The organism is Solibacillus sp. NPDC093137, assembly GCF_050280445.1.
In the GTDB taxonomy this organism is placed as follows: Bacteria; Bacillota; Bacilli; order Bacillales_A; family Planococcaceae; genus Solibacillus; species Solibacillus isronensis_B.
The window spans coordinates 57,672-115,342 of sequence record NZ_JBNNVH010000005.1; the positions used below are offsets into that span (position 1 = coordinate 57,672).

A 57,671-nucleotide genomic window follows, 5' to 3' on the forward strand; every position below is an offset into this window, starting at 1 on the left:
GTCGTAGATTTCCCGCAGCCTGAAGGACCAACAAGTACAAGGAATTCACCAGGTTCAACCTTTAAATGAAAATTTTCAACAGCTACATAGCCATCGGGATAACGTTTTACAAGATGATCAAAATCTAACATAAAAAACAATCCCCCTTTTTTCATATTATAAAAGATTAAGAGGGGAATGCCTTTGTGCAATGTGCTTAAAATTTTCAGGGATATTTTGTCAGTTTATTCAATTGAGCTGCTAAATAAGCTATTAGCAGATCGTCACTGCGCTTTAAGTCCAATGATGTTTCTTCAAAATAACGTTGTGTTCGATACAACAACGTGTTGCGGTGTATATGTAATTCTTTTGCGGCTGAGGACATGTTTCCATTATGGGAAAATAGCGTTGTAATGGTAGTAATCATTTCATCATTTAAATTATTGAACAGCGTATGCTGCAAATATTGTTGTAACGGCAGATTTAAATGTAACGGCAGTATAGTTAGGAAGCATTCAGAAAATGTATAGATCGTTTGATGTTGCCGTTCTAAAATAGTCTGAAACATTTTTTGTTCTGATGAGAAAGATTGGTGAAGCATCTCGGAAACTGGCAGCATTTGACCTATGAAAAGTTGTCCATGCAAATAAAAATCATTTTCCAGTATAGCAATAAAGCCTTCCAGTTCCTCCCGTGAATAATTTTTAAACAAAATAATCCAGAAAGTAGTAGGAGAAACTTCAAGAAGATAAGCATCATGCATAAAGAAAAGTTCGATAGCGTATTTTAATTGCGCGGCATCATTATTAATATGATATTGTAAAATTCGAATAGAAGAGTAAGTAGCTGGCTTTGGTACAACTCCTTGTGTCAATAATAGTAACCACGGATCCGTTTGCTCACTACATTCATGATAAAAATGCTTTAACAATAGAGCATCTCGTTCGGTTATTTCACTTTTGGCGATTTCATACCAGCATGCATTAGGCGAATCATAAAAAATTGTAGTTGCAGAATTATGGGCTGTCGGGTATGTACTATGTTGCTTAAGGGAAGGGAATAGTTGTGCAAGTTGCATAAAATAACCTCCATCAAAAGTTTTTCTGGATATTGAAAAAACGGTATATCTTATAAAAGATCATACCGTTTTTATTGTTACTATTGCTCTTCTTTTAAAATACGCTGAGTTTCATTGAACTCTTCTTCGATTTCCGCATTTGGTTTATACGTTAACATACTTACTACGACTGCAACGACTAAACACGCGATAAAGCCAGGTACAATCTCATAAAGCATGCTTGTTAAACTTTCCGTACGACCCCAAACAAATGCAACTGCGGCACCGGCAACCATGCCGGCAAGTGCTCCGTAGTTAGTAAGCTTGCGCCAGAACAGGGAAAGTAAAATGATTGGACCGAATGCTGCACCGAAACCTGCCCATGCGAATGCTACCAGTCCTAAAATTGTGCTTTCAGGATTCCATGCAACAATTGCGGCAATGATAGATACGAATAGTACAGCGACACGACCTAAAAATACGTAATGTTTATCTGTCGCAGTTTTGTTGAATAAAGCTTTATAAATGTCTTCAATCAGTGCTGAAGAAGTTACGATTAATTGTGATGAAATGGTACTCATAACTGCTGCCAAAATTGCTGCAAGTACAATTCCTGCGATGAACGGATGGAATAAAATTTGTCCTAGTACGATAAATACCGTTTCCGGATCTTTTAATTCCGTACCTTGCTGTTGGAAGTATGCTACACCGACCAAAGCTGTTGCAAGCGCACCTAGTAAACTGAAAATCATCCACCCAATACCGATACGGCGTGCACTTTTCGTTTCTTTTACAGATGAAATCGCCATAAAGCGCACAATTATATGTGGCTGACCAAAGTAGCCAAGCCCCCATGCAAGAGAAGAAATAATAGCCGCAGCTGTCACAGTAGATGGAAGAAGGCTGAACATTTCCGGATCTACCGCTTTAATGGAATCGACCGTTTCCCCAATACCGCCTGTTAGGAAAATTCCGAAAACAGGGACAGCAATTAATGTAATAAGCATAATAAGTCCTTGAATAACATCCGTATAACTAACAGCCAGGAATCCGCCAAATAAAGTGTAAGCGACAACTACTGCAGATACGAATAAAAGGCCTGTATGATAATCCATTCCGAATGAGCTTTCGAAAAACTTACCGCCGGATACCATTCCGGAAGATACATAGAATGTAAAGAATACTAAAATGATAATTCCGGATGCGATACGTAATAGTTTAGTGTTATCACGCAAACGGTTATCCAAATAACTTGGAATTGTAATGGAATCCTTTGTTACTTGTGTATAAACACGTAAACGAGGTGCTACAAGTAACCAGTTTAAGTAAGCACCGATTGTTAAACCGATTGCAATCCAAGCTTCCACAAGTCCTGATAAATAGATTGCACCTGGAAGTCCCATTAACAGCCAGCCCGACATATCCGCTGCACCGGCACTTAATGCTGTTACAGCTGCACCGAGACCGCGCCCGCCTAACATATAGTCTGTCAGGTTGCTAGTTTTTCGAAAGGCATACCAACCGATACCGAGCATCACAATCATGTAAATAATAATGGCCAACAACTGATAGCTATAATCCGACATAAAGACAACTCCTTTATTAATAATTTTTGACTAGTTTAACATGCTTCGATAGATGGTCGTCAACGCAATAAAATATGGCGCATCTGTACTTATCTATACTTTTTAGACATACGTCCGGCTAAAAATGCACCTGCTGCAACAGCTAAAATTGTATTTGTTTTTTTCGTAAATACTTGTTTTGTGACAAGAGTCAGGTTTTGCGGGCGTTCAGCTAAACGACGCATAAAGTAGCCATACCAATCATTACCAAATGGTACATACGTACAGAAGTTGTATCCTTCTTTTGCAAGGCTCAACTGCATTTCTTTACGGAAACCATAAAGCATTTGGAACTCAAATTTATCATTCGGAATATTATGCTTTTCGACAAATTGTTTTACATGATTAATTACATTGTGGTCATGTGTTGCAATTGAAGTGAATTTGCCATGTAGTAAATGGTATTCAATTTGCTCGATAAACTTGCGGTCAATATCGGCTTTATTTTGATAAGCGACAGATTCGTCTTCTTTGTAAGCACCTTTTACAAGGCGTAAACGGTAATCTTTAAAACGTTCGACATTTTCATCTGACTCGAAAAAGTACGCTTGAATTACTGTACCAACATTATCGTATTCAGCATGAATCTTCTCCAATAACTCAAATGAAGGGTGTAAACGAGCATAGTTCTCCATATCAAAATTAACAAAAATCTGATATTCATTTGCCAATGCAACGATCTCTCTTAGATTTTCATAGCTAAACTCGAAATCAATATCCAACCCCAACTGAGATGGTTTTAAAGAAATATGTGCATCAAGGTTTTCACTGTGAATGCGTTCGATTACTGCCAAAATTTGCTCTTTTGCAGCAAGTGCAGCTGACTTCTCAAACACAAATTCCCCTAGATTATCGACAGTACAAGAAATACCCTGTGCATTTAAATGCTTGATGCTTTCTATAACTTCATCAATATTTGTACCTGCAACGACACTTTGCGCCCCTAGCTTAAATCCGTATTTTTGGGCTGCAGAATTTAATGTTTGATTCTCTGAAAGTGCGATAAAAAAATCTTTTAATGACATTTTAATCAATCCCCCTGCGATTAAAAAAGTATTTTATTGTTATTGACGTGAGTATAAAACAAAAAATTCAAAAAAGGAAACAAATTTTGAAAAGTTTAGTGTTTGCTAGAAGGAAAAGCGAGAAATAGCAACGGTTTTTGCTGTAAAAAAATTTTGCTGAAATACTTTATTAAAACGTTTACATGCTCTAAAAAACATCATTTATATGACATGCATTATAATATTGCACTTTGTAAAATGAAAAACAGACCCACATAGAGCGGATCTGTTAAATGGTAATTAATAGAATATATTTCCAGTTTCACTTGCGTTTTAAGCGATATTGTAAACCTTGGCGGTGGATGCCTAGTGCTTTAGCTGTTTGTGAAATATTTCCATCATTCAGCTGTAAGGCGTGTGAAATATAATAATCCTCAACTTTACGCATATATTCATCAAGAGGCTGCAATGTTTGTCCGGAGAAGTCAAATAATTTTTGCTGCTCGGAGGTAGTTGGCTCGGCTTGCTGGAGCTTCCACTTGAAATATGCTGGGATATGTATAAGTTCCACATATTCTTCTGTTGTAAGTAATGCACTAATATCATCCAGTAACACTTCTAGTTCTTTTAAGTTTCCTGGCCATTCATAGTTCAGAAATATTTCCTCGATTTCAGGTGATAGACCTTTAACCGGGCTGCCGTATGCAATGCGTCGGCGAGCGAAATAATCGTCCACGAAAGGCTTAATGTCTTCACGGCGCTCACGTAATGCCGGTACTTGAATTGTCAAGTTAGAAAATAAGTAATACAGATTTTTGGAGAGATGACCTTTCTGGATTAGGTCAATCGGATCTTCACCAATACTTGCAATAAATACATGGTTACGTTCGGAATGTTTCTCTAGAAGCTCCACGATACGGTTTTGTGCTTCATCTGATAAAAACTCAATCCGCTCGGCAAAAAACGTATAGTTTTTTTCCTCGGCAATATATTTTTCGATTTGAGCGAGCAATGTTTCTTCATTGCGGCGGCAAATAAGTGTAATAAAGCGTTCGTTTTTTTCTGCCAACTCATGATGAATACCTTCTGCAATCATATCTTTCCCTGTCCCTGATTCACCGACAAGCATGACCGGAATTCGGCCTAGCGCGGCAATTTTAGCTTGCTGGATTACTTGCTTCATCGATTTTGAGACAGCGGTAATAATATCAAAAGTTAATGGAGCTCCGTAACGACTTAAAGGACGGTCCATTAAAAACTCCTGCTGTGTAATATCGCGGGAAAATTGAATAGCGATTTTCGTACCGTCATTAAGGGTATATGGATAATAGTCATTCATCATTGTGACTTCTTCACCACGGGCATTCCAGAACGTTTGCTTAATATGTTTAAAACTTTGACCCGAAGCTAAAACTTTTTGCAGCATATTTTGCTCCAAGTTAAAGTCAAGTGACTGTGATAAAAAGCGCTGTGTTATTTGTTCAAGTGATTCACCAGTAAGTTCGCGCATTTTTTTGTTGTAAACGATGACTCGTCCATTTTCGTCAATAGCGCAAAGACCGGTTTCTATTTTTTCAATCATAAATTCAAAAACACTAGAGTCATCTAGTTGATTCATACGGTGTAACCCCCTCCATTTTATTTTAGCATGGGAATGTCAAAATGAGATAATTTGCGTAATTTAGAAAAAATAATTGATTTAAGCATTATTATATTGCATAATTCAAATTAAGTAACATAATATGATGCAAAAATATATTGCACTTAATATCGGAGGTAATGATAAATGATTAACTATAAACATGAACCATTTACAGATTTCTCGGTAGAAGAAAACAAGCAAGCTTATTTGGAAGCGCTTAAAAAAGTAGAATCACAGCTTGGTGCCGACTATCCTCTAATTATCGGTGGCGAACGTATTACGACAGAAGAAAAAATTGTATCATATAACCCGGCAAAGAAAACAGAAGTGATTGGGTCTGTTTCAAAAGCTTCAAAAGACTTGGCTGAAAAAGCGATGCAAGAAGCAGATAAAGCCTTCAAATCATGGAAAAAAGTTAAACCTGAAATCCGTGCAGACGTATTATTTAAAGCAGCGACAATTATCCGCCGCCGCAAGCATGAGTTTTCTGCATGGTTAACGAAAGAAGCAGGTAAGCCATGGAATGAAGCGGATGCAGATACTGCAGAAGCAATCGACTTTTTAGAATATTACGGCCGTCAAATGCTGGAAATGAAAGATGGACGTAAAGTAGAAAGTCGTCCAAATGAATACAACCGTTATGATTATATTCCACTAGGGATTGGGATTGTTATTTCTCCTTGGAACTTCCCGTTCGCAATTATGGCAGGTACAACTGTAGCAGCTGTTGTTACTGGTAACACAGTATTATTAAAACCAGCATCAACAACACCGGTTGTCGCTTATAAATTTATTGAAGTGCTTGAAGAAGCAGGTTTACCAAAGGGCGTAGTAAACTTCGTTCCTGGTAGTGGAGCGGAAGTAGGGGACTACTTAGTAGACCACCCGAAAACACGCTTCATCAGCTTTACAGGTTCTCGTGATGTCGGTTTACGTATTAACGAACGCGCATCAAAATTAAGCCCAGGTCAAATTTGGATTAAACGTGTCATCGCTGAAATGGGTGGTAAAGATACAATCGTTGTTGATAAGGATGCAGATTTAGAGTTAGCTGCACAGTCCATTGTAAAATCAGCGTTCGGTTTCTCAGGACAAAAGTGTTCAGCATGTTCACGTGTAGTAATTGTAAAAGATGTATATGATCAAGTTGTAAACCGTGTGGAAGAGTTAACGAAATCATTAACAATCGGTGACCCTTCAGACAATAACAACTTTATGGCAACAGTAATCGATTCAGCAGCATTCAAAAAAATCAGTGAGTATATTGAAATTGGTAAAACAGAAGGCCGTCTAGTTGCTGGTGGTACTGCAGATGATTCTGTTGGTTACTTCGTACACCCGACAGTATTTGCCGACGTAGATCCAGAAGCGCGTATTATGAAAGAAGAAATCTTCGGTCCAGTTGTAGCGATTACAAAAGCAGATTCATTTGAAGAAGCGATTGATATTGCAAACAACACGGAATACGGCTTAACAGGTGCTGTTATTACAAATGACCGTATGAACTTAGAGTATGCTCGCGAAGAGTTCCATGTTGGAAACCTTTATTTCAACCGCGGCTGTACAGGTGCAATCGTTGGTTACCAACCATTTGGCGGCTTCAATATGTCAGGTACTGACTCTAAAGCAGGCGGACCAGATTATTTAACATTGCATATGCAAGCGAAAACAACATCAGAAGCATTTTAATTATTAAGTAATAGTCATTGGAAATTTCCTTATATAATATAGAAAGAACTCCTTCACATTGCCTCGTGAAGGAGTTCTTATTTTGTTCTTTTATTTAGCCCAGTCTTTTACTTGTACATCTGTGCCAAAGACGAAATGGCCAGGGCGGGCTTCGATTACTTTAGCAGCCGGATCATGTTCAACATGTTTGTACGGGATACGTGTACGGTTGCGTTCATAAGCCGGATCTGGCTGAGGAACTGCAGATAATAGAGACTTCGTATAAGGATGGATTGGGTTATTGTAAATCTCATCCGCACTTCCAAGTTCTAATATTTTTCCGCGATACATAACCGCAATTCGGTCTGATATATACTTTACCATCGATAAATCATGGGCGATGAATAAATAAGTTAGCCCACGTTCTTTTTGTAGTTGCTTCAGTAAGTTTACTACCTGTGCTTGGATAGAAACATCAAGCGCAGAAATCGGCTCATCTGCAATAATGAAGCTTGGGTCTAAACTAAGCGCACGGGCAATACCGATACGTTGACGCTGACCACCAGAAAACTCATGGGCATAACGGTTAGCATGCTCACGTGTCAGTCCAACTGCTTCCAGCAACTCACCAATACGAGCTTGGCGTTCTTTTTTATTTTTATACAGGCCATGGATATCAAAGCCTTCTGCAATTAATTCGCCGGCCGTCATACGAGGATTTAAACTCGCATAAGGGTCCTGGAAAATCATTTGCATTTCACGGTTGAATTGCATCAATTCTTTTCGAGACTTCATTTCTGATATGTTTTTGCCTTTAAAGGTAATTTGACCTTCTGTAATATCGTAAAGGCGGATAATAGAGCGACCAGTTGTAGATTTACCGCAGCCTGACTCCCCGACTAAACCTAATGTTTCGCCTTCATACACATCAAAGGAGATGCCATCGATCGCTTTAATCGGCTGTTTAGCAGTGCCAAAATATTGTTTTAAGCCTTGTACTTCTAATATTTTATTTGCCATAATTACATGCCCTCCTGTTGATAGCCTTTAATACGGCGTGCTACCGCATCAGGAACAGGCATTTTTGGTGCATCAGGATGCAGTAGCCAAGTTTTTGCGTAGTGTGTATCCGATACTTTAAACATTGGCGGTTCCATTTCAAAATCGATTTTCATTGCAAACTCATTACGAGGGGCAAATGCATCGCCTTTAGGTGGATCGATCAAGTTTGGCGGTGAACCCGGAATCGCCATTAACAACTCATCAGTAGAGTTGTTTAAGTCCGGCATAGAGCCAAGCAGTCCCCAAGTATACGGGTGCTGCGGATTGTAGAAAATATCTTCCACACTACCATACTCAACGATTTGACCTGCATACATTACCGCAACACGGTCCGCAACATTTGCTACAACACCTAAATCATGTGTAATGAAAATAATTGACGTATTTGATTTCTTTTGAAGTTCTTTCATCAGCTCTAAAATTTGGGCCTGAATTGTTACATCAAGCGCTGTTGTTGGCTCGTCGGCAATTAAAAGCTTCGGATCGGCTGCAAGTGCGATGGCGATGACAACACGTTGACGCATTCCGCCTGATAGTTCATGAGGGTAAGACTTATAACGTTTTTCAGGGAAAGGGATACCTACTTGATCAAGTAACTCAACCGCACGTTTTTTTGCTTCATCCTTATTTTTAACTTTATTATGCTTTAAAAGCACTTCGGTAATTTGCGTCCCGATACGCATTGTTGGGTTTAATGCAGTCATGGGATCTTGGAAAATCATTGAAATATCATTTCCGCGAACTTGCATCATTTCTTTTTCCGATAAAGGGATAATATTGCGACCATTGAAGTTGATTTCACCACCGGCATAAATACCAGGTGGTTGTGGAATTAACTTCATCAATGCGTTACTCGTTACTGATTTTCCTGAACCGGATTCACCAACGATTGCTAATGTTTCGCCTTCGTATAATTCAAAGCTTACTCCGCGTACGGCTTGTACGACACCAGCGTACGTTTTGAAATTAATACGTAAGTCGTTTACTTCTAATACTTTTTTCTTCATTGCGTACACTCTCCTTATTTACGTAATTTCGGATCAAGTGCGTCACGTAAGCCGTCTCCAACTGCGTTAAATGCGAAAATTGTAATCGAGATTAAAGCTGCAGGGAACAATAATCGCCATGGTGCAGATTGAAGTGCTTTGAAACCTTCAGAGGCCATTGTACCCCAGCTGGCTAAAGGAGCCTGAACTCCTAAACCTAAGTAGCTTAAGAAACTCTCTGTGAAAATTGCACTTGGAATAGTCATTGTCATTGTTACTAAAATAGCACCCATTGCATTTGGGATTAAGTGACGTTTAATGATGTGCCATTGATTTGCGCCTAATGTACGAGCAGCAAGTACGTACTCCTGATTTTTAATTTTCAGTACTTCACTTCGTACAATTCGCGCCATGTTTACCCAACCTGTAATGGAAAGGGCGATAATCATAGGAATTAAACCAGGTTCCATGATTACCAATAATATAATTACTACTAATAAATAAGGGATTGCAGTCAATACATCTGCGATACGCATCATAATATTATCGACACGACCACCTGCCAAACCTGCAATACTTCCCCACAAAACACCGATAATTAAGTCAATTACAGCGGCAGTAATACCGATGAATAATGAAATTCGGGCACCTTCCCATGCACGGACGAAAATATCACGCGCAAGGTCATCCGTACCGAACCAATGTGTTGCAGAAGGAGCCGTATTGTATAATCCAACATTCTGTTCATATGTATAAGAAGAGAACATCGGCGCAAAAATTGCAAATCCTGCAATTATAATAAGAAGGATTAACCCGATTACAGCTAACTTGTTATGAGAGAAGCGATAAAATACTTCTTTCCAATAAGATACTTGCTTTTTAGAAAGGGCATCTGTATTTTCTGAACGACCGACAACATCGAACATGTCAGCTGATACTTTTGGTATTTGCTGTTCGTTTTGAGCCATTATTTTTTCGCTCCTTTCAATTTAATACGTGGATCGATGACACTGTATAAAATGTCTACGATTAATACAGCCAGTAATAAAATTAATGAATAGAACACAGTCGTACCCATAATTACCGTATAGTCACGGTTTGTAATACTTGTTACGAAATGGCGACCAAGTCCTGGCACCGCAAAAATCTGTTCAATAACGAACGAACCTGTAATAACACCGGCAAATAGTGGGCCTAAATACGTTACAACCGGCAATAATGCATTACGTAAAGAGTGCTTGAACACGATTGTCCATTTTCCTAGACCTTTTGCACGAGCAAGCTTTACATACTCACTATTGTTTTGCTCCAACATACTAGAACGAGTAAGTTTGGCGATAAATCCGGCATGGGTAACAGCGATTGCCAACGAAGGTAAAATCGTATAGGCGAATCCTTTCCAGCCACTTACCGGGAACCAGCCAGCTTCAAATGCCAAGTAATACTGTAATAGTCCGGCTAAAATGAATGAGGGAACTGAAATCCCTAAAATTGCAAAGATTGTCGCGGCATAATCTCCGAAGCGATTATGATACAGTGCAGAAACAACACCGAGTAAAACACCAAGACCAATAGCTAAAACCATCGCCTGAAGACCTAAAGCAAGGGATACAGGGAAGCTTTCTGCGATAATGTCATTTGTGGAACGGCCTTTGTATTTCATTGACTCCCCAAAATCAAAGGTCATCGTGTCTACTAAATAGTCTTTATATTGGATATACCAAGGATTATCCAACCCGTATTTCGCGTTTAACTGTTCTTCGATAGCAGGTGGCAATTCACGTTCGCTTGTAAACGGGCTACCGGGAGCAAGCTGCATTAAGAAGAACGTTGCTGTAATAATTAAGTACATTGCAAGTACGATATAGAGTAATCGTTTAATAATAAAGTTAAGCAATGTCCGTACCTCCTTTTTATACTATTTTGAAAATTCGATAAAACTGTGAAAGGGAGTGCCCGAAATATAATTTCGAGGCACTCCCTATTTACGATGATTTTTTGAGATTATATCGACCATCGTAGGGGTAAATACTAACTAGTTAAAATTACTTCACTTTAACGTATTTAAGGTTAATGTTACCTAAAGCATCTGGAGCCATATTTTCTACTTCATCAGATACAACGTTTAAGTTAGTGTTGTAGTAAATTGGTGCTACTGGCATTTCTTCCATAATTACTGCTTCAGCAGCCAATAATTTTTCCGTACGTTTTGCCGGATCTGTTTCAGTAATTGACTCATTTAATAATGCAGTGTACTCTTCGTTCGACCAGCCAGTTTGGTTATTGCCGTTTTCAGCAGAGTTATACATTTCTAGGAATGTATACGCATCGTTGTAGTCAGCGCCCCAACCAAGTCGACCAATTTGGTAATCGCCATTACCGATTTTATCTAAGTATACTTGCCACTCAGAGTTATCAAGTTTAACAGTAATACCTAAATTCGATGACCATCCTTGTTGAATGAATTGTGCGATTGCAGAGTGAGCTTCAGAAGTGTTGTATGAAACTTTTACTTCTAAATCTTTAGCGCTAGCTAAGCCTAATTCTTTCAGACCAGCCTCTAAATATTTCTTCGCTTCTTCGAAATCAGCATCTTTGAAGTATCCTTCATCATCGCCGAAGCCTTCTACAGAGTTTGGCACGATACCTAATGCAGGTTCTTGTTCACCTTTTACTACATTACTGATTAAGCCTTCACGGTCGATTGCCAATGCTAATGCTTTACGAATGTTTTCGTTTTGCATTACTGGATCTTCTGTATTGAACTTGTACCAGTAAATAGATGACATATCAGAAACGTTTAATTTATCTTCTGATTTTAAGCGGTCGATTGCATCAAGAGAGATTGTCCCGTAAGGAGCTCCTAGGAAATCAACTTCGCCAGCGTCAAACATTGTCATTTGAGTTGTTTCAGACTCAACCATTGCAATGTTTACTGTATCGATATCTACATTTTTAGTATCCCAGTAAGTATCGCTTTTCTCTAAAACGATATCGCCTGAATGGTTCCAAGTAGTTAAGTTGAATGCACCGTTCGATACATATGTATCTGCTTCTGTGTACCATTTTGGATCCGCTTCAGCTGTTGCTTTATGAATTGGATAGAACGTTTTGAATGCTGTTAATTCCAAGAAATATGGAGTTGGAGCGTTTAACGTTACTTCTAATGTTTTTTCATCGATTACGTTAATTGCAACATCTTCAGCAGTACCCTTACCGTTGTTGTATGCCTCTGCTCCTTTAATAGGATAAAGGATTGTAGAATATTCAGACGCATTTTCCGGGTTTAATGCCCATTTCCAAGCGTATGCAAAATCTTCAGCAGTTACTTTTTCACCATTTGACCATTTTGCGTCACGTAAAGTGAAAGTGTAAGTTAAAAGATCATCAGATAGTTTATAATCTTCAGCAGCAGCAAGAACTGGCTCGCCATCAACCATTGTTGTTAACCCTTCGAATGTGCTTTCTAAAATTGCACCAGAAGTTGTATCTGAAGCCAATTGTGGATGTAATGAAGGCGGCTCCGAAGTGATTAGTAAATCTAATTCTTTTTCACCATCTCCAGATGATGTAGATTTTGTTTCTTCTCCACCACCACAAGCTGCAAGTAATGCAGATAATGAAAGTGCTGTAGCAGTCAATGCGACCTTTTTATTGCGTTTCATAAATAACCCCTCCTAGAAAATCATGTAAATTAAATTTTCTGATAATTTTTTGATGCGTTATTTTAATATATCAGAATATTTATAAGAAATATATACTATATTAAAAATTTTTTATAGATACTAATAAGTAAGACGATTAAGAATATTTTTAATTATTTTACAATAATGTAACGTTATTTGAGCAAAAGAATTAGTTGCTTTAATATTCTCGAAAATAACAAAAATCTGCTATCTTATGCAATTTGTTTTGAAAATTTTGAATTGTATTATTGTGTAACAATTTTGACACATAAAGCTTTCTTTTTTTCTTTAAAACGTGCAAAATAGAAGAGAGAAATGAAAGGTGGTATATATATGAAAACAGAACAACAATATTTTGAAGAGAGCAAATCAATGAAGGAATATATGGATGCAATGTCTCAACTGAAAGAACAAAGCTTTGCGATTTATGAGAGCTTTGAACTTCCGGAAGATACAGCTTTTATTGAAAAGCTGAAAAATGCTAATGTCCATATTTTAGCGATTACGGAAGACTGGTGCGGTGATGCGATGATTAACAATCCAATCATCCGTAAAGTAGCAGAAGCGGCAGGTGTGGAAATTCGTACGGCCTTACGTGATGCGGATACAGATTTGATCGACCGTTATTTAACAAATGGCGGACGAGCTATTCCAATGTATTTAATTTTAAATGAAGCCGGGGAAGTAATTACTACATGGGGACCACGTGCACCACAATTACAGCAGCTTGTAACTGATTTACGTTCGACTTTACCGGATAAAGAAGATCCGTCATTTGAAGAAGCACAAAAAGCGGTATACGAAAATATGCGCGGACAATATGTAAATGATTCAAAGCTGTGGATCTACGTATATGAAGATTTTAAAAATAAAGTAAGTGCAGCTATTTAATTTTACTTAACCTGTTATTTTTACGAGTTCTTACTATATAATATAGTAGGAACTTTTTTCTATTTAATGCGTATTATTGAAGAGAATATCCTGGGTACTATTGTTGCTTTTCTAAAACAGACAGCAGTATACTTTGGACAGGATGAAAAATATAATTAATCAGGATGAGATCAATATGAAAAGAGCGAGAATTATATATAACCCAACTTCGGGTCGTGAAGTATTTAAGAGACATCTTCCGGAAGTATTGGAGAAACTCGAAATAGCCGGATATGAAACTTCATGCCATGCAACGACTGGTGAAGGTGATGCAACAAAAGCTGCAATTGAAGCTGTAAGACGAGAATTTGATGTTGTAATTGCAGTAGGTGGAGACGGTACGTTAAATGAAGTAGTGGCAGGTGTTAGTCAATGCGAAAAACGGCCAAAGCTTGGTTTAATTCCAATGGGGACGACAAATGACTTTGCAAGGGCTGTTCGTATTCCCCGAAATGTTGAAGAAGCACTAAACATCATTCTTGCAGGGGATACAATACCTGTCGATGTCGGTATTTTGAATGACGACCGCTACTTCATTAACATTGCTGCAGGCGGGCGAATTACCGAGCTGACATACGAAGTACCGAGCAGAATGAAAACGGTACTTGGACAAATGGCGTATTATTTGAAGGCAATTGAAATGATTCCTTCTATTAAAGCAACTCATATGAAAATCCAGATGGATGATGAAGAGTTTGATGGAAAAGCGATGATGTTTTTATGTGGCTTAACAAATTCAGTAGGCGGTTTCGAAAAAATAGCACCCGATGCATCGATTAATGACGGACTGTTTACAGTTATGATCTTAAAGGAATGCAATATTGCTGATTTCATACGTATTGCTTCACTCGCATTACGTGGTGAGCATTTATCCGACGAGCGTCTCATTTACCGAAAAGCTAGCCGTGTTGTCGTATCATCTGATCAGGAAGTGCATTTAAATCTGGACGGGGAATATGGCGGGGATGCACCAGCTGTTTTCCAAAATTTAAAACGGCATATTGAAGTATTCGTGCCAATCGATAAAATTCGTGAAATTGAAACAGATGAAGAAGTAATTTAACTAAAACTTGCAAGGGTAGTGGAATGCCCTTGTGAGTTTTTTAGTTTGGGCTGAGATGTTCAAATAAACCCAAAGAATGCTCTTATATCCTTTTAACATCTTCTAATAAAGTACACCATTGTTCTAAAATCCGTACCTTCTCATAAGAAAGAGCACTCTAACCCCCTGTAGAAAGCATCTTATCTAATATCTCCTTCAACTTTTCTAATAAACGAAAAGTTGTTCTAATAAACAATGAGAAACTTCTAAAAAACTCCACTTCAACAAGTGAAAACCGTTAAAGTGAAGGTAATTTAAATCAATTCATTCTACAATGTAAACTTCTCCATACTTTGTTGGAGCTGTTTGGCCTGATTAGCTAGTCGCTTAGACAGCTCTTCCATTTCAACGACAATTTCAGTTTGAAGTTGAGTTGCATTGGCTACTTGCTCTACGTCCGTCATCGTTTTTTCTGTACCTTGCGAAATTTCGATGACGGAAGCGGCAACTTCTTCAGAGCTTGCTGAAATTTGCTGTGATGTAGCAGAGATATGTTCTACACGCTCCGTTATATTGTAAATACTATCGGTAATCGTATGAAACGACTGACCGGCACGATCGATAATAACAACACCATCATTTGCACGTTTGAGACTGCTTTCCACCGCTTCGCCCACATTTTGGGAGTTGTGCTGAATCGTTTCAGTTAAATGTACAATTTCATTTGCCGACTTTTTGGATTGCTCCGCGAGTTTACGGACTTCATCTGCAACAACAGCAAAGCCTTTCCCATGTTCACCAGCCCTGGCAGCTTCAATGGCAGCATTTAAGGCAAGTAGATTTGTCTGATCCGCGATATCAGTAATAGCTTTTGTTATTGTACTGATTTGTCCCGACTGTTCGATTAAGACACTGGATAGGTTGGAAATCGATTGAGTCGATGCATGTACTGTTTCCATTTGCTGCATCGCTTCATCAATAATCTTTACCCCATCATTTGCAAACTGTGTCAATGTCACCGCACTACTATGCAGGTCCTGTGTTGCCCGTGCGATCGAGTTAATTCCCTGTGCAGTTTCATCTACAGCAAGCGCACTTTCATTTGCTCCAATTGTCATCGTTGCGGCTGTCTGTGCAGTATGCTCGATCAATTCTTTAATATGGGCTGTTTCCGAAGAAATCGTCCCGCTGTTTTTCATAAGTGCATCCGCCGAAGAGCTAAGCTGATTTGCATTTTGCTGAATGCTTATTAATAAGTCCTCAAAATTACGCTGCAATGAAATGAACGCATTCGACAGCATACCGAATTCATCTTTTGTGTGAACCGGTTTATGTAAAACTTTAATATTACCATCTGCAATTTGTTCCAGATCATTTGTAATGGATTGGAGACGCTGTGTAACGCCATATTTCGTATACACCATATAAAAGCCGATGACAATAAGCGTAATAATAATGAAAATAATCGACAAAATCGTAGAAAGTGAGATCATGTCTTTCGTATTGTTTACCACTTTATCAAGCTCTTTGTTTTCGATTTGTTCCACTTTCTCCGCAAGTTCGCTCGTGAATACGCTCGTATATGTATAATCACCGTTCACCATTGAAAGAGCGGATGAAATATCACGTGCCTGTACAGATGAAATGACCTTATCAATTTGCCCAGCGATTATTTCCGACTGATCCTTTAAGTTAGTAATAACCGGTGTCGCTTCTGCTAAAATATTCTCACCTTGTACCTCTTCAATTAATTGAACGAGGCTTTTTGTATGGCTGTTTAGAAAATCCAAGTTATTTTGAGAAGGGTCTACTGCATAGGCACGTGCATAAATCCCTTGGGATAATATGTGCTGCTGAATATCATTAATACGAGTAACCTGTGCCATCTGTACATCAACGGCTTTGGAAACTTCATCACCAATACGGAAAAACTGAACGGTTGCAAATCCGATTGAAAGCAGAAGTATCATCCCGATTAAAATAAAGCCTATATTAAGTTTTTTGCGAACTGACATGTTTTTTCTTCTCCTTGAAATTAATAGAATTATTAGAGCTATAAGGTAAATTATATAGGTAATACTTACTGAATACTAGAACAAAAGTAATAATTGGGATTAGTCAGAATGTTAGTGGAAAGTATAATAAGTGCAAAATATATGGAGCGTGGTACAATAAAGTGATTGAAATGAGAGGAAGAAATGAACATGTCTGCACCAATTAAAAAAAATGATCGTCAAACAGTTTATATAGAAGATTTAACACATGATGGCAATGGCGTCGCGAAAATCGATGGCTATCCATTATTTATACAAGGGGCACTTCCTGGAGAAACTGCCGAAATTCATGTTATGAAAACATTAAAAAATTATGGCTTTGCAAAAGTTATAAATATACTGGAAAAGTCACCTGATCGTGTAGAAGCGCCATGTGTCTATTTCTCGCAATGTGGGGGATGCCAATTACAGCATCTTTCGTATGAGGGACAATTAAAATGGAAACAAAATATGGTCGCAAATGTGATGAAGCGTCTTGGTAAAATCGATGCGCCTGTCCTTCCGGTAAAAGGGATGGAAGAGCCTTGGCATTACCGCAACAAATCCCAAATACCTTTCGCGCAAAACGAAGCAGGACAGATGGTGGCAGGCTTCTATAAAACGAAGTCACACTCAATCGTTGATATGGAACGTTGCTTAATTCAAACTGGGGAAGCCGATGTTGTTATGGCAGATTTGAAACGTGAATTAGAAATTTTAGGTGTGCGTCCATATGATGAAAAATCCCATCAAGGTATGCTGCGTCACGTGGTCGTTCGTAAAGGACGTGCAACAGGAGAAGTGATGGTCGTACTTGTTACAAAGTCTAAAAAGTTCCCGCAGACGAGCGCGGCAATCGAAAAAATCCGGGCACTTATTCCAAATGTCACTTCAATTGTGCAAAATGTAAATGGCGAAAAAACAAATGTAATTTTCGGCAACGATACATTCACACTTTGGGGCAAGGATACAATTGAAGATACAATCGGCAATGTCCGCTTTGAAATTTCGGCACGTTCGTTTTATCAAGTCAACCCGGTTCAAACAGAAGTGCTTTATAAGCAGGCACTCGATTATGCGCAACTGACAGGTAATGAACGCGTAATCGACGCATACTGCGGTATCGGATCCATCTCACTGTTTTTAGCCCAAAAGGCTGGTCATGTAATGGGTGTTGAAATTGTCGAGCAGGCAATCGAGGACGCAAAACGCAATGCCGCATTAAACGGTTTTACAAACACATATTTCGAAGCTGGCCCGGCAGAGGAAGTCATTCCCCGCTGGTACAAAGAAGGTAAGGAAGCAGATGTATTAGTAGTCGATCCGCCGCGTAAAGGCTGTGATGAAGCGTTACTGAGTACAATCATCGAGCAAAAACCGAAGCGTGTAGTTTACGTATCGTGCAATCCCGCAACCCTTGCGCGCGACCTCCGTATTTTAGAAGACGGCGGATATAAAACGCAGGAAGTACAGCCGGTCGATATGTTCCCGCACACGACACATTGTGAAGCGGTTGCTTGGTTGGAGTTAGTATAGAAATACAATAAAAAAGCTGTGCCAAAAATCCACATTGTATGGGGATTTTAGCACAGCTTTTTTGAGGTTAAAAAAAATTTTTTGAGTTAATTTGTATTAAAGTGATTTTAATAACTTAATTACATCTTTGGCAACTGCGCCACCTGATGCAGGATTTTGTCCTGTAACAATACGATTATCAGTTACAGTGAATACTGACCAATCAGCATCTTTTACGTAATTAGCCCCTTTACGAACAAGTTCATCTTCAGTTAAAAATGGAACGACTTTATCTAGTCCAACAGCAATTTCTTCTGTGTTAGTAAAACCAGTCACTTTAGTATTTTTAATTAAATATTCACCATCACCATTTTTAATATTTAATAATCCAACAACTCCATGACAAACAGCAGAAACAACACCACCGTTAGCGTGAATAGTGCTTGCAATGTTTTGCAGGTTTTCGTCTTCTGCGAAATCCCACATAACTCCATGGCCACCTGCATAATAGATAGCAGCATAATCATTTGGGTTAATAGAGTCAGCGGACAAAGTAGTGCTTAGTTTATTTAAGAAATCAGTATTTGTGTAATACTTCCAATCTAATTCGGTCATTTGTTCCGGTTGCAAACTATGCGGGTCGAGTGGCGTATAACCACCTTTAGGGCTCACATAATCAATTTCATATCCTGCTTTTTCCATTTCAGCTGCAAAGTGAACAGCTTCTCCTAACCATAATCCTGTTGCACGATCTAAATTGGGATACTTAGAGGTATTCGTTACTACTAATAATATCTTTTTCATTATACAATCTCCTTTAAGTTTGATACTATCAAGCTTATAGGTTAAACCATACTTTAAGTCAAGGAGGACACCTCGTGTATACAATTCAACAAGCGAGCCTCTTAATTGAAATACCTGCAAGTTCAATTCGATACTATGAAAAAATAGATTTAATTCCACCAATAAAAAGAAATGAACAAAAGCATCGAATATTTGATGAACAAGATATTGAACTTTTAAAATTAATTAAATGTTTTCGAAGTCTAGGCATGTCAATTGAGGATATAAGAGAAAATATATCAACGCTGAATTTAGAGCAGGAAGAGATTAATACACAAGCTATATTAATTCAGCACAAGGAAAAACTAGAAGAGCAAATTGGCATTTTAAATTCTTTTATTAGTGAAATTGATCAGAAAATAATTCCTGCATTATCAGATACAGGTTTAAAATAACGTTAAAAGATTAAGCTGAGTGATTCTAATACATCATTCGGCTTTTTTGTTGTTTTAAAATGAAAATATAACTTGTCAATATCATTAATTTACAGGAAGCATAATAACAAATGGGGATGAAAGAAAGCTGCCTTGAGCGTGACCTTCTTTAAAATATTTGAATGCTCCTGTTATTTCACTAAACTTGAGAAAATCAATAATATACGTTTGTGCTACAAAGAAGTTTCAAAAATATGTATTGTTATGGAATTTAAATTTATAAATATGTAAAAATATTGAATAATTTGAATTATATGTTACATAAATAATTCTGTGAGTTATTATTAAATTTATATTAATCAAGGAGGGGATATTGTGAAAAAAACCTTTTTATCAGTTATGTTAACGATGTCATTATTAGTCTCGTTACCATTTTCAGCTTTAGCAAACAATTCTACAAATGAGTTAGCAGTAAGTCAAGAGTCACGAGTAACCATTGATGCTTTTCTTGAAGAAGCTGTCACTGCTTTAACATTTCAGCATGCGTCAGACTATATGAGAGCAGAAGTCATCGGAAATTGGCTTGGTGATTATGAGTTCGAAAATACAAGCAACTATATTACTGAAAATCAGTCTGCACTTATTTTAGTAAAAGCACTTGGTGCAGAAACAAATGAGGAAACGCTCGATGATTATAGAAAAACAGCTGAAAAACTAGGCTTATTTAAAGGTATTTCGGATTTCCAGCCGATTACAAAAGCAAAGGTTTCCAAAATGTTTAGTAATGTAAAGCAATATCAAAACAAAGATATTAATAACACAGGGGTACAGGAAATCTCTGTCGAAGATTTTATGCGGAATCCCGGTAGTTTAGGTTATCAAATGTCTCCAGATGGCCAATACATCGCTTACGCTGCTGAATGGCAAAGTCGCTTAAATGTGTTTATAAAGAACATGGCTGATGAGAGCGAGCCTGTGCGAGTAACAAGTACAACTGATCGAGATATTGCGGGGCTTTTCTGGAAAGATAATAGTATGTATTATTTGAAGGATAACGGGGGAGACGAAAATTATCATATTTACTCGTCTACATTTAACGGTGCAGAAGAAAAAGATTTAACGCCGTACCCGAATGTTGTTGTACTTCCTATTGATTATTTAAAAGATGTTGAAGATGAAATTTTAATCATGATGAACAAAGAAGATGCAACGGTATTTGATGTTTATAAATTAAACTTAAAGACAGGTGCAACAAAGTTAGTAGCAAAAAATCCTGGGAATATTTTAAGCTGGATTCCCGATAGCAAAGGACAAATTCGAATGGCTGTAGCATCTGACGGTGTAGTAGGTGCTGTTTTATATCGTGAAACAGAAGAAGAGGAGTTCCAGCCCTTTATCTCGATTGATGCTGGTGAAACAGTTTCACCGCTAGGATTTTCTCGAGACAATCAATCTATTTATGCCGTATCTGATAAGGGTCGAGATAAAGCGGCACTAGTAAAATATGATTTAGAGGGCAAAGAAGAAGTAGTTTTCTCAAACCCACTCGTAGATATTTCAGGGGCTCTTTACAGCTCAACAAAAGATCAACTTCTTTACGCTGCGTATATCACGGATAAAGTTCACTATAATTTCTTCGATAGCGAGTTTGAAAATCTTTTCAATAAAATGAAAGACCAACTCGGTGTAAGTGCAAGTGAATTTGGAATTAACGATTACAATAAGGAAATGTCGAAATTTATCGTAAGTGTTTCAAGCGATACTGTGTATGGAAAGTATTATTATTATGACGCTGAAACAGAAACAATGACATTATTAGCAGAGTTAGGCTCATGGTTGGATGCTGGTAATTTAGCGGAGATGCGTTCTATTTCCTATGAAGCGAGAGACGGTCTAATAATCCATGGTTATTTAACACTACCAAAAAATAAAATAGCTGAAAATTTACCGTTAGTTGTCATTCCGCATGGTGGACCATGGGCACGTGATATGTGGGGCTTTAATAATGAAGTACAGTTATTAGCTAATCAAGGCTATGCAGTTCTTCAAGTGAACTTTAGATCATCCACAGGCTACGGTAAAGATTTCCTTGAAGCGGGCAACAAACAATGGGGATTAAAAATTCAGGATGATATTACAGATGGGGTTCAATGGGCAATTGATTTAGGCATTGCTGATGCAGAAAAAATCGGTATTTACGGTGCTTCCTTTGGGGGGTATGCAACTTTGGCCGGTATAACATTCACACCAGACTTATATGCCGCAGCTGTTGATTATGTAGGGGTTTCAAACATCTTTACATTACTGGAAACAATCCCTCCATATTGGGAAACACAACGAAATATGTTCTATGAGCGTGTAGGCCACCCTGAAAAAGATAAGGAACTGTTAAAAGCTGCTTCACCGGTTTTCCATGTCGATAAAATCAAAACACCTTTATTTGTAGCACAAGGGGCGAATGATCCACGTGTGAATAAACAAGAATCAGACCAAATCGTACAGGCACTTAAAAATAGAGGTGTGGAAGTTGAGTATATGGTAAAAGATAATGAAGGACACGGCTTTGCAAATGAAGAAAACCGAATTGAATTTTATAACGCATTGGTAGACTTCTTTGCGGAATATTTAAAGTAAACTATAAAAAATCTATAGAATATTAAAAACGGGGTTATCCGAAAAGCAGAATACTTTTTCGGATAGCCCCGTTTCATATAATTAATTAAATTGTAGATTCAACCGGGAAGAAATTAGGTAATTGTCGTTCACGTTTATCAAGGATAATTTGTTCCGGTTTGATTCCTTGCTCACGCAACACGTCAATGTTTTGCATAATAAACTCGTCGCTGCCGACAACATAAAATAGTCCGTCCTGATCTGCAGCAAGTTTTTTAGCTTCTTCATAGTAATCTTTTCGATTATCAACATACTGTGATGTGAAATTTTTATCAGGTGCAGATTCAAAAACATCCGTAAATAAGAAGTTCTTTGTTGAATCAATATTAAGAGAATGAATGCGATTGATGTTATCAGGGCGTTCCAAATAAGTAAGTACAAGCGGTCTGAACGTTGCAAGACCTACACCGGAAGATAATAAATAAATATTTTTATCTTCTCTTTTCAGGGGTACATTTGAATGGATTTTAAATAGTGCAACTTTATCGCCGACTTCGAGATTTCTTAAAATCGATTTAAATTCAGAGCACAGTTCTCTAATGCGAGTTGTAATTCCGACAGTCTGCTCATTTGGTAACGTGGAGATTGACATATGACGAACTAAGCTTTTATTTGGCTGATCACCAGCATTGAAACCTTCTAATGCAAGGTGTGTGTGGGCACCTTCTTCCCATGTAAAGCCTTCAGGAAGGTCGAGCAAAAACGTTTTAACTTCTGATGTTTCATCAATAATTTTGTTTATTTTCGTCCAGTATATTTGCATAAAACATTCTCCTTAAATAATGCTTATTTTCTTTATAGTTATAGTATATCACAGATGATAAACATTCTCATTTAAAATCATCCGTAATTACGTTAATTTATTGGAAACGCCAGTAGTAGAAAGGGTTATGAGAGCAATAAAAGAAGAACGATTTCCTGGATACAGAAAATCGTTCTTCTTATTTTATTATTATTCAACGATTAAAGCTTCTCTACATTATGATTTAAGCGTGTAAGAAATTGCTTAAGCTGCTGTAATTCGCTATCTGAAAAATCCTCATATAAATCATTCAGAAACTGATCTTTAAATATTGTGCAACCTTCAAGTAATGCTCGTCCTTTATCGGTAATCGTTACAAGAACTTCTCGGTTGTTTTTTGCATTGCGTTGTCGTTCCACATATTGCTGTTCTTCAAGCAGCTTTAAATGGCGCGTAATTGCAGATTGATCGATAGCTAAGGATTGTTGCAGGACCTTTTGTGTAACGCTTCCTTTTTTAATTAAAGAAACTAAAATTTCATATCTCGTCAAACTGACTTCTGTTCTTTTTTCAAAAATTTGCGTTACATGACGGTCTAATCTTTTTAACATCATGATCATCTGTTTTTTATCATCCAAACAAACTTCCATACTAACCCTCCTTACATTGATAACTCTTCGTTCTAGGTATCTATCCCTATATGGTAGCATTTCCATTCATTCGGATAAAGTATAAAAAATTTCAATTGAACATGTCAGGCAAAGGACCCTATAAGTCCATTAGCTAGAGAAACGAATAATTTGTTCGAATGGTAAACGAGATGAATTACGTGCTGGCATAGCAGCTTTTCCGATAGCGATTAAAATCATCGGAACCTCATTGGCAGGCAGCTCATATTTTTTAGCGAATGCTGCTTTATCAAAGCCGCCCATTATTACTGTGTCATAGCCCATATCCTTCGCTAAAAGTACGATTTGCATAGAAATTAAACCTGAATCCAAATGTGCAATATTACTGCGTTCAGCATCAGAAAAATTGCTGTACGATGCTTCGGAATTTGAAATCATCATATCTGCAATTTCACGTGGCATATAGCCCAACTCAACATTTAAATCATTAATTTGCTTGGCATTTTTATACATTTCGATATCGCCGATGACTGCAATAATTGCAGAGGATGTTTCAATTTGTTCCTGATTAAATCCAGCAATACGCAACTCTTTCTTCTGTTCAGCATCGTCAATAACAAGGAAGCGCCAAGGCTGCAGGTTACTTGATGATGGAGCTGTTGTTGCCTGTTGAAGTATATGTTGAATTGTCTCGCGAGGAATCGCAACACCAGGTTCATATTTACGAACTGATTTACGTTCTTCCATTAATTTTTCTAAAGCTGATTTTTGTTGTAACATTTTTTCACCCTTCTTTATCGAAATTAGAATAGGTTTTTATTTTAGTTGATTAGTCAATGATTGACAAGTCATATGTCTTATTCGAATTTGGATAGCGGAAAGATATAAAATAAATTAGCTCGCAGCAGCAAAGGAAGACCGAGTATAAAAATATACGAGCAGTCTTCTATAGTATTTAAATCAAATGTAAGGGGACTTATGGAATTCCCGCCAGGAGCTATTCGTTTTTTGGGGGGAGGTTAAAAAAATCATATGAAAAAGACAGGGGGAATAAATTCCTCCTGCCTAAAAATTCTTAATCTTGATATTCCTTATAGTGTTCGGATAATTGATTGTTCAAGCGTTCTAATTGAGTGATTTGTGAATGGGGAAATCCATCTATTTTCGTTTTTTGAGAACACATCCAACATGAACAGTGAATTTTCCCTTTTGCAAAATATCCGGTATAGCGAGCATGCCATCCAATTTGTTTCGCAATTTTAAGTTTCCGTTGAATGACTCTTTCTCGCTGATGTCGATAATAGGCTCGACTACGATTTTTAGTATGTGGTTTCATTACCATCAACTCCTTGGGTTAGGGCTCAGCCTGTAAAAGTCCCCCAAAGAATAAATTGGACCGTTACAGGCTGAGTATGATGGCAATAAATATTTTGTTAAGGTTCATATCAGTCACTCCTGGTTAAAATATTTATTTTAATTATACATTAAATGTTGTGTTATTAATAAGAGTTGTGTGGACACATAAATCGGTAAAAGAATTGCATTACAATTGCTGATGCGATCATATCGGACATAGCCAATGCCTCGGCTTCAATTTCATCAAACAATTCAATATCCGTTTGATAGTCTTTTTGAATCATTGTCACGGCTTCTTTTTTAGTTAACTCTAAATGTTTATAGAACATTTCCTGCAGTGCATCTTTATATAAGTATGGATTTAGATTGCTTAAAAATAAAACAATGTCATCCGCATTTTTATACCATTCTTTTTCTTTAGCATTCACCGTGTTTGTATCTCCTTTGATTGCTGCTGTTACAAGTTCGGCAGCAATGACTAGGTGAGCTTGAATAAGCTTAGCGTAGTAATCCGCAATTTGGTCACCATAAAATGGACGCAGACAATTGCCTAAGTCAGTTGCGTTTTGCAGGAGGCGCTTTTGGACAAATGGTAAATCAGGCAATTGGAACACAATGCTAATAATCGTCATTCTGGTCCAATTGACATGCTCCATCCAAAGTAATCGATTCATTGCCATATAGTCTGCCTCTGTTTTACTTATACAACGCTGATCAAGATTGCTCTGTTGCCGAGTTAAAAAATGACGAAGCGGTGCAGTATATTGGGAAAAGGGTTGCGCATAGGAAGCGCTAAGCGGATAAGTAAAACCATTTGTATAAAAAGGATACACTCATACCATTCCTCTCAACTTTTAGATTCAATAGTAATATGAATTTGGGCTTTTTTATTAGCATACTCATCCGCATCGGCGTTTGTGAAAGTGTTCGAGAGGATTTCATGTTAGATTCAATGGGGAAGCGCAAATTGGCAAGATGACGCAACCGAATTGCGTGAAATTTACAGCAAAGCTTTTAGATAAACAATGGGATAGAAATTTACTTTCCACACACACTGTTAGTGGAGGTGAGTTGAAATGGGTAACAATAAACATAAAAACAATAAAACTCAGGATAACAAAAAACAGCAGAACCAAAATCAAAATGCTAACAGACCACGAGCAAACAGAGAAGAATTTGCTCAGGAAGTAAACTTTAACCAAAATCAAAATCAAAATCAAAATCGTAATAAAAACCAAAAACAGAATAATAAAGACTGTTAAGATATTCTAAAGCCTAGCCCCAACATTTTTGGGGTTTGGTTTTTTTTACGTCTGCTGGAATCGGTTTACGTGCTATAAAAAAGGTTGATTTGATTTGATTTGATTTGATTTGAAATGAAGAGGGTATTCTAAGATGGAACTGAATATTGGGAGGCGATTTTGTGAAAGGCTGGTTATTTTCAGGTACAAATAAACCATTAGAATTGATTGAGAAAGAAGATCCAAAAGCAATACCGGGTCATGTTGTAATTGATGTGAAAGCTGCCGGACTATGCCACTCAGATGTAGCGGCATTGCAGGATCCAGGCTGGATGCCACTTTTCCCTAATGGGCCTGTTATTATGGGGCATGAGTTCGCCGGGGTAGTGATTGAAGTTGGTGAAGGTGTGAAAAACATTAAAGTCGGGGACCGTGTTGGCGTTAACCCGATGGATAGAGCAACGAAAGTAACTGCCGGATATAACTATGATGGTGGTTATGCGGAAAAAGTGCGTGTTCCTGAGCATCAATGTGTGATTATCCCTGAGGGCGTTTCCTTTGTAGAAGGTGCAGCTTCAACAGATGCAGGTATCACAGCTTATCGTGCTCTTTTTAGTATCGGGCAAGCGAAAGAAGGTACAAAATTAGGAATCATCGGAATCGGCGGACTTGGACAATTTGCTTTACAAATGGCATTAATTAAAGGGTGTGAAGTATATGCAACCGATGTTTCTCCAGATGCGCGTAAACTTGCTGATGAACTGGGTGCCCATAAAGTTTACGATACGATTTTAGAGATGAAAGAAGCTGAATGTGATGTCATTGTTGATTTTGCCGGTTTTGGACAAACAACGTCTGATGCATTGGAAGCTGTAAAAGTACAAGGCACAGTTGTAATTGTTGGTATGGGGAAACTGGAATCCAATATCAATACGTATTTAATGATTACAAAAGAAATTAAACTTTTAGGAAGCAATGGTGGATCGGTAGAAGACTTACAAGGAGTATATGATTGCTTCGCTACTGGTAAAATGAGTCCGAATCTGATTACTATTCCATTTGGAGAAGTCGACAAAGGTATCGAGAAACTGAAAAATCATGAAGTAAAAGGTCGTTTAGTAGCAGTATTTGAGTAGTAAATTTAAGATCATCCTATTTAAACCGTTACGACATAAAAATAGCAGTTCAAATTTTAAGTAAAATTTGAACTGCTTGTTATTTTTGACAGGTTGACCTTTATTGTTTTGTAGTTGCTTACTATAGCTTAAATTTTGAAACAGATTCAGATAATTTTTCAACTTGTTTATTTAAGTGCGTAGCATGCGTCGTTACTTCAGAAGTAGCTGATGTTTGTTCTTCGATTGAACTCGCAATTTCCTGCGTCTCTGCTGTAACCTCTGTTGTCATTTCATTAACAACTGCTATTGAAGAGACAACGACATTTTTTTGCTGCTGCATTGTTGAAACATTTTCCATCGTGTTTGAAATCGACATTTTCATATTTTCCAATGTATCGGAAAGCTGTTTAATTGCATTATCTACAGTATTAACTGCTAACTTCTGATCTTCGCTAATCTCATTTGTCTGCTTCATTACTTGAACGAGTTGCTGAGTATCCTCTAAAATACTAAGAATGATTTGCTGAATATTAGTTGTTGCAGCTTTTGAACTTTCTGCTAGGCTTCTTACTTCATCTGCTACAACTGCAAAACCTTTCCCGTGCTCACCTGCTCGAGCAGCTTCAATCGAAGCATTAAGCGCAAGTAAATTTGTTTGTTCAGTAATTTGGGCAATTACATCAGTTACTTTCGAAATGGATTTCGTTTTTCCGTCTAACTGTCCGGTTACGACCGTTACTTCATTGAAAGCTCGCTCTAAATTCGCATAAGATGTTTCCAATTGTTGCACTTTATCAATACTTGTATGCACTTCTACCAATGCTTCGTCAGCATCATTTACCATTTGCTGAGTTTTTAGTTCTATAGATTCAATACCATCAGCCAATACATGAATAGCTGTAGAACCATCATGCATTTTTTCTGCCTGTGTGCTCGTATTCATTGCAATTTCTTCAATGCTGTTTGAGACATTATTTAACGCTTGCTCATTTTCCTTGGCAATAATAGCTAAACTGTTAGAAGAATGCTGGATTTCCATTGAATTTTCATTTACTTGGTTAATTAAATTACGAACTTCATCAAGCATATTGTTGTATTGATTGGCTAAGTCTGCAATTTCATCATTTGACTTTGTTTCGAAACGTGAAATAAAGTCACCGCTTGCTGTTTTTTCAAATACTACTTTAAAGCTATTTAAAATATCCACTAATTTTCGTGCCATGAAATAGGCGAATAAACATCCTATTATCAAACCAATCGCTAATGAAATCCAGCCTGCAATCGTTAATTTATTTAACTGTTGCACATAACTATCCTCATCTACTAAAGAGACAATTTGCCAGTTATTTTTCTCGATAACTTGTATTTCACCTGTATAATTCACGTCATTCCATACAAACTGTTCAATTTGGTTGTTCCCATTTTTAGCATCTGACATCCAATTAAACTTTTTCTCTAATTCGGAAGTATCTAATAGATCGGTAACGCCAGTAATCTTGCCGGAATTATCGGCAATGATATTCTTACCGTCCCCATCTTCGATAAATGAAGATACAATCAATCCATTTGGATCGACAATCATTAATTTTGAAGATGATTTTGCTTCGATCCCTTCACGAATCTCACCAATTGTAGAGAAGTCAATATCATAGCCGACCGCACCGACAAGTTTATCATCTTTAAATACCGGGGCAATAACAGAAGTCATTAACTTGTTAATACCAGTATCCAAATAGACGTCCATCCATTGCATGTTGGGGTTTGCATTCAATTTTGCAAATGTTTGAGAGTCACGTACATCCCACTCATAATCTATTCCAGGTGTGGAATGCAGTTTGCCGGAATTAAAATCCATGAAGTAGACGGATAAGTAATTTTCATTGTTCTCTTTTATAGTGCTAGTAATTTTATCGATATGTAAAAAATCCACTTGATCTTTTTGTAAAATCGTTTCAATAACCTGACCGAATTGTAAAAGGTTTGTTTCATAAGTTTCCAAACCTAATGACACTTGATCCACAGCATTTTTAGCATTATTAGCAGAAGTCTGTTCATTTTCTTCGGTTAATATATTTCGTACTGTCCACTGACTAAATAAAACAGTGATGGCGACCGCTGAAATAATTGCGAGTGAAATCAACACTATCCACTGGGTTTTTATCTTGAAATTTTTTAGTATATGCATTTTCATCTACCTTTTACCTATGTATTGACTTTCATCCCAAAATGAGGGTATTAAAGACGAATATTAGAATATATTATTATGGGACTTATGTCTATCTATATTTCGGAAAATTATAATATATATTTAAAAGTTATAATTTTTTGATTTATTTTATTATTCATTGCATTTTATGAAATATTTTATATGAAAATTTACGACTAAAGGATAGTTCTGGATTTTTGGTTCAAAATATCCAAGATAGGGCATATAAAAATTATTGATGTTTTTTCTATATAAGTACTGGGAATTTAATGAAATTAGAAACAAAATGAGTGGGTGATAATAATGGATGTATTGGAATGTATTATAATCGGCGGGGGACCGGCTGGATTAAGTGCCAGTTTAGTTTTAGGCAGGGCTAGAAGAGAAGTTGTATTATTCGATGATAACACGAATCGCAATCGCGTGACGCATGAGGCTCGTGGATTTATTACACGGGATCGGACCAATCCTCTGGAGTTTAGAGAAATAGGATTAAAAGAATTGGAGAACTATCCATCAGTATCCTACGTAAACGCAACAGTTACTGAAATAACCAAGGATAAAGATGAAAGATATATTGTCAAAGCATCTAATAAGAAGGAGTATATGACAGAAAAAGTTATACTGGCCACAGGCATTCAAGAGGTTTTTTTCATACCTAGCATAAGAAACTACTACGGAAAAAGTTTATTTAGCTGTCCATACTGCGATGGTTGGGAACAGCGGGATAAGCCTTTGGTGGTCATCGCGGAAAAAGAAGACCATGTGTTGCATTTGACTAAATTAATATATAACTGGTCGAAGGATTTAGTTGTTTTAACAAATGGCCTTGAACTTTCGAAAGAGGCGGCATCACAGTTAGAAAAACGGAATATCGAAATAATAGAAGATCGGATAAAAACTTTAATTGGTAATGACGGGTTTTTAGAAAAAATAGAATTTGAATCAGGAGAAATGCTTCAACGATCTTTTGGTTTTGTAGCGCCAACATATTACCGTCCGAATAAGCTTGTGGAAATGTTAGGTTGTGAGGTACATGAAAATGGAAAAGTCATAACGGATGGGGTTGGCAGAACTTCTGAGAAAAATGTCTATATCGCTGGAGAAACTGAAACAGCCCGACCGTCTTCATTAATGATTTCGGCCGCCAGAGGAAATAAAGCCGCAGTTTCAGTAAATGTCGATCTTACGGAGGAACGTTTTTAATCAGGGAATAGAAAAAGAGCAATAAATTTACGAAACGGATTTTTGAAAAAGAATTCGTTTTTTTCTATTGAGTATGTCTAAACAGGTTATGCTAATCTATCTCTTACATATAAATATATTAGAGGTTTATTTAATCTATAAATAAGTTGATATTACAGTAAAAACTATCGAAAATAAGTACGCAGAAATGGTTGCGTTAATTGGAAGGTGTATACGATGAGAAAGATTATTTTATCAACTGACAGTGGGGCAGATTTACCGAAAGAACTGGTTGAAAAATATCAAATTCAAGTAGCTCCTATGCATATCATTATGGATGGGAAAGATTATTTGGACGGGGAACTCTCTGTAGAGGAAGTTTTTGATTATTATAGTCGTACTAAGAAAATTCCATCTACTGCAGCTACTAATGTACAGGAATATTATGATTTATTTTCAAAAATCAGATCTAATTTTCCGGATAGTATTATTATTCATATTGGGTGCACATCAAAAGCAACTGTCACTTTTCAAAGCGCGGTCATTGCATCAAAAGAATTTGACGATATTTTCCTTGTGGACTCATTGAATATAACAGGAGGATTAGCTGCGATCGTTATGTATGCAGCCATTCTGCTTGAAAATGAACCTTCCATTGACCATATTCGCTTAATAGAGAAAATAGAATCCTTTGTTCCGAAAACACGGCTTGCGATTCTACCAGGTAGTCTTGATTTTTTGAAAGCAGGTGGAAGAGTCGGCAATCTTGTTTATCTTGGGGGAGCATTGTTGAAAATAAAGCCCTGCATTGAATTAAAAGAGGGGAACCTTGTTTCAAAAAGAAACTATCGCGGGAAGATGAGTATAGTAGCAGAAAAATTTATGCGTGATTTTTTAAATGAATATAACATTGATAGAAAACTGCTATTTTTGATTTACTCAATAGGACTTGATGAAAGTATTAAAACCCGGATGGTTGAAATTGCAAGGGGAAAAGGATTCGAAGATGTGAAATGGATGCAAGCGGGAGCTGGAATATCTACACATGCTGGTCCAGGAGGAGTTGGTATTGCTGGATTAGAATATTAGCTCGCAAAAAGTTATAACGTTTCGATAATTGAGGGGTAGATACAGTATGGATAAAATTGTATGGATATCGGCCTTGCCCTTATTATGTCATTTCGTTTGAAAAGAGAGCGTTAGCCTGAAAATAAATAGATAAAAGAACGAATCCTCACAGTGGATTCGTTCTTTTATTATTATAAATATAAACTCATAGCAATGATTTGTGCTGGAAAGGGCATTTACCTTGGATAGGTATGATATCGTCGCCGATAAAGGATTGTTTCCATTCGTTATGTGTCGGATCTCCAAAGTGTCCGATATCGGGATGCTTCGGAAGCTGATCCCAAACTTCCACACGTTTCCGCACTTTTTCCCTGGACATAATACCGCCTTTTTCGGTACCCTCTAAACCTTGGAATATTTTACGAGGCTGAAATCCGAGTACCATTGCATTTCCTAAATGGCGGGTTTTGCGCTTCTTATATGCAGGAGCATTTCCAAATACAAAGATAGGCTCTCCAGCGAAATGGAAATCCCACAAATAATGGTCCGGGTCACGAGGACTGTTTTCCGGCCATTCTACTTTATCGACTGTATGTAGGTACTGGAGGATATCCCAAAACTGTTGACGGTAATCATCTAGCGCCCCTTCTTGTTCAAAAGGCTCAACAAATACAAAGAGACCGTGCCTTTTATAATCGGGCTGTTTAAATAAATCTAAAAAACCTTCTACTGCGAGAGGTAAGTTACTCCAGTCATCCTGTGCAATATACGCATAGCGAAGTTCGCCTTTTAATTCGCCGCTCATTCCAAAAAAGCACGGGAATGTTTTATCTGTTACTGTATTATGAAAAGTTTCATATTCTTTATAGAGCCAACTTGGCAAGTCCGTTCGATTGTGGAAATCTTCTTTTGTTAATAGTGCCTGCCCTTTCGTAATCATACTATCTCCTCCGTTAATGTTCTTCGCCTAATTCTTATTGCAATTCCATACCCCAACGAAAATTTCTTAAAACAATAGTATTCACCTTATAATGATCACAAAGAGTTTTTGAAATCGCAAAAATAGGGAATAGTATAAGGTGAATCAAGAACTTGGAGGATGACTTATGGTAAAAATATTTTCGAAGCAATCCCAAATAGTATGTCAAAGTGAGTATGGAACTTTAAAAAAGGTCGTGTTATGCGAACCTAAATATATGGAAATTAAAGAAGTAATTAATGATGTTCAAAAAAAATATATGAAAGATAATATTGATCAAGATCTTGCGATAGCCCAGCATCGAAAGTTTGAACAAACGCTTCGCAATGCTGGTGTGGAAGTAATTAAACTACCACCTAGTAAAGACCATCCGGAACAAGTATTTACAAGAGATATTGGTTTTACTATTGGTGATCAGTTGTTTGTTTCAGAGATGGCAAACTCTATACGTCAAGGTGAAGAAGAAGTACTGGCGCAATGGCTGAATGAAAATAAAATTTCTTATCATAACCTTTCTGTACATTCTATTGAAGGTGGCGATGTGATTATTGACGGCAATAGAGTTTTTGTTGGAATTAGTGATCGCACATGCAAAAGAGCCATTCAAAATTTACAAAAAGAACTGCCCGGTTATGAAATTCTTCCAATACCGTTTAACCCAAAATATTTACATTTAGACTGTGTATTCAATATTCTTTCATCAAAAGATGCACTTATTTTTCCGGATGCATTCAAACCAGAAGTAGTCAAACTTTTGTCTAGTATGTATCACTTAATAGAAGTAAGCGAAAACGAGCAGTTTTCAATGGGGACAAACGTACTTTCTATTGGACAAAATCGTGTGCTGAGCTTGCCGGTTAACCGTGATGTGAATTATCAAATGAGACAGCATGGCTATGAAGTGCTGGAAGTCGACTTTTCAGAAATCATTAAATCGGGAGGCTCGTTCAGATGCTGTTCGATGCCAATTGTAAGGCAGTAAAATTTGATGCCTTAACATTTTCCTAATTCGCATTCGCTTTTAATATATGTATTTAATACAACGCTCATTCTAAAAGTTGTGCATCCCGCATTTCCTTTTTAGTGTATATTTAAGGTGAATACGCAAAAAAGATTGCAGCAGTGACTGCATTTTTGAAAGGAAGGTACAATGAAAAGAATTATTTTATCGACTGAGAGTGGTGCAGATATACCGAAGGACCTAGTTGAAAAACATCAAATTCAAGTAGTACCGATGCACGTTATTATGGATGGAAAAGATTATTTGGACGGTGAGCTGTCTGTAGAAGAAGTTTTTGATTTTTATGATCAAACAAAAAAAATTCCGTCTACAGCTGCGACAAATACCCATGAATATCAAGGTTTGTTTACAAATATTCGATTAAAGTTTCCTGAAAGCATTATCATTCACATTGGCTATACGTCAAAAGCATCTGCTTCCTTTCAAAGTGCGGTTATTGCAGCAGAAGATTTTGACGATCTTTTCCTGATTGATGCATTAAATGTAACGGGGGGATTAGGTGCAGTAGTGATGTATGCAGCAAATCTACTTGAAGAAGAGCCTGACATTAGCCATGAGCACTTAATTGCAAAAGTTGAATCAATTGTCCCTAAAACAAGGCTGGCTTTCCTGCCCGGAAGTTTAGACTTTTTAAAAGCAGGGGGACGGGTCAGTAATATTGCATATATCGGTGGTGCATTGCTTAAAATTAAGCCTTGCATTGAGTTAAAAGAAGGTAAGCTCGTTTCAACTAGAAAATACCGTGGCAAGATGGACATTGTTGCTGAAAAACTTATGAGGGATTATTTAAATGAATACAATATTGATCGGAAGCAATTATATTTAATCTACTCGATAGGACTTGATGAACAGATTAAGAAGCGTTTAGAAGAAGTCGTGAAGGAAGCCGGTTTCGAAAATGTAAGGTGGATCCAGGCCGGTGCGATGATTTCAACTCATGCGGGTCCTGGAGGATTTGGTATTGCTGGAATCGAATCATAAAAAATAAGAAAGAACCTGGAGTTTTTAATTCCAGGTTCTTTTTTTGATTATCACTTTTGCTCCTCCATGACACACTGCCTCGCTTTCAGATTAAATTTTAGATTACTCCAAAAATATTCTGTTTAAGCTCATTCAGTTTTCGTTGGTCCTTTTGAGATTGATCTTTCGCACTCATCGGGTTAACCCTCCAGTCACTTAGATTTGAAGTGAAATCTTTAATAGTATAAGCTATATTTCATTTTTTAAACATTGTTTGAGAAATTTTTAAAAAATTATAATGTGTTCAATTGTACTATCTAAGATTTCTAAAATAAGAAAGAACCTGGAGTTTTTAATTCCAGGTTCTTATTTTGATTACCACTTATGATCCTCCATGACACACTGCCTCGCTTTCAGATTAATTTTAGATTGCTCCAAAAATACTCTGTGTAAGCTTATTCAGTTTTTGTTGGTCCTTTTGAGATTGATCATTCGCACTCATCGGGTTAACCCTCCCAGTCACTTAGATTTGAAGTGAAATCTTTAATAGTATAGGTCATATATCATTTTTTATACAAAAAGTTTTAAAACTTCTCCGGAAAATAATTTGGATTCCAAGCGTTAAAAATTGTCTTCATATAAATAAATTGGTGTTCAGTTGATTACAGCATACATTCATTAATTTTAAGCAAAATAAATAAGAATCCAATTCGTTTTTAGGAGGTGAAAAAGTATGGCGAAGAAAAGTAAAACAAGCTTCACTAAGAACAAAAAGGAAAAAAAGGATACGAATCGCCGTGAAGAGTATTCGAAAGAGTTTAATCAGGTAATTCACAATAACCCGCCGCAAGAAGTTACAAAGCATAGAGGAACATAAGGATGCCATGCACCGGGATATCTTTTTGATACCCGGTGCATGTGATTTCCGCAACTTATTGTTATAATATGTGTAAGAAATATGAATACATAAAGGAAGATGAATATGACATTTGAAGAAATTTTGCCTCGTTTAAAAAGTGGAGAGAAAATAATCCGTAAAGGCTGGGGCGGTGCTGAACTATATGTAAAATATGTGCCTGCGACTACATTGGATGGCTTGGATATGAACCCGTATTTTGTTATTAATGTAACAGGTGAAGGGTATACGATGTTTACACCGACAGTTTGTGATATTTTAGCGGATGATTGGGAAATCGTTCTATAAGTAATTTATGCTGGCTTGTTTTTATGCAAGTCAGTTATTTTTTTGGAGGGAATTACAGTGGAAAAGCAATTTAAAAATAAAGTCGTCGTTATAACAGGTGCTGCATCTGGAATCGGACGAGCGCAAGCTGCCGCCTTTTTAAAAGAAGGCGCTACTGTTATTGGAGTTGATATTCAGAAAGCAGATTTAACAGACGACAAGTATCATCACTATGCAGGAAGTGTAACAGATCAACAGTTTATTGAAAAAACGATTGGACAATTAGAATCAATAGATATTTTATGTAATACTGCCGGTATCCTTGATGGTTATGTCCCGTCACTTGAAACAGAAGAAGCACTATGGGACAAAATCTTTGATGTGAATGTAAAAGGGATGTTCTTAGTAACGAATGCAGTATTGAAGAAAATGCTTAACCAAAAGCGCGGTGTTATCGTAAATATGGCATCGATTGCAGGAATGATTGCTGGTGGCGGGGGAGCGGCATATACCGCTTCCAAACATGCTGTAATCGGTTATACAAAACAGCTTTCCTATGATTATTGTAAGGAAGGAATACGTGTAAACGGAATTGCACCGGGTGCGATTGAGACACCGATGAATGCGGCCGATTTTGAGGGATCAGGCGAAATGGCGAAGTTAGTAGCAGAGCAAACACCTGCGGGCAGATGGGCCCAACCGGTAGAGGTTGCAAATGTTACGTTATTTTTAGCGAGTGAAGCAAGCGATTATATGCATGCAACAATTTTACCGGTTGATGGTGGATGGATGAACAAATAAAGTATTGCCATTATTTAATATTTACTCCATAATGAATGGGTGCAAAATCACACTATGGCACTTTGGCAGGGTACTAGCACCCATGCTCCTTTGGTCATAGTTATCAGTAAAATAGCCAATACAAGCTATTTTATAAAGGAGGAAATTAAATAATGGAAAATTCTGTTTCATCATCACGTGTCAGCGTGCATGAAACAGCAAAAGTTGCGATCGTTGCTTCTCTTTATGTAGCAGTGACGCTTGTTTTGGCTGTCATTAGTTTCGGAGCCGTACAATTAAGGCTGTCGGAAATGTTTAACTATTTAGTGCTATTCCATAAACGTTACATAGTAGCAGTAACATTAGGTGTAGTCATTGCGAACTTCTTTTCACCGATGTGGTGGATTGATGTACCAGTAGGCGGGATTGCTACACTGATTGTATTGGTTATTTGCCGTATCGTTACAAAAAATATGAAAAACTTAGTGTTAAAAATTGTTGTAACCGGTATTATTTTTACGGCATCCATGTTTACAGTTGCAGCCCAGCTGATGATTGTTTTTGATCTGCCATTTTGGCCAACGTACGGAATGGTAGCAGTGGGGGAAGCCTTTTCAATGCTAGTAGGCGGCGTCACAATTTATTTATTGCAAAAGAAAATTGATTTTACAAAATAAAAATTAAAAATCCGTTAAATATAAGAAGCAGACAGTTCAAAGTTGAACGTGTCTGCTTTTGCTTTTCTTCGTATTATTTACGTGAAATACTCAAGTTTCGCATTTGGAAAGAACTTTTCCATATAGCTGTATAGCTTTTCTTTCATTTCATCCTCTTCGTTCTTTTGATAAATATACTTACTAATTCCGTATTTACCCCACTTCACGCGTCTTACAGATTCGTCCAATTTTAGTTTCGTCTTCGGATAGTTTTTATTAATCACATTTTTAGCAGCCTTTGTAAAACGGTGCTGAATAAATTCGAATGTAATATCTTCCCGCACATCTTGGGGGAGTTCGGCGTCAAGTCGTTCAAACATATGATAGTAACCTTCCTGCCATCCGTCATGAAGGTAAATCGGTGCTACGATAAACCCAAGAGGATAACCCGCTCTCGCTACTTTGCCGGCTGCTTCAATACGCTGAGCGAGCGAGGAAGTACCCGGTTCGAAATTTTTTATGACATAATCCGCATTAATACTAAAACGAAATCTTGTATGACCATTATGTTTTGCATCGAGTAAATGATCAACATGATGAAACTTTGTGACAAACCTTAACCTGCCCAACTCAGTTTGACCAAAATGCTCTATCGCTTTCTTTAATGAATGCGTTAAATGGTCCAGCCCCACAATATCGGAAGTACATGCCGCTTCAAACCGTGTGATTTCAGGGGCACGTTCTTCGATATATTGATCCGCTGCTTCAAATATTTCATCGACATTCACATATGTTCGAATGTACGGTTTGCTTCCCATTGTTGTTTGTAAATAGCAATAATGACAGTGCCCCATACACCCTGTAGCAAGCGGAATAGCATATTCAGCGGATGGCTTGGACGTATCAAACTTCAAAGTTTTGCGAATACCAACGACAAGTGTAGATTTTGCGATTCGATACTTTTGCAAATCAGTGTCTCCGGGGAAGTTTCGTATTTGGTTATGGGAGGTTGTATAACGTATCTCAATGCCCAACGCTTCAAACTTTTCTTTTAATTCTTTGCCGAGCGGATAGTCCAATGCTTTCGGTTCAAAATAAACAAGCTGCGGCACGAAAGGTTTATTCATGTTTTTTGCACAACACCTTTCTTTTAGATTTGCATTAGTTTGCCTTAAGAAAGCAGCATTTATGAGGTGGTAATTATTGCAGTATCTAGCTTATTTCTTTCCTTTTATATGTAATTTTCTTGAAAAAAAAAGACTCCTTAAAATTCGCTAATCAGTCTTGAACCAACCAGTATCCTGAGCCCGAGTTGTTGAAGAGAGGAGTCTTGTTTAAATATATAAGCTTAAAAGTAATAATTTGTGAAAGGTGATTCTAAAAGTGGGGTGCATGTTTGTTGGGTAGTATTGTATTGCTTAACTGGCATTAATTCATTTTTCTCAATCATCGCGATACGATCCATTAGTTCATCCGTTAATTGCTTCGAACTTGTGGAAACGACTAAATCCAGTAATCCAAGCAGTGCTGCAAAATCAAAAACTTTGAAGCGATAGCCTAGTGGAATCGCTGGTATACCTGCAGCCATAGATAGTAAATTGGCATGGAGTTTAAAGTTTATCGTTGCAGTACACGTCGATAATTTATTAATCATTTGCTGTTCGGTATAAAGGTTTTTGTCTAACTGTACATTTTCTGTGTCTCCGATTTTATTATAAAGTCTTTCGCAATGGGATATATCGTCTGACCACATCGTGTATATCAGTATTTTATAACCCTTGTCAATTAGTCTTTTCACTGCTACGACTAATTGGTCTTCTACTGAACTTTCATTTGCTCCATATAAGCGATTAAATGTTGTTCCCCAATTGATTCCGATGATTTTTTCTTGTACATGAGGCTTCAATGCGTCTTTATTTTGTAATAGTAAAGCAGGATCGCCAATTATTTTAACCTTTTCGGATTTTTCTTTGCCCACCATAATTTCGATCGCTTTTTTTGTTAGAGGACCTCGAACACCTACAAAAAGCGCATGCTCCAAAACTTCTTCCAGTACATCAATATCTTTTTGTTTAAAGTTTTGTTCTAATGAAGCCAGTTGATCATTTATCAATAAATTTAGATTTGATTCTTCAATCCAATCTAAACCGGATCCCCATATGAGTACTGATTTTCCTTTATGAATAGCATTTTGAAGAATTTGAAGGTAGCCCGGCAATAATAATGAGCCTCCGCCTAATACAACCGTATCAAATTCGTCGAGATTTTTTAAATCAGTTCCGGGCATTGATGGCTTAACAATGATTTTATCTTTATCCAAGTATTTGGTGCATGTATCTCTGAAAATATGCCATAACAGTTCATCACCCAAATTATTAAATCCGATCCAGCCTATATATAAAACCTTTTTCATTTTTTCATCCCACCTTTTATTGTCTCGGAATAAACTTTCAATGTTTCTTTTACTACATTATTAATGTTAAACAGTTCCTCGGCTAATTCTCTTGCTGTAATCCCGTTTAGTTTAAGGTGATTTTGATCCATCAGAATTTTCTTCAAATCATCCCGTAATAAATGTCTGCTGCAAGCTGCTTTTGATCCGTGGTCTCCAAAATAATGACTCCAGGCATCTTCGAAATTGTTCATATCCACAATCCCAAAATACCCGTGGTTGCCGACTGCAACAACTTGTTTTTCTGAAGCCATAGCCTCTAAAGCTACACGGCCTGTGCCTACAACACAATCTGCTGCTGAGTAATAGGGGTGCATATTTTTTTGCTCTCCTACTATATGGATAAAAGCCTCATCACACATTTCTTCAATCATTCGAGCTAATGATTTTATCTCGCTCAATTTATTGCCGTCACCCACTATAATGACATGAAGATTAGGGATAGTATTTAATTTGAGATCTTTGCAAGCTCTTAAAAAAATAGAACAAACTTGTGCTTTTGCCCATGTGATTCTGCTGGCATAGAGAAGAACTGGAGCATCTTTAGGTATTTTCAATTCACTTCTAACATCTTTTACAGCGGAATTTCTTGGATAATCCTCTAAATTGATTCCGTTTGGTATTAAATAAGGGTTTTCTATATCAAATGTTTTTATATAATTGCATAAAGGAGGGCTCACACAGATGACTGCATCGGATAATTTAAGGAGTTCTTGTATTTCATGGTCAGGATAATACGTTCCGTGTATTGTGATGATGGTAGGGATATTTCTGTTTTCGGCCGCTTTACCAGCTAAATATCCTGAAGGGGTCTGATGAATATGAACATGGGTAATATTTTCGGTCTCGATAATTTTCTCAATTTCTTTTACTAATGTAATTTCATGATCTTTTTCCAAAGAGATTGATTTTGGAAACTCGATTGAATAAATAGGGCAATTTAATGCTTCAAATGCATCAACTAAACTACCGGTTTTATTTGCTGCAATCGCCACAAAAATATTATTTTTAACCAGTTCTTTTGCCAACCCTAATACATGGGTTTCGGTTCCCCCGATATATAAAGCATCTACTACTAGTAAAATCCTTTCGTCAGCCACTCTTTTCACCTCCATAAAAAGTTTTGGAACGTTGTTGATCATGTTTCCGGTAGTAATATAAAATGTCTTTCAGATTCTCTATTTTTAATTTTGCATTTAAAAATTTAACGATGAATTCATAATCTTCTGCTCCGACAATTCTTCGAGTCGGGCCACCAAGCAAATCAAATACTTTTCCGCGAAATAAAATTGTTCCGTGACACACACAGTGACCTCCTGCTTCGTAACATTTCCGTATAGACTCACCATACTTCAACCAGTCGGCCGTTTTACCGAGCACTTCCAAGTTTTCATCATAAAATACTTGGTAATTTGATCCGACTAAATCGTAATCTGGATTGTTTAACAAAAAATCTACTTGTTTTTCAAAACGCAGAGGGTGCGAAATATCATCTGCATCATTAACTGCAATATACTCGCCGGAACTCATAAAATAGCCGATTGTTAGGGCCCCGGCAAAGCCTGTATTTACAGGTAGATTACATACAATAACCGTAAAAGGAGGTTTTGTATTTTCCAGCCAGTCTTCAACTATTTTGGATGTATTGTCAGTTGACGCATCATTTATAAGAATGACTTCCATTTTATTGTATTTTTGTAACTGAAGACCGTCTAGGCAATCTACTATAAATGGCGCGGCATTATAACATGGAATAACTACACTTACTAATCCTTCTTGTCTTTCCTTCATAGCTCTCACCTCAGTAATAGGATATGAATCTTATTTTACAAAAATTGTGCTGCATACTTATATTTTTTTGGGAATCTTGAAAAATAGAATATTTACCCAAACAAGTTTCTCCAGCAAACATATCCTTTTAACATAACTTCATAAAGGGGGGTAAATATGTGGCAATTACGTAATATTCTCGGAACTTTAAAAGGATCGAGTCTCACAGTTGCAACGGAATATGGAAAAGTCACGGGTACGTTATTAGAAGTAAACTTTGACTATATAACACTTTCTTCAAACTCAAACTTTCTGTATATTCCATTAACGAACATTAAAAATATAGCTTACTAAAAAAGGAGGGGATTAGATTGAATGGCATTTTGTATATTCAGCTTTTGAGGTTATTAAACCAAGAAATAACTGTTGCAGTTGGTGAGGAACTTATTACCGGAACATTGGAATCGGTAAATCAAGATTTCCTGACTTTAACAGAATCTACAGACACGTATGAACGAGAAAGTACAACAAGAATTATTGTTTTAGAGCAAATCAGTTATATACAAGTACCGATGTTTGGTTAAGCGCGTAAATGATGAGGCAATGGATGAAGTAAACAATGAAGAAAAATACAGAAAAAATTGGGACAAGCACCCTAATGGGATGGCTCTGCAAAACGCAAAAAATATCACTTTTTTCCTTAGAGAAAAGTGATATTTTTTATATTAATATCTTTGTATTCGGAAGCCATCATTATATTAACTATAAGTCGAATTAATTAAAGGGGTCTGCCGCCTTCATTTTCCCAGCGGTTCATATCGCTGCTTTCATCGATTGCATCTTCGTCAAATGGATGGGAATTTGTACATGCCACAATAGAGCTCACCATTTTCAGCAATGTCATTTTAATATCATCCTTTTTGATTATCGTTCTACTCTAGTATATGCGGCAGTGAAAGATTAGTGCGGTTCCCAATGATGCATAAAGCATCAACGTCTCTTAATTTTTCCGATTGAGGAAAGTATAGATTGCCTCTACAAATTCTTTTTTAGGATAAGTGAAATATAATTCGCTCGCTAACCGAACAGTATCACCGAAGAAGAACCGTTCATATTGTGTTTGCCTCGTTCCAAATGAACTCATCGTTAAATCCCAAGCTAACCGGAATATTTTCACTCGTTCTTCAGCAGGTTTAGTTGCTGCTTGAAGATATTGATCTAAATCGTCTCTAATTGGGGAGTGAAATGCCTTTTCTGTCGGTAGTGTAATTATTCCGCTTGCACCAATAAGCTGAATGATTTCAGTGAGACGTGGATAAATTTTTGAAAACGTATATCCGGCAACTTTCAAAGGGAAAATTGCAGGTCGTAAATAGCCAAATTCATCAAGTACGGCATCATTCTCCGCTTTATCCAACAGGGCTTTCATAGTTTCCAGCCCCACAATAATTTCAGACATCTTTTCATGGATATGCTGATATTCATAAACTTTGATCGTCTCGATGAGGAGTTCAGCTATACCTAAAATAAACTCCGTTTTCGCAATCTGCCTTATTAAAACTTGATGCTTTGCAAAATGGTGAAAAGCACTTTGAATAATAAATTTTTCGGCAACCTCGACATTGTTGTAAAAAAAGACACGTTCCCACGGTACTAATACATTGTCAAATACGACGATGGAATCCATTTCTTCATATTTTGAACTTAATGGATGATCAAATGCTGACTCTCCGCCTATAAAGGAATCTCTGCAAATAAATTTTAATCCTTTCGTATTTGATGGGACCGCAAACGAAAAAGTTTCATCTTCGCCGAATACAAGCTTACCGACATTAAATACAAACACCTCATCGGTTAAACCTCCTTGTGTTGCTAATAAACGTGCACCCTTTATAATGAGGCCGTCTTCAGTCTCTGCGATAACCTTTGCAGAGATAGGTTCATTTGTATTTTCAATATAACTTTGAGAACGATTAACTTGAGGCGTAATAAATGTATGTGTAAGCGATAGATCATTTTCTCTCACCAATTCAAAAAATGCTCGGAGGTTGTCTGGGTAACAGTTTTCTTGACCCTCAAGCAGTGTTGCAGATGAGGTGAAACCCATTAAAACGGAATTCAAATAGTCGGGACTTCTTCCTAGAATTCCATGTGTATGTTTAGCCCAATGCTCCATCATTTTTCGCCTTTTAATTAAATCCTCTTTCGTTTTAGGCATCAAATAAGAAAGGCCGACACGTTTTCCTGAAAGGGGGGATACGAAAGTCATTTCATCTATTATTTTAGGATCATGTTGTAAATCATAGAGGGAAGCTTTCGTCTGAATAAGCCCTTTAAATACAGGATGTTCTGATAACAGCCCTTCCACTTTTTCTCCACCCAGCCATATTTCATTATTTAACGAATTTAATCGGTTAATATAGCTTTCACCATTAATTGCACCCATTCATCCACTCCTTAGGTTTCATAATCATCGTCCAGCCATTTACTTACTTATATGCAAATATAGGCTTGAACTAAAACAAGGCATGTTTATATATACGCAACATATGTAAAGTCCGGCAGTATAGTGCTTCGTAACGTGTAAATTTTTAAAAGGGAGCTGTGCAACCTCAATATTCGTTGAGTCAGGAAAGAAAAAAAGCATCGGGTAGAAACGTGTTTTTATACGTCCGAACCCGATGCCTATTACAATTTTAAGGGGTAAATATTTTGGTTGAGTGAGAATAAAAGTTTAATTTTATCTAACGTAAAATAAAAAGTCAATAAAATTTTTGTATTTTCTTTAAAAAAATGTTATAATAGTCTTATAATTGTTTTCGGTGCGTATTATGTATTCTTTGTTCTTTTTGAGTTCTGTATTAAGGATACGTTTTTATGTACTTTTTTTATTCATGAAAGCAAAAAAATCAGGCAGTTGTCTAAGCTCTTAAAGGGGCTAATTATTGACGGACGATCTAACGTAACTGTGTTTTTATTTTACAAGGAGGATTTAAATAATGAATCTAATCAATAAAAAAGTTACACATAAGCATTTCGGAATGGGTAGTATCGTTAAACAGAATGAATCAAGTATTGAAATACATTTCGCATCGGAAAGTAAAAAATTCGTTTTCCCTGATGTATTTGGAAAGCACTTAGTACTTCACGATAAAGATGATGTTCAAACACTAGAAAAAATCATTCAGAAAAAAGAACTTGAACGAAGAGAAGAAGAATGGCAAAAAGAAGAGAAATTAAAACTCCAGCGTAAAAACCAGGAAATTCGTTTAATACATGAAAAACATATGAAAAACTTCAAACTTCACCCAGAGTCACAATTAGTTTTTTGGTGTGACACTGAAGAACAGCAAACAGCATTTTCAGATTGGAAGGTTTTTTCGGGATTAACGAAAAGCGGTGTAAATAAAGGGAAGCCTGTAAAGCCTATTCGCCTGCACCTAAACAGTGCTGTCTTGTTAACGGCTGTAGATGAAAATTCGCCTGAAAAAGATCGACGCATTTTAGGTGTGTATATGGTAGAAGAGAATTTTATCGGGAAATTGAGTGAAGATGGATATATTCCAGCACATTCAAAATACAGAATTAAGCTGACAGAACAGGAAGCAGAGCAAATGCTGTTCTGGAACTATTATGTAAACGAAAAGTTCACTCACAAAATGACATGGAATACAGGTAAACATCGCTACTTTGACAATGTATGGATGGCTCAAATTTTACGTGATATTATCTCCTTGAAAACGGACCCTCAGGAAAAAGAGCTGGCTCAGCAATTCTTTACACATTTCTGTAAAATGAATGAAATAACAGCGTCAGAATTACCACAGCCTAATGGTGCCTTGAAGCGTATATAATTATATAAATTATTTATAAAAAAGAACGAATTCCATGGAATTCGTTCTTTTTTTGTATTAGGTACTTTATTCAAATATATAACGGATTACTTCAATGGCCTGTTCAACAGTTTCCACTGTTACATTTGCTTTATTAGATAGCTCTTTTAAAGGATGAATTAATGACTCAGGACGAATGATGATCGTCGGTTTATTCAGCGCAATCGCTGTACTTACATCCATTGCGGTATTCCATTGTTTATATTTTTCACCGAATAATGCAATGACAATATCCGCTTTCTGCATTAATACCTGTGTCCGGAAGTTATTAATATCGGAAGCGGCATTGTCCTTATAATATGCTGATGGCTGGATGCCTAAAATTTCCTCGCCAATATTGTCTGAACGGTCATGGTCTGTCTGTGGTGCTACAAAGTGTAAAGGAAGATTTTTTTCCTTCGCCTTTTGTGCAACTTCTTCCCGCCAATCATCATGAATTTGTCCTGCTAAATAAACTGTCAGTTCCATATGAATACCTCCTCTAATTTCTTGCCTTATATTCATACTAACGAATTCATCTATATATTTGAAGTAAACCCTCTGTTAAAGGATGGGAGAATCCATTGCTGAAATTATGATATGGTTGTAGAAGAGTACAATTGAAAATAGAAGATGATTTAAAGGAGGCACACAATGAAAATCGGTTTAATCGGCGCGGGTGCAATTGCTCATTTCCTGTTGGAAGAAATAAATGAAAAGAGGCAAGAAAACTTGCGTATTACAAGTGTTTTTGTGAGGGACAGGGAAAAGCATCATTTACTTGAATCCAATTATGGAGTAAAGGTGTACACGGAAATAGATGCATTTTTAGATTCAGAAATTGATATAGTTGTGGAGGCCGCAAATATTGAAGCGGTTCATACATTGCTACCTTCAGCAATCAGGAAAAAGGATGTTGTCTTAATTAGTATTGGTGCATTAGTGGATGAGGAGCTGTTGGCAGAGCTGAACACCTTAGCGAATGAATTCAACCGAAGACTTTACTTGCCATCAGGTGCAATTGGAGGGTTGGATTTACTCCAAAACGCCCATGTGCTTGGTACAGTTACATCCGTTGCGCTAACAACACGCAAGCCGGCGAGCTCATTAATTGAGGAAACAATCGAGAAAGAGAAAGTGATATTTGAAGGGAGTGCGACGGAAGCGATCCGACGTTACCCTAAAAATATGAATGTATCAATTGTGCTTGCGCTGGCTGGAATTGGATTTGACGAAACGAGTGTAACTTTAGTGGCAGACCCGAAAATTGATAAAAACATTCACCAAATTGAAATGACAGGGGATTTTGGGGAAGCAACATTTACAATTAAGAATAATCCTCTTCCTGCAAATCCTAAAACGAGTTATTTAGCAGCGATGAGTATTTTAGGAACGCTAAAAAGGATAAACAGGAAACTGCTTATCGGTTAATGGAATAAAAAACTATTTATTGATTAAAAGACTGCTTTTTAAATCATCTGCTTTTACTTTTCTGCACTATTTACGCTAATATTGTTAGAGGAAATTTAAAAGTAATAGATGATTGTTTGTGATGAGAGGAATTGAATTTAACATATGAAAGAGAATTTTTGGCAGGAGTTACCGAAACCATTTTTTGTACTCGCGCCGATGGAAGATGTAACTGATTTAGTATTTCGGCATGTAGTGGCTGAAGCAGGAAGACCTGATGTATTTTTCACGGAGTTTACTAACTCGGAAAGTTACTGTCATCCTGAGGGGATCAAAAGTGTCCGTGGGCGTCTAACATTTACAGAAGACGAACAGCCGATTGTTGCACATATATGGGGAGACAATCCCGAGAATTTCCGCAAGATGAGCATTGGTATGGCGGAATTGGGCTTCAAAGGAATTGATATTAATATGGGTTGCCCTGTACCGAATGTTGCGGGGCGAGGAAAAGGCAGCGGTCTGATTTTACGTCCGGATGTAGCAGCAGAGTTAATCGAAGCTGCTAAAGCTGGTGGTTTGCCTGTCAGCGTGAAAACACGACTTGGTTATAAAGAAATCGATGAATGGAAAGAGTGGCTTACCCATATTTTAAAACAGGATATTGCAAATCTTTCCATTCATTTACGTACACGAAAAGAAATGAGTGCTGTTGATGCACATTGGGAGCTTATTCCTGAAATTAAAGCGTTGCGTGATGAAATCGCTCCAAATACACTGTTAACAATTAACGGTGATATTCCAGACCGTCAAGTTGGTTTAGAACTTGCAGAAAAGTACGGAATTGACGGAGTAATGATTGGACGCGGTATTTTCAAAAATCCTTTCGCTTTTGAAAAGGAACCAAAGGAGCATAGTCCTGAGGAGTATCTTGACCTTCTGAAACTACAGCTTGATCTGCAGGACAAGTATGCCGAAGAACTTCCTCGTTCAATGTCGGGACTTCACCGCTTTTTCAAAATTTATGTAAAAGGATTCCGAGGTGCCGGCGAACTGAGAAACCAGTTAATGAATACAAAATCTACCGACGAAGTGCGTGCGTTGCTTAATAGCTTTAATTTAAATAAAGAAGAATAGTAAATAGGCTCGATTCCGTAAAAAAGGAATCGAGCCTATTTATTTCTAGCATGGGTTTTGAATGGTATAGGAAAGATATGTGTTGGTTGTGATAAATTATAAGCTTTAAATAGCTTACATACCACCAGTTACAGGAATTGATTCGCCTGTAATTGCAGCTGCGCCTTCTGAAGCTAAGAAGACAGCTGTTTTGCCAATTTCAGATGGCTCAAGTAAACGTTTGATCCATTGTTTACCTAAGATGTGGTGTGCTACTGCTTCTTCTTCAGTAGTGCCGTCTTTTTCAGCTAAAACTGGAATTTGTTTTTCGATTAATTCTGTACGTACTGGACCTGGCTCGATACAGTTAACAGTAATTCCGTTTGTAGCGTTTTCTAATGCAACTACTTTAGAGAAACCAGTTTGACCTGCTTTAGCAGCACAGTAAGCTGATTTGTAAGCATCAGGAATACGACCGTGTGCAGATACGATATTGATTATACGACCGAAATTTTGAGCTTGCATTGATTTTAAAGAATGTTTTGTCATTAAGAATGTACCTTTTAATATTACATCGTTTAATAGATCCCATTTTTCTACTGGGAAATCTTCTGTTTTGCTGATGAATTGTAAACCAGCGTTGTTTACAACTACGTCTACAGAACCGCGCTCTGCAATTACAGAGTCAATAGCAGTTTTAACTGAAGTTTCGTCAGCTACGTTCACTTTGTAACCTTTTGCGTTCCCTAATTTTTCAGCAGCAGCAATTGCAGCTTCTCCATTTAAGTCAAAGATTGCTACAAAGTCGCCGTTTGAAATGAATTCTTCCGCGATTGCATAGCCGATACCTTGAGCGGCACCTGTAATAACTACTGTACGATTTGTTGTTTTCATTATATAGACCTCCAAAAGTGAATGATTAAAGTGATTGATTATTGGAAAAGGACTCTCATCTCCTCCAATATCTTCAACTTTTTGATTAATACATGAAAATACCGATTAAAACTGCAGCAATTAATGCTAAAAGGTTTGGTACTGTCATGGTGATGAACGAGTATTTGAAAGCTTGTTCATGTGTTAGTTTCGTTAATGCAAATGTTGATAAAATTGCTCCTGAGTGAGGTAGGCCGGTGAATACAGCCGAACTGATTGCAGAAACTCGGTGCATGGCATCCGGGTTTACTCCCATTTCCAAATAAGGGTTTGCGAATGCTTCCATTGTAATTCCTAAACCGCCTGAAGCAGAACCTGTAATCGCACCTAATGCAGCCGATGCAATTGTTAAACTAATTAAAGGGTCGCCAGGAATATTTAGTATGAAGTCTGAAATTGCCTGGAAACCTGGCGCCAATGTAATTACCACACCGAAACCAACTGATGCTGCAGTAAAGAAAATTGGTGTAATCGCACCGTTTGCACCTAAGCTAACTGCTTGTTTATGTGATGGCATATAACGGTGGAAAGCAATTGCTGAAACGATAACACCAGCAGCTAAACCGATTAGTACGATATTTGGAACATCCATTGTACTGCCAGTGAAGATAATAATAATTAAAACTAAAATAGGTAGTATACTTAAGAAGAAAGAAGGGATATCTTCTTTAAGTGCCAATTCTTGTGCATCTTCTTCCGCTATGAATTTTTCATTTTTAGCTAAACTTTTGTTAAGTGCGTAACGCATATAGAAAATACCTGCAACAATTGCAATGATTGTAGCGATAATGCCCATTAAAGGAGCCGCTGTAACAGTTGTTCCTAAATAGTTTGTCGGTACAACGTTTTGAATAGAAGGTGTACCTGGTAGCATTGTCATGGTGAATGTCCCGATCCCTAAAAATACCGGTATTACGATTAAGTTCCACGCAATATTTAACTGTTTAAATAATGGTTTCGCCAATGGGATAATTACGAATAATACTACAAATAAGCTAATTCCCCCGAAAGTTAGAATCGAGCTGATTAAGAAAATGGCGATTAAAACAGGGAACGGTTTATCTGTTCCTGTAATTGATAAAACTTTTTGTGCAATCGCTTGTGCTGCACCACTTTTCTCGATGTATTGAGCTAAAATTGATCCAAGTAAAAAGATTGCAAAGAAATTAACGATAAATCCTGTAAGCCCTGTCATAAATGACGCTTCAGTACCGATCAGCGACGGGAAGAAATCCATGCCGTTTGTAAGGATTACAATGATCGACGCAATTGGCGCTATAAATACAATGCTGAAACCTTTCATTGCTAAAAAGACAATGAATAGGATTGCAACAATAATTCCGAAAGTACCCATGAAATATGTCCTCCTAATAGTATTGGGTTAATGTCAAGTTACTTTTGTGTAACATTAACTATACTATGTCTGAAATTTGTCGGTTTTTAAAATACTATTATTCTTATCACATGTATAACCAATTAGTTATTAAGCGGAATTAACAAATGCTATAATGCCTTAGAATATGGTTGAAATTGAGGAGTTGATGTATATGAAAGAAGATTTATCATTGGAGTATTTAAAGGCCATTCAGGAATACGGGAATATTTCCCATGCAGCGAATGCTCTATTTGTATCGCAACCTTATTTAAGTACGTTCATAAAAAGTTTAGAAACTAAGCTGGGGGCAGAACTTGTTAATCGACAAGTAACGCCGCTTACGCTTACATATGCAGGAGAACTTTATATTTCATATATGGCGGATATACAAACAATTTATGAGCGGATGGAGCGCGATTTGGAAGCAATAACAGAATTGAAAAAAGGAAGGCTGACGATTGGGGTTAATCCGATATTGGCAGCGCATACTCTGTATGATTTCCTCCCTCAGTTTATGAAGAAATATCCCGGTATTGAAATTCAGCTTGAAGAAGGTACAGCTAATGAATTGGAAACATTAATGCTGCAAAATAAAATTGATATAAGCATTAATATGTTACCAATAAAAAATACAGGCTTAATTTATGAAAAGTTATATGAGGAAGATTTTTATTTAGTAATTCCGAAAGGGCATATTTACTTCGAAGAAAATTATAAAGAAGTAAGGCATATACCATTCCATCCTTCTAAATTAAACCATGAAAAGTTTATTTTATTAAAACCTGGTTTAGGATTACGTCGTTTGACGGATCAGATTTTTGAAGAGTATAAAATCAAACCGATCATCATACTTGAAACAAATAATATTGAAAATGCCTTTCGCCTTGCTAATGAAGGGGTTGGTATGACAATTGTTCCTGAATGCGTTATTACGAGAGACCAGCTGCATGTAGATTCGAATTTGTATACAATGGGCAACCCAACTTATAAAAATCAGATTGTTATCAGCTATAAAAAGGATACAGAATTATCTCCGGTTGCTTCAGCATTTTTACAGTTTACAAAAAAGAGATATATGCAATTTTAATTTATATAAGTGATTTTTATTTAAGACATTTGAATTCATTTAAGAATACATTGGTTTTCATTCGAATTTATTATGGATTTAAGAACGGAATTCCTATAGCGGGAACCCGTTCTTTTTTCATGATTAATATAAAATAAATGCTGATTTTCTATTTTTGACAAAAATAAATATTATATTGTAGAAAATTAATTTAACTATTTCACCGAATGAATTTACTTTTTTTAGAATAACATTATATTGTTATATAACAATATTTATTTTATAAAAATACTATTTATATACGAAAAATGTGCCATTTTTTGTATATTTATTTCGTGATATTCATCTGTATACTAAAATCGAAATATTTTAAATACTATTGCTTTTTTTCTTAACCTAAGTAAAAATGTAAAAGGGAATAGCAATATAGCCTTATAAAAATTGGGTTAAAGCTATTTGAAATCAACATTTAGGGGGTAAGGTATTGTTTTCAACAACTTGGAATCGGTTATGGGAAATGCATGATCAAGTAAAAGACATGTTTACTTTTTTCATAAAACCAAATTCTTCAAAGGTCGTGTCAAAGGGAATTACCGGAAAGCAAGAAAATGAAAACTCAGGTAACGGCGGTGGATATACGCCACGCAGTTATACAACAGCTCAGATGATTGGTCTGTTTTTAGGTCCGCTTCTTTTTACTTTAACTTTATTGTTCTTTCAGCCAGAAGGTCTATCGACAGAAGCAAGGGGAGTATTGGCGAGTACTATTTGGATTGCGACATGGTGGATTACTGAAGCAATACCCATTCCGGCAACATCGTTATTGCCACTAGTATTGTTCCCGTTAACGAATAGCCTGGATATGAAAGCAACGGCATCTTCATACGGGGATGAAACAATATTCCTGTTCATGGGCGGATTTATTATCGCTCTTGCAATGGAGAAATGGAACTTACATAGACGTATAGCAATTTCAATTATTTCAATGGTCGGTACAAATATGGACCGAATTGTTCTAGGATTTATGATTGCAACAGGATTTTTATCGATGTGGATTTCTAATACCGCTACAGCGATGATGATGATTCCAATTGGACTTGCCATCATCAACCAAGTTGCAGACGGATTGAAAAATGACCCGTCGATTGATACATCTCCACAGAGTTTTGCATTTGGTAAAGCATTGATGCTCGGAATTGCATATTCTGCCTCACTTGGTGGAATCGCCACATTAATCGGTACACCGCCAAATACATTGCTTGCTGGAGCGATTAATAAAATGTATGGCATTGAACTATCATTTGCTGGATGGATGCTGTTTGGTGTACCATTTGCATGGATTTTTATTTTTGTGACATGGATTTACCTTGTTAAAATTGCGTTCCCATCAAAATTAAAAACAATGCCTGGTGGACGTGCTGTTATTGATAAACAGAAAAAAGATCTTGGAGAAGCCTCATTTGAAGAGAAACTTGTATTCATTGTCTTTGCATTAGCTGCATTTTCTTGGATTACGCGTACATTTTTACTGAGCAAATTTGTCGACGGTTTAACAGATGGTATGATTGCAGTTATTTTTGCGCTTGTGTTATTTGCGTTGCCTTCTGCAAACCGTAAAGGAGAACGCTTAATGGATTGGCAAACAGCAGTAAAGTTACCATGGGGCATTCTGCTACTATTCGGTGGAGGGCTTGCAATTGCTTCCGGTTTTGTAGGAACGGGCTTATCTGAGTGGATTGGTACACAACTTATGGGGCTTGAAGGCGTAAGTGTTATCGTCCTGATTTTCCTTGTAGCAGCACTTGTTCTTGGTTTAACTGAAATTACTTCAAACACTGCAACAGCTTCTATGATGTATCCGATTATGGCATCTCTTGCTGTAGCATTAGGGGTTCATCCTTATGCATTAATGATTGCTGCTGGTGTAGCTGCATCATGTGCTTTCATGCTTCCGGTAGCCACACCGCCAAATGCGGCAGTTTTCGGATCAGGCTATATTAAGATTACGGATATGATGAAGGCTGGATTTGCACTGAATGTTTTCGGTGTTGTTTTCATAACACTGGCCATTTATTTCCTGCTTCCAATTATGTGGGATATTGATCTCAATTCAGTACCGGAAATGTTTAAAGTAATGAATAAGTAATTCAAAAAAGGTGAAATCGAAAAAGATTTCACCTTTTTTATGCTTTAATTATCGTTATATACGGTCATTTTCTTACTTCCAATTAAATAGATGATTAAAATAAGAATCATAAGTACCGCAGAAAAACTGAAGGTCATGCCGTAGCCAACTATACTTGCTATAAAACCTAATCCTACTGAACCAATAGCTAAACCGGAATCGATAAATATAAGAAGCATCGAATTGGCTGTTGCCTTTTTCTCCGGTGGAACAAGTGTTAATGCCCAAGCTTGAATAATGGGATGAAGAATAGCAAAAGCAATTCCGAACAGGACACCTGACAGTAAAACCATGATCATGTTAGTTGAAAAGCCTAATACGACCAACCCGACAGCACCTGAAACTGCAGCCGGAATAATGAGAATTCTATGCCCGAACTTATCGAAAATCTTACCGGAGAAAGAACGGATGATCACCATTGTAATTCCTTGAGCAATAAAAAACTGTGATATGCTTGCCCCTACATTAATTTCTTTCCCAAATGCCCCCATAAAGTTCACAATCCCTGCAATCGTCATATAATTGAATGCTACTAAAATAGACGGAAGAAGAACACGTTTATCGAACATATATTTATAGAACGGCTCTTTATTTTTCTCCTTTGGATGTTCCTTTTCAGCTTTCGTATTTTTTGTAAAAAGACTGCACACAAATGAAAATGCCATAAGACCTAATGTTAGGACCATCATAGACTGGAATGAAAAATTTGCTAAATAGGAAATAGCAATAAGAGGCCCAATTGTTGTCCCAAGGCTCGTAGACATTGCAAAGAAAACAATTCCTTCACCTAAGCGGGACTTTGGCACAATAGTACTGGAAATTGTAAACACCAAATTTGTAAGCATGCAAAATCCAATCCCTTGAAGAGCTCTAATGACGATTAAAAATCCGATTGAATCATTGACGAAAGTGAGGGCGATTGTTCCTATAAAATAAAGCAAAGAAATAATCAGCAGCAATTTCATATTAATTTTTTGGATAATTATACTAGCGAAGAAGCGTGTAATCAGGGATGCAGTCATTAAAGTTGTCGTCATAATTCCTGCAATTGCAGGGTTCTCACTAATCGTGGCTACATAAATTGGAAAACCTGCTGTAATCATATAAAAAGAAACGAACATTATTAAAGACAGTAAAATAATTATTAAGTATTGGTTTGTCCATAGTTTGACTTTTGTTTTATTCATGATGGAAAAACCACCTTTCAAGGCAATATGATAGCAATATAAATTACTTTGCCCATTTCAAAAAAAATTATTTCAGGCCAGGATTTGTTATTAGCGGCATACATTCATAAAGTTCAAACCATACTATTCTTTATATAATTAATTTGAAGGTGACACGATGAAACGAAAATTAATAGTTGCAGCAATCTTTGTTGCTGTTATCTGTGCTAGTTTTTTATTAGCGCTTTCAATTTCCCCATTAAAAAAACTGGAAGGTCAAATAATGAAAAACCCGAATAAACCTGTAGTTCTCATTGTCGTAGATTCCTTAATGAATGAACCATTGCAAAAAGTGATAAAAGAAGGTGATGCACCTGCTTTAGAATATTTAATGAACAACGGACAGCTGCATCAGGAAATGATTAGCTCTTATCCGACGATGTCAGTCACGATTGACAGTACGTTACTAACGGGTACATATCCAGATCAGCATCAAGTGCCGGGATTAATCTGGTTTAAAGAAGATGAAAATCGAATGATTAGCTACGGCAGCGGAATCGGCGAAATCTGGAGTAATGGAGTTAAAAATGTTGCTCTTGATAGTGTTGTCCATTTGAATAGCAGCCATTTAAGTAAAGAAGTGCATACAATCCATGAAGAGCTGGCTCATCGGAATCTTTCTTCAGCTTCGATCAACGGTCTATTATATCGTGGAAATTTTCAACATCGCCTAAATATACCTAAATTAATTACGGTAGCAAATCTTTTGCCGAAAAATATGGATGTTAATGGTCCTGCAATATTTTCACTTGGAACGTTATCTCAATATAATTCAGAAAATAATCGTTATAAATTTGTATGGAATCGTTTAGGTGTCAATAACCAATTTACTGCGAATGAACTGAATTACTTGATTGACCAAAAAATGTTACCGCCCTTTACACTTGCCTATTTACCGGATGCAGATGCTTCTATACACAAACAGGGGCCTGGAGATTTAAAGGGAATACAGAAAGCGGATCAAGCAGTACAAAACATTCTAAATCGCTTTCCATCATGGGAAGAGGCTATAAAAGAAGTAACTTGGATTATACTGGGCGATAGTGGTCAATCGATTGTAACTGATGATAAAGAAACGGCATTAATGATTTAAATCAGTTATTGAAGGATTATACTTTTTGGGAAAGGAAAAATCCGAATTGCCAACTTGCCGTCGCTGTTAACGAGCGTATGTCATACATTTACTTAACTGACCCCCAAGTTGAGCTATCCGAAATCGTAAATGCTTTAAAAGAGGATGAGCGAATTGGCTTTATCGCATGGAAGAGTGGACAAACAAACTATGTCGTTAGCCCACATAGTGATGGAAAGTTAGAATTCTCACCAGATGGTAAGTACGTAGATGATTATGATCAATCATGGCGAATTGCTGGAGATGCCTCAATTCTGAATTTAAAAATGACGAAAGAACAACGTATTGTATATCAGGAGTATCCAGATGCACTTGCAAGGCTGCATGGAGCGCTTCATTCACAGGAAGGTAGAGTTATTATCGTGGATGCTAAACCATCTTATGAATTTATTGAAAAGCATAGCCATGATCATGCAGGTGGTGGCGCACATGGATCTCTTCATAAAGTGGATTCGGTTGTTCCGATTATTGTGACTGGGGCAAGTGAATTACCTGAATCTGATCGATTAGTTGATTTGAAAAAGTGGATACTTCAATTACTGGGTGAATCATAACTATGAAAGCATCCAGTTTTTTTATTGGGGAATTTACCAAACTGGAGACCAGGTTTTTAAAAATTGAATTGTCCGCTCTTTTCCGATGCCCATTAATTTATTTTTTGTTGCTTCATCTAAATCAAATTGGGTTGCACTATATTCTTCAACCGGAATAAAGATAATATTCTTCTCGTGTCTTCGAGAAATATACCGATTATCATGAGCATTTTGCATCGTACTAAATAACGCTTCAAATAGTTGAATTCCATTATTAATATCATGAGGTTTCTTATCCTCGCTTGAACTACTGAGTTTCATACCAAGAACCGGCCGCTCTTTATTTCCATTATCGTAAATCCACATTGGAAAGTTACTCAAAACGCCACCATCTACAATAACAGATTCCCTTTTCCCATTTTTTAAATAGACAGGCTCAAAGAAGAATGGAAGACCGCAACTCATGCGTAAAGCGCGGGAGACCGGAAAACTTCTGGGATCTATATTATAGTGATGCAAATCATCCGGGAGAACAAGAATCTTGCCGTTTGTTAAATCGGATGCTACTAGTTTTAAAATGCCCTTTGGTAAATCTCCGAATGTGTAGATGCCTTTTGTCGCAAGTTTTTCGAGAAACCAGTTTTCCAAGGATTTACCACGATACAAGCCCATTCTTTTATATAAATTAAGCCATTTTAAAAACGGTAACTCGATTATGAATTTCGGGGGATCGAGTAAAACCTTTAAATTTAGTTCATCAAAAATTTCTTCAAGTTCCTTTGTATTAAATCCCGCAGCGATAAAAGTTGCCAATATGGCTCCGGCACTTGTACCGGCTACACGTTCGAACTTCACGCCCTTTTCTTCGAGCGCCCGAATGGCACCTACATATGCAAAGCCTTTAATACCGCCGCCTGAAAAAACCCCATCTACAATCATTCGTTCTCTCCTTCCTTATATTCATTTAGAACGTTCAATACATTTCCGGCTAGAAGTTAGTAGCTTTGGTATTTTTATAATGATTTTTTAAATTTGATGTCATAACAGTATATGATATTAAAAATAAAATGGGCTTATTAATATTAAACAAAATTGGATATTAAGAATTACTATCTCGCAAATTTAATCGCCAAAAAATAAAAAAGAAATTTATGGCCTGAAAAAGCGTATTGAGTCCTTATATAACAGCATTCCGTACTATCAAAAAACATTTTACTTTTAAAATATTCTAAAATTTACTATTGAAATGAAAGCACTTTCAATGTAAGATTTGAATAATTCAAATTACTAAACCGGTTTAGTAATATTTAGCTTAAGTTTTCTCAAGGAGGAATAATTTTGACTACAAATCCAACTGTTTT

The 57,671-nt window shown here is 36.9% G+C and carries 56 protein-coding genes (2 of these 56 cut by a window edge); 26 read left to right on the top strand and 30 right to left on the bottom strand.

The window, feature by feature from the left end; genetic code table 11:
- The 5 genes from ACQKN3_RS15560 to ACQKN3_RS15580 all read right to left on the bottom strand — a co-directional run.
- Positions 1-131, bottom strand: the beginning of a protein-coding gene (locus ACQKN3_RS15560) for an ABC transporter ATP-binding protein (RefSeq protein WP_251690776.1). 952 nt of this gene lie to the left of the window's left edge; only the first 131 of its 1,083 coding nucleotides appear in the window; its start codon is at positions 129-131; its stop codon lies beyond the left edge, outside the window.
- Positions 132-205: 74 nt separating this feature from the next.
- Positions 206-1,057 (bottom strand): PucR family transcriptional regulator, encoded by an 852-nt coding sequence (locus tag ACQKN3_RS15565; RefSeq protein WP_427713068.1) that lies wholly within the window; start codon positions 1,055-1,057, stop codon positions 206-208.
- A gap of 80 nt (positions 1,058-1,137) precedes the next feature.
- Positions 1,138-2,622, bottom strand: a complete 1,485-nt coding sequence (gene putP, locus ACQKN3_RS15570) for a sodium/proline symporter PutP (RefSeq protein ID WP_251690774.1) — start codon at positions 2,620-2,622, stop codon at positions 1,138-1,140.
- Positions 2,623-2,711: 89 nt separating this feature from the next.
- Positions 2,712-3,686 (bottom strand): proline dehydrogenase family protein, encoded by a 975-nt coding sequence (locus ACQKN3_RS15575; RefSeq protein ID WP_251690773.1) that lies wholly within the window; start codon positions 3,684-3,686, stop codon positions 2,712-2,714.
- Positions 3,687-3,987: 301 nt separating this feature from the next.
- The gene (locus ACQKN3_RS15580) at positions 3,988-5,283 is read right to left on the bottom strand and encodes a sigma 54-interacting transcriptional regulator (protein WP_251690772.1); all 1,296 of its coding nucleotides are present in this window, start codon (positions 5,281-5,283) and stop codon (positions 3,988-3,990) included.
- A gap of 168 nt (positions 5,284-5,451) precedes the next feature.
- Between ACQKN3_RS15580 and pruA the strand changes: the two genes are divergently transcribed.
- On the top strand, positions 5,452-6,996 hold the full coding sequence (gene pruA, locus ACQKN3_RS15585) for an L-glutamate gamma-semialdehyde dehydrogenase (protein ID WP_008405509.1): 1,545 nt from the start codon (positions 5,452-5,454) through the stop codon (positions 6,994-6,996).
- A gap of 90 nt (positions 6,997-7,086) precedes the next feature.
- On the opposite strand, the gene ACQKN3_RS15590 is transcribed toward pruA, so the two are convergent.
- The 5 genes from ACQKN3_RS15590 to ACQKN3_RS15610 all read right to left on the bottom strand — a co-directional run bounded on the left by ACQKN3_RS15590 (position 7,087) and on the right by ACQKN3_RS15610 (position 12,688).
- Positions 7,087-7,995: an ABC transporter ATP-binding protein gene (locus tag ACQKN3_RS15590; protein ID WP_251690771.1), complete on the bottom strand. Its 909-nt coding sequence runs from the start codon at positions 7,993-7,995 to the stop codon at positions 7,087-7,089.
- A 2-nt stretch (positions 7,996-7,997) separates the two neighbouring features.
- On the bottom strand, positions 7,998-9,044 hold the full coding sequence (locus tag ACQKN3_RS15595) for an ABC transporter ATP-binding protein (protein ID WP_427713074.1): 1,047 nt from the start codon (positions 9,042-9,044) through the stop codon (positions 7,998-8,000).
- A 14-nt stretch (positions 9,045-9,058) separates the two neighbouring features.
- The gene (locus ACQKN3_RS15600) at positions 9,059-9,991 is read right to left on the bottom strand and encodes an ABC transporter permease (RefSeq protein ID WP_285848940.1); all 933 of its coding nucleotides are present in this window, start codon (positions 9,989-9,991) and stop codon (positions 9,059-9,061) included.
- A complete protein-coding gene (locus tag ACQKN3_RS15605) occupies positions 9,991-10,920 on the bottom strand; it encodes an ABC transporter permease (protein WP_008405519.1) in 930 nt (309 codons plus the stop codon). Before ACQKN3_RS15605 ends, ACQKN3_RS15600 begins: the two co-directional genes overlap by 1 nt.
- Positions 10,921-11,068: 148 nt before the next feature.
- A complete protein-coding gene (locus ACQKN3_RS15610; protein ID WP_251690769.1) occupies positions 11,069-12,688 on the bottom strand; it encodes a peptide ABC transporter substrate-binding protein in 1,620 nt (539 codons plus the stop codon).
- Positions 12,689-13,042: 354 nt separating this feature from the next.
- Between ACQKN3_RS15610 and ACQKN3_RS15615 the strand changes: the two genes are divergently transcribed.
- On the top strand, positions 13,043-13,600 hold the full coding sequence (locus ACQKN3_RS15615; protein ID WP_427713077.1) for a thioredoxin family protein: 558 nt from the start codon (positions 13,043-13,045) through the stop codon (positions 13,598-13,600).
- 175 nt (positions 13,601-13,775) lie between these two features.
- On the top strand, positions 13,776-14,702 hold the full coding sequence (locus tag ACQKN3_RS15620; protein ID WP_251690767.1) for a diacylglycerol kinase: 927 nt from the start codon (positions 13,776-13,778) through the stop codon (positions 14,700-14,702).
- Between the two features lie 308 nt (positions 14,703-15,010).
- Here the strand turns inward: ACQKN3_RS15620 and ACQKN3_RS15625 are convergent, their stop codons facing one another.
- The gene (locus tag ACQKN3_RS15625; protein ID WP_427713080.1) at positions 15,011-16,696 is read right to left on the bottom strand and encodes a methyl-accepting chemotaxis protein; all 1,686 of its coding nucleotides are present in this window, start codon (positions 16,694-16,696) and stop codon (positions 15,011-15,013) included.
- Between the two features lie 189 nt (positions 16,697-16,885).
- Here ACQKN3_RS15625 and rlmD point away from each other — a divergent pair, with 189 nt between their 5' ends.
- Positions 16,886-18,250: a 23S rRNA (uracil(1939)-C(5))-methyltransferase RlmD gene (gene rlmD / locus ACQKN3_RS15630; RefSeq protein ID WP_427713083.1), complete on the top strand. Its 1,365-nt coding sequence runs from the start codon at positions 16,886-16,888 to the stop codon at positions 18,248-18,250.
- A gap of 96 nt (positions 18,251-18,346) precedes the next feature.
- On the opposite strand, the gene ACQKN3_RS15635 is transcribed toward rlmD, so the two are convergent.
- Positions 18,347-19,033 (bottom strand): type 1 glutamine amidotransferase domain-containing protein, encoded by a 687-nt coding sequence (locus tag ACQKN3_RS15635; protein ID WP_251690764.1) that lies wholly within the window; start codon positions 19,031-19,033, stop codon positions 18,347-18,349.
- A gap of 74 nt (positions 19,034-19,107) precedes the next feature.
- Here ACQKN3_RS15635 and ACQKN3_RS15640 point away from each other — a divergent pair, with 74 nt between their 5' ends.
- Positions 19,108-19,467, top strand: coding sequence for a MerR family transcriptional regulator (locus tag ACQKN3_RS15640; RefSeq protein ID WP_427713085.1), 360 nt, complete (start codon positions 19,108-19,110; stop codon positions 19,465-19,467).
- A 354-nt stretch (positions 19,468-19,821) separates the two neighbouring features.
- Complete coding sequence (locus tag ACQKN3_RS15645; protein ID WP_427713087.1) at positions 19,822-22,080, top strand: prolyl oligopeptidase family serine peptidase; 2,259 nt, start codon at positions 19,822-19,824, stop codon at positions 22,078-22,080.
- Between the two features lie 85 nt (positions 22,081-22,165).
- Here the strand turns inward: ACQKN3_RS15645 and ACQKN3_RS15650 are convergent, their stop codons facing one another.
- The 5 genes from ACQKN3_RS15650 to ACQKN3_RS15670 form a co-directional block, all read right to left on the bottom strand.
- Entirely contained in the window at positions 22,166-22,882 is a 717-nt protein-coding gene (locus ACQKN3_RS15650; RefSeq protein ID WP_427713089.1) for a dihydropteridine reductase, read from the bottom strand.
- A 200-nt stretch (positions 22,883-23,082) separates the two neighbouring features.
- Entirely contained in the window at positions 23,083-23,511 is a 429-nt protein-coding gene (locus tag ACQKN3_RS15655) for a MarR family winged helix-turn-helix transcriptional regulator (RefSeq protein ID WP_427713091.1), read from the bottom strand.
- Positions 23,512-23,640: 129 nt separating this feature from the next.
- Positions 23,641-24,270, bottom strand: coding sequence for a nitroreductase family protein (locus ACQKN3_RS15660; RefSeq protein WP_427713094.1), 630 nt, complete (start codon positions 24,268-24,270; stop codon positions 23,641-23,643).
- A 295-nt stretch (positions 24,271-24,565) separates the two neighbouring features.
- On the bottom strand, positions 24,566-24,826 hold the full coding sequence (locus ACQKN3_RS15665; RefSeq protein ID WP_427713097.1) for a hypothetical protein: 261 nt from the start codon (positions 24,824-24,826) through the stop codon (positions 24,566-24,568).
- A gap of 163 nt (positions 24,827-24,989) precedes the next feature.
- The gene (locus tag ACQKN3_RS15670) at positions 24,990-25,679 is read right to left on the bottom strand and encodes a hypothetical protein (RefSeq protein WP_427713099.1); all 690 of its coding nucleotides are present in this window, start codon (positions 25,677-25,679) and stop codon (positions 24,990-24,992) included.
- A gap of 243 nt (positions 25,680-25,922) precedes the next feature.
- On the opposite strand from ACQKN3_RS15670, the gene ACQKN3_RS15675 reads away from it, so the two are divergent.
- Positions 25,923-26,108 (top strand): hypothetical protein, encoded by a 186-nt coding sequence (locus ACQKN3_RS15675; RefSeq protein WP_350478804.1) that lies wholly within the window; start codon positions 25,923-25,925, stop codon positions 26,106-26,108.
- 161 nt (positions 26,109-26,269) lie between these two features.
- A complete protein-coding gene (locus ACQKN3_RS15680) occupies positions 26,270-27,223 on the top strand; it encodes a zinc-binding dehydrogenase (RefSeq protein WP_427713102.1) in 954 nt (317 codons plus the stop codon).
- 121 nt (positions 27,224-27,344) lie between these two features.
- On the opposite strand, the gene ACQKN3_RS15685 is transcribed toward ACQKN3_RS15680, so the two are convergent.
- Positions 27,345-29,390 carry a methyl-accepting chemotaxis protein gene (locus tag ACQKN3_RS15685; protein ID WP_427713105.1) on the bottom strand — a complete coding sequence of 682 codons (2,046 nt, stop codon included), beginning with the start codon at positions 29,388-29,390 and terminating at the stop codon, positions 27,345-27,347.
- A 324-nt stretch (positions 29,391-29,714) separates the two neighbouring features.
- Here ACQKN3_RS15685 and ACQKN3_RS15690 point away from each other — a divergent pair, with 324 nt between their 5' ends.
- Together ACQKN3_RS15690 and ACQKN3_RS15695 are read left to right on the top strand one after the other, a co-directional pair.
- The gene (locus tag ACQKN3_RS15690) at positions 29,715-30,617 is read left to right on the top strand and encodes an NAD(P)/FAD-dependent oxidoreductase (protein ID WP_427713107.1); all 903 of its coding nucleotides are present in this window, start codon (positions 29,715-29,717) and stop codon (positions 30,615-30,617) included.
- 216 nt (positions 30,618-30,833) lie between these two features.
- Positions 30,834-31,685, top strand: coding sequence for a DegV family protein (locus ACQKN3_RS15695; protein ID WP_427713110.1), 852 nt, complete (start codon positions 30,834-30,836; stop codon positions 31,683-31,685).
- Positions 31,686-31,869: 184 nt separating this feature from the next.
- On the opposite strand, the gene ACQKN3_RS15700 is transcribed toward ACQKN3_RS15695, so the two are convergent.
- Positions 31,870-32,604 (bottom strand): YqcI/YcgG family protein, encoded by a 735-nt coding sequence (locus ACQKN3_RS15700; RefSeq protein WP_427713113.1) that lies wholly within the window; start codon positions 32,602-32,604, stop codon positions 31,870-31,872.
- Positions 32,605-32,770: 166 nt separating this feature from the next.
- Between ACQKN3_RS15700 and ACQKN3_RS15705 the strand changes: the two genes are divergently transcribed.
- From ACQKN3_RS15705 to ACQKN3_RS15730, 6 genes are all read left to right on the top strand, one after another.
- Positions 32,771-33,625: a dimethylarginine dimethylaminohydrolase family protein gene (locus ACQKN3_RS15705; protein WP_427713115.1), complete on the top strand. Its 855-nt coding sequence runs from the start codon at positions 32,771-32,773 to the stop codon at positions 33,623-33,625.
- Positions 33,626-33,793: 168 nt separating this feature from the next.
- Positions 33,794-34,645: a DegV family protein gene (locus ACQKN3_RS15710; RefSeq protein WP_427713117.1), complete on the top strand. Its 852-nt coding sequence runs from the start codon at positions 33,794-33,796 to the stop codon at positions 34,643-34,645.
- A gap of 712 nt (positions 34,646-35,357) precedes the next feature.
- Positions 35,358-35,501: a hypothetical protein gene (locus ACQKN3_RS15715; RefSeq protein ID WP_014822645.1), complete on the top strand. Its 144-nt coding sequence runs from the start codon at positions 35,358-35,360 to the stop codon at positions 35,499-35,501.
- A 105-nt stretch (positions 35,502-35,606) separates the two neighbouring features.
- Positions 35,607-35,828: a DUF2829 domain-containing protein gene (locus ACQKN3_RS15720; RefSeq protein WP_427713120.1), complete on the top strand. Its 222-nt coding sequence runs from the start codon at positions 35,607-35,609 to the stop codon at positions 35,826-35,828.
- A gap of 57 nt (positions 35,829-35,885) precedes the next feature.
- Positions 35,886-36,608 (top strand): 3-oxoacyl-ACP reductase, encoded by a 723-nt coding sequence (locus tag ACQKN3_RS15725; protein WP_427713122.1) that lies wholly within the window; start codon positions 35,886-35,888, stop codon positions 36,606-36,608.
- A 152-nt stretch (positions 36,609-36,760) separates the two neighbouring features.
- Positions 36,761-37,264: a QueT transporter family protein gene (locus tag ACQKN3_RS15730; protein ID WP_427713124.1), complete on the top strand. Its 504-nt coding sequence runs from the start codon at positions 36,761-36,763 to the stop codon at positions 37,262-37,264.
- Positions 37,265-37,341: 77 nt separating this feature from the next.
- Here the strand turns inward: ACQKN3_RS15730 and splB are convergent, their stop codons facing one another.
- The 4 genes from splB to ACQKN3_RS15750 form a co-directional block, all read right to left on the bottom strand.
- Positions 37,342-38,370 (bottom strand): spore photoproduct lyase, encoded by a 1,029-nt coding sequence (gene splB, locus ACQKN3_RS15735; protein ID WP_427713126.1) that lies wholly within the window; start codon positions 38,368-38,370, stop codon positions 37,342-37,344.
- A gap of 221 nt (positions 38,371-38,591) precedes the next feature.
- A complete protein-coding gene (locus ACQKN3_RS15740; RefSeq protein WP_427713129.1) occupies positions 38,592-39,656 on the bottom strand; it encodes a polysaccharide pyruvyl transferase family protein in 1,065 nt (354 codons plus the stop codon).
- The gene (locus ACQKN3_RS15745; RefSeq protein ID WP_427713131.1) at positions 39,653-40,795 is read right to left on the bottom strand and encodes a glycosyltransferase; all 1,143 of its coding nucleotides are present in this window, start codon (positions 40,793-40,795) and stop codon (positions 39,653-39,655) included. The genes ACQKN3_RS15740 and ACQKN3_RS15745 overlap by 4 nt, the downstream gene beginning before the upstream one ends.
- Positions 40,788-41,486 carry a glycosyltransferase family 2 protein gene (locus ACQKN3_RS15750; protein ID WP_427713133.1) on the bottom strand — a complete coding sequence of 233 codons (699 nt, stop codon included), beginning with the start codon at positions 41,484-41,486 and terminating at the stop codon, positions 40,788-40,790. The genes ACQKN3_RS15745 and ACQKN3_RS15750 overlap by 8 nt, the downstream gene beginning before the upstream one ends.
- Positions 41,487-41,642: 156 nt before the next feature.
- Here ACQKN3_RS15750 and ACQKN3_RS15755 point away from each other — a divergent pair, with 156 nt between their 5' ends.
- Positions 41,643-41,819 (top strand): DUF2642 domain-containing protein, encoded by a 177-nt coding sequence (locus ACQKN3_RS15755; protein ID WP_251690743.1) that lies wholly within the window; start codon positions 41,643-41,645, stop codon positions 41,817-41,819.
- 17 nt (positions 41,820-41,836) lie between these two features.
- The gene (locus ACQKN3_RS15760; RefSeq protein WP_251690742.1) at positions 41,837-42,049 is read left to right on the top strand and encodes a hypothetical protein; all 213 of its coding nucleotides are present in this window, start codon (positions 41,837-41,839) and stop codon (positions 42,047-42,049) included.
- Positions 42,050-42,243: 194 nt separating this feature from the next.
- On the opposite strand, the gene ACQKN3_RS15765 is transcribed toward ACQKN3_RS15760, so the two are convergent.
- Both ACQKN3_RS15765 and hpaB read right to left on the bottom strand, forming a co-directional pair.
- The gene (locus ACQKN3_RS15765) at positions 42,244-42,369 is read right to left on the bottom strand and encodes a hypothetical protein (RefSeq protein WP_285848938.1); all 126 of its coding nucleotides are present in this window, start codon (positions 42,367-42,369) and stop codon (positions 42,244-42,246) included.
- A gap of 96 nt (positions 42,370-42,465) precedes the next feature.
- Positions 42,466-43,911 (bottom strand): 4-hydroxyphenylacetate 3-monooxygenase, oxygenase component, encoded by a 1,446-nt coding sequence (gene hpaB, locus ACQKN3_RS15770; protein ID WP_427713137.1) that lies wholly within the window; start codon positions 43,909-43,911, stop codon positions 42,466-42,468.
- A 553-nt stretch (positions 43,912-44,464) separates the two neighbouring features.
- On the opposite strand from hpaB, the gene ACQKN3_RS15775 reads away from it, so the two are divergent.
- A complete protein-coding gene (locus ACQKN3_RS15775) occupies positions 44,465-45,319 on the top strand; it encodes a malate synthase (RefSeq protein WP_251690740.1) in 855 nt (284 codons plus the stop codon).
- 66 nt (positions 45,320-45,385) lie between these two features.
- On the opposite strand, the gene ACQKN3_RS15780 is transcribed toward ACQKN3_RS15775, so the two are convergent.
- Positions 45,386-45,826: a YtoQ family protein gene (locus ACQKN3_RS15780; RefSeq protein ID WP_427713139.1), complete on the bottom strand. Its 441-nt coding sequence runs from the start codon at positions 45,824-45,826 to the stop codon at positions 45,386-45,388.
- Between the two features lie 165 nt (positions 45,827-45,991).
- Here ACQKN3_RS15780 and nadX point away from each other — a divergent pair, with 165 nt between their 5' ends.
- Positions 45,992-46,768: an aspartate dehydrogenase gene (gene nadX / locus ACQKN3_RS15785; protein WP_427713141.1), complete on the top strand. Its 777-nt coding sequence runs from the start codon at positions 45,992-45,994 to the stop codon at positions 46,766-46,768.
- 144 nt (positions 46,769-46,912) lie between these two features.
- Positions 46,913-47,881 (top strand): tRNA dihydrouridine synthase, encoded by a 969-nt coding sequence (locus ACQKN3_RS15790; RefSeq protein ID WP_427713143.1) that lies wholly within the window; start codon positions 46,913-46,915, stop codon positions 47,879-47,881.
- Between the two features lie 114 nt (positions 47,882-47,995).
- On the opposite strand, the gene ACQKN3_RS15795 is transcribed toward ACQKN3_RS15790, so the two are convergent.
- Positions 47,996-48,754 (bottom strand): SDR family oxidoreductase, encoded by a 759-nt coding sequence (locus tag ACQKN3_RS15795; protein WP_427713146.1) that lies wholly within the window; start codon positions 48,752-48,754, stop codon positions 47,996-47,998.
- Positions 48,755-48,839: 85 nt separating this feature from the next.
- Positions 48,840-50,147: a GntP family permease gene (locus tag ACQKN3_RS15800; RefSeq protein ID WP_427713148.1), complete on the bottom strand. Its 1,308-nt coding sequence runs from the start codon at positions 50,145-50,147 to the stop codon at positions 48,840-48,842.
- Positions 50,148-50,340: 193 nt separating this feature from the next.
- On the opposite strand from ACQKN3_RS15800, the gene ACQKN3_RS15805 reads away from it, so the two are divergent.
- A complete protein-coding gene (locus ACQKN3_RS15805; protein ID WP_427713150.1) occupies positions 50,341-51,255 on the top strand; it encodes a LysR family transcriptional regulator in 915 nt (304 codons plus the stop codon).
- Between the two features lie 463 nt (positions 51,256-51,718).
- On the top strand, positions 51,719-53,380 hold the full coding sequence (locus ACQKN3_RS15810; protein ID WP_427713153.1) for an SLC13 family permease: 1,662 nt from the start codon (positions 51,719-51,721) through the stop codon (positions 53,378-53,380).
- 44 nt (positions 53,381-53,424) lie between these two features.
- Here the strand turns inward: ACQKN3_RS15810 and ACQKN3_RS15815 are convergent, their stop codons facing one another.
- Positions 53,425-54,606: an MFS transporter gene (locus tag ACQKN3_RS15815; RefSeq protein WP_251690735.1), complete on the bottom strand. Its 1,182-nt coding sequence runs from the start codon at positions 54,604-54,606 to the stop codon at positions 53,425-53,427.
- Positions 54,607-54,763: 157 nt separating this feature from the next.
- Between ACQKN3_RS15815 and ACQKN3_RS15820 the strand changes: the two genes are divergently transcribed.
- On the top strand, positions 54,764-55,738 hold the full coding sequence (locus ACQKN3_RS15820; RefSeq protein WP_427713156.1) for an alkaline phosphatase family protein: 975 nt from the start codon (positions 54,764-54,766) through the stop codon (positions 55,736-55,738).
- Between the two features lie 8 nt (positions 55,739-55,746).
- Positions 55,747-56,331: a hypothetical protein gene (locus ACQKN3_RS15825; protein ID WP_427713158.1), complete on the top strand. Its 585-nt coding sequence runs from the start codon at positions 55,747-55,749 to the stop codon at positions 56,329-56,331.
- 33 nt (positions 56,332-56,364) lie between these two features.
- On the opposite strand, the gene ACQKN3_RS15830 is transcribed toward ACQKN3_RS15825, so the two are convergent.
- Entirely contained in the window at positions 56,365-57,249 is an 885-nt protein-coding gene (locus tag ACQKN3_RS15830; protein ID WP_427713161.1) for a patatin-like phospholipase family protein, read from the bottom strand.
- Between the two features lie 399 nt (positions 57,250-57,648).
- Between ACQKN3_RS15830 and ACQKN3_RS15835 the strand changes: the two genes are divergently transcribed.
- On the top strand, positions 57,649-57,671 hold the start of the coding sequence (locus ACQKN3_RS15835; protein ID WP_427713164.1) for a sugar kinase. It continues 934 nt past the right edge of the window; only the first 23 of its 957 coding nucleotides appear in the window; its start codon is at positions 57,649-57,651; its stop codon lies beyond the right edge, outside the window.

Coding starts and splice junctions, on each gene's coding strand:
- ACQKN3_RS15590 (WP_251690771.1), bottom strand. CDS start 7,995: ATGGCAAATAAAATATTAGAAGTACAAGGCTTAAAACAATATTTTGGC.
- ACQKN3_RS15655 (WP_427713091.1), bottom strand. CDS start 23,511: ATGGAAGTTTGTTTGGATGATAAAAAACAGATGATCATGATGTTAAAA.
- ACQKN3_RS15730 (WP_427713124.1), top strand. CDS start 36,761: ATGGAAAATTCTGTTTCATCATCACGTGTCAGCGTGCATGAAACAGCA.
- ACQKN3_RS15625 (WP_427713080.1), bottom strand. CDS start 16,696: ATGTCAGTTCGCAAAAAACTTAATATAGGCTTTATTTTAATCGGGATG.
- ACQKN3_RS15780 (WP_427713139.1), bottom strand. CDS start 45,826: ATGGAACTGACAGTTTATTTAGCAGGACAAATTCATGATGATTGGCGG.
- splB (WP_427713126.1), bottom strand. CDS start 38,370: ATGAATAAACCTTTCGTGCCGCAGCTTGTTTATTTTGAACCGAAAGCA.
- ACQKN3_RS15620 (WP_251690767.1), top strand. CDS start 13,776: ATGAAAAGAGCGAGAATTATATATAACCCAACTTCGGGTCGTGAAGTA.
- ACQKN3_RS15685 (WP_427713105.1), bottom strand. CDS start 29,390: ATGCATATACTAAAAAATTTCAAGATAAAAACCCAGTGGATAGTGTTG.
- ACQKN3_RS15705 (WP_427713115.1), top strand. CDS start 32,771: ATGGTAAAAATATTTTCGAAGCAATCCCAAATAGTATGTCAAAGTGAG.
- ACQKN3_RS15710 (WP_427713117.1), top strand. CDS start 33,794: ATGAAAAGAATTATTTTATCGACTGAGAGTGGTGCAGATATACCGAAG.
- ACQKN3_RS15805 (WP_427713150.1), top strand. CDS start 50,341: ATGAAAGAAGATTTATCATTGGAGTATTTAAAGGCCATTCAGGAATAC.
- pruA (WP_008405509.1), top strand. CDS start 5,452: ATGATTAACTATAAACATGAACCATTTACAGATTTCTCGGTAGAAGAA.
- ACQKN3_RS15815 (WP_251690735.1), bottom strand. CDS start 54,606: ATGAATAAAACAAAAGTCAAACTATGGACAAACCAATACTTAATAATT.
- ACQKN3_RS15700 (WP_427713113.1), bottom strand. CDS start 32,604: ATGATTACGAAAGGGCAGGCACTATTAACAAAAGAAGATTTCCACAAT.
- ACQKN3_RS15600 (WP_285848940.1), bottom strand. CDS start 9,991: ATGGCTCAAAACGAACAGCAAATACCAAAAGTATCAGCTGACATGTTC.
- ACQKN3_RS15755 (WP_251690743.1), top strand. CDS start 41,643: ATGTGGCAATTACGTAATATTCTCGGAACTTTAAAAGGATCGAGTCTC.
- ACQKN3_RS15800 (WP_427713148.1), bottom strand. CDS start 50,147: ATGGGTACTTTCGGAATTATTGTTGCAATCCTATTCATTGTCTTTTTA.
- ACQKN3_RS15720 (WP_427713120.1), top strand. CDS start 35,607: ATGACATTTGAAGAAATTTTGCCTCGTTTAAAAAGTGGAGAGAAAATA.
- ACQKN3_RS15615 (WP_427713077.1), top strand. CDS start 13,043: ATGAAAACAGAACAACAATATTTTGAAGAGAGCAAATCAATGAAGGAA.
- ACQKN3_RS15665 (WP_427713097.1), bottom strand. CDS start 24,826: ATGAAACCACATACTAAAAATCGTAGTCGAGCCTATTATCGACATCAG.
- rlmD (WP_427713083.1), top strand. CDS start 16,886: ATGTCTGCACCAATTAAAAAAAATGATCGTCAAACAGTTTATATAGAA.
- ACQKN3_RS15715 (WP_014822645.1), top strand. CDS start 35,358: ATGGCGAAGAAAAGTAAAACAAGCTTCACTAAGAACAAAAAGGAAAAA.
- ACQKN3_RS15795 (WP_427713146.1), bottom strand. CDS start 48,754: ATGAAAACAACAAATCGTACAGTAGTTATTACAGGTGCCGCTCAAGGT.
- hpaB (WP_427713137.1), bottom strand. CDS start 43,911: ATGGGTGCAATTAATGGTGAAAGCTATATTAACCGATTAAATTCGTTA.
- ACQKN3_RS15740 (WP_427713129.1), bottom strand. CDS start 39,656: ATGAAAAAGGTTTTATATATAGGCTGGATCGGATTTAATAATTTGGGT.
- ACQKN3_RS15675 (WP_350478804.1), top strand. CDS start 25,923: ATGGGTAACAATAAACATAAAAACAATAAAACTCAGGATAACAAAAAA.
- ACQKN3_RS15635 (WP_251690764.1), bottom strand. CDS start 19,033: ATGAAAAAGATATTATTAGTAGTAACGAATACCTCTAAGTATCCCAAT.
- ACQKN3_RS15820 (WP_427713156.1), top strand. CDS start 54,764: ATGAAACGAAAATTAATAGTTGCAGCAATCTTTGTTGCTGTTATCTGT.
- ACQKN3_RS15565 (WP_427713068.1), bottom strand. CDS start 1,057: ATGCAACTTGCACAACTATTCCCTTCCCTTAAGCAACATAGTACATAC.
- ACQKN3_RS15765 (WP_285848938.1), bottom strand. CDS start 42,369: ATGACATTGCTGAAAATGGTGAGCTCTATTGTGGCATGTACAAATTCC.
- ACQKN3_RS15650 (WP_427713089.1), bottom strand. CDS start 22,882: ATGCAAATATACTGGACGAAAATAAACAAAATTATTGATGAAACATCA.
- putP (WP_251690774.1), bottom strand. CDS start 2,622: ATGTCGGATTATAGCTATCAGTTGTTGGCCATTATTATTTACATGATT.
- ACQKN3_RS15830 (WP_427713161.1), bottom strand. CDS start 57,249: ATGATTGTAGATGGGGTTTTTTCAGGCGGCGGTATTAAAGGCTTTGCA.
- nadX (WP_427713141.1), top strand. CDS start 45,992: ATGAAAATCGGTTTAATCGGCGCGGGTGCAATTGCTCATTTCCTGTTG.
- ACQKN3_RS15695 (WP_427713110.1), top strand. CDS start 30,834: ATGAGAAAGATTATTTTATCAACTGACAGTGGGGCAGATTTACCGAAA.
- ACQKN3_RS15595 (WP_427713074.1), bottom strand. CDS start 9,044: ATGAAGAAAAAAGTATTAGAAGTAAACGACTTACGTATTAATTTCAAA.
- ACQKN3_RS15690 (WP_427713107.1), top strand. CDS start 29,715: ATGGATGTATTGGAATGTATTATAATCGGCGGGGGACCGGCTGGATTA.
- ACQKN3_RS15580 (WP_251690772.1), bottom strand. CDS start 5,283: ATGAATCAACTAGATGACTCTAGTGTTTTTGAATTTATGATTGAAAAA.
- ACQKN3_RS15790 (WP_427713143.1), top strand. CDS start 46,913: ATGAAAGAGAATTTTTGGCAGGAGTTACCGAAACCATTTTTTGTACTC.
- ACQKN3_RS15575 (WP_251690773.1), bottom strand. CDS start 3,686: ATGTCATTAAAAGATTTTTTTATCGCACTTTCAGAGAATCAAACATTA.
- ACQKN3_RS15775 (WP_251690740.1), top strand. CDS start 44,465: ATGAATCTAATCAATAAAAAAGTTACACATAAGCATTTCGGAATGGGT.
- ACQKN3_RS15660 (WP_427713094.1), bottom strand. CDS start 24,270: ATGTTACAACAAAAATCAGCTTTAGAAAAATTAATGGAAGAACGTAAA.
- ACQKN3_RS15610 (WP_251690769.1), bottom strand. CDS start 12,688: ATGAAACGCAATAAAAAGGTCGCATTGACTGCTACAGCACTTTCATTA.
- ACQKN3_RS15750 (WP_427713133.1), bottom strand. CDS start 41,486: ATGAAGGAAAGACAAGAAGGATTAGTAAGTGTAGTTATTCCATGTTAT.